Annotated in this window: 50 protein-coding genes and 1 pseudogene (2 of these 51 running past the window's edge); 28 read left to right on the top strand and 23 right to left on the bottom strand. The window is 56.9% G+C overall.

All coding sequences use genetic code 11. The features are described 5' to 3' along the window. A protein-coding gene (locus ACX3P5_RS17580; protein ID WP_233986724.1) for a type I restriction endonuclease crosses the window boundary here: on the bottom strand, window positions 1-120 show its beginning. Its footprint begins 966 nt before the window's first position; only the first 120 of its 1,086 coding nucleotides appear in the window; the start codon lies at window positions 118-120; its stop codon lies off the left edge, out of view. A 325-nt stretch (window positions 121-445) separates the two neighbouring features. Next, complete coding sequence (locus ACX3P5_RS17575) at window positions 446-1,471, bottom strand: LacI family DNA-binding transcriptional regulator (RefSeq protein WP_458969051.1); 1,026 nt, start codon at window positions 1,469-1,471, stop codon at window positions 446-448. A 253-nt stretch (window positions 1,472-1,724) separates the two neighbouring features. Here ACX3P5_RS17575 and ACX3P5_RS17570 point away from each other — a divergent pair, with 253 nt between their 5' ends. Next, window positions 1,725-2,405: an SDR family oxidoreductase gene (locus ACX3P5_RS17570; protein ID WP_336756811.1), complete on the top strand. Its 681-nt coding sequence runs from the start codon at window positions 1,725-1,727 to the stop codon at window positions 2,403-2,405. Between the two features lie 15 nt (window positions 2,406-2,420). Here ACX3P5_RS17570 and ACX3P5_RS17565 read toward each other — a convergent pair whose 3' ends face one another. Continuing rightward, window positions 2,421-3,809 (bottom strand): sugar porter family MFS transporter, encoded by a 1,389-nt coding sequence (locus tag ACX3P5_RS17565; RefSeq protein ID WP_262287780.1) that lies wholly within the window; start codon window positions 3,807-3,809, stop codon window positions 2,421-2,423. A 271-nt stretch (window positions 3,810-4,080) separates the two neighbouring features. On the opposite strand from ACX3P5_RS17565, the gene ACX3P5_RS17560 reads away from it, so the two are divergent. Then, on the top strand, window positions 4,081-4,740 hold the full coding sequence (locus tag ACX3P5_RS17560; RefSeq protein WP_233986729.1) for an epoxyqueuosine reductase QueH: 660 nt from the start codon (window positions 4,081-4,083) through the stop codon (window positions 4,738-4,740). A 3-nt stretch (window positions 4,741-4,743) separates the two neighbouring features. Here the strand turns inward: ACX3P5_RS17560 and ACX3P5_RS17555 are convergent, their stop codons facing one another. After that, window positions 4,744-5,241, bottom strand: a complete 498-nt coding sequence (locus ACX3P5_RS17555) for a helix-turn-helix domain-containing protein (RefSeq protein ID WP_233986731.1) — start codon at window positions 5,239-5,241, stop codon at window positions 4,744-4,746. Between the two features lie 351 nt (window positions 5,242-5,592). On the opposite strand from ACX3P5_RS17555, the gene ACX3P5_RS17550 reads away from it, so the two are divergent. Then, window positions 5,593-6,615, top strand: coding sequence for an alpha/beta fold hydrolase (locus tag ACX3P5_RS17550; protein WP_336756809.1), 1,023 nt, complete (start codon window positions 5,593-5,595; stop codon window positions 6,613-6,615). A 25-nt stretch (window positions 6,616-6,640) separates the two neighbouring features. On the opposite strand, the gene ACX3P5_RS17545 is transcribed toward ACX3P5_RS17550, so the two are convergent. The 5 genes from ACX3P5_RS17545 to uxuA form a co-directional block, all read right to left on the bottom strand. Continuing rightward, entirely contained in the window at window positions 6,641-7,609 is a 969-nt protein-coding gene (locus ACX3P5_RS17545; RefSeq protein ID WP_233986735.1) for a GGDEF domain-containing protein, read from the bottom strand. A gap of 111 nt (window positions 7,610-7,720) precedes the next feature. Further along, window positions 7,721-8,698 carry a porphobilinogen synthase gene (hemB, locus tag ACX3P5_RS17540; RefSeq protein ID WP_233986737.1) on the bottom strand — a complete coding sequence of 326 codons (978 nt, stop codon included), beginning with the start codon at window positions 8,696-8,698 and terminating at the stop codon, window positions 7,721-7,723. A gap of 127 nt (window positions 8,699-8,825) precedes the next feature. Then, entirely contained in the window at window positions 8,826-10,331 is a 1,506-nt protein-coding gene (proP, locus tag ACX3P5_RS17535) for a glycine betaine/L-proline transporter ProP (RefSeq protein ID WP_233986739.1), read from the bottom strand. Between the two features lie 581 nt (window positions 10,332-10,912). Next, window positions 10,913-12,496, bottom strand: coding sequence for an EAL domain-containing protein (locus ACX3P5_RS17530; RefSeq protein ID WP_233986753.1), 1,584 nt, complete (start codon window positions 12,494-12,496; stop codon window positions 10,913-10,915). A 326-nt stretch (window positions 12,497-12,822) separates the two neighbouring features. After that, window positions 12,823-14,007, bottom strand: a complete 1,185-nt coding sequence (gene uxuA, locus ACX3P5_RS17525; protein ID WP_458969050.1) for a mannonate dehydratase — start codon at window positions 14,005-14,007, stop codon at window positions 12,823-12,825. A 139-nt stretch (window positions 14,008-14,146) separates the two neighbouring features. Here uxuA and ACX3P5_RS17520 point away from each other — a divergent pair, with 139 nt between their 5' ends. Continuing rightward, entirely contained in the window at window positions 14,147-14,830 is a 684-nt protein-coding gene (locus ACX3P5_RS17520; RefSeq protein WP_233986762.1) for a FadR/GntR family transcriptional regulator, read from the top strand. Here the strand turns inward: ACX3P5_RS17520 and ACX3P5_RS17515 are convergent. After that, window positions 14,819-15,874, bottom strand: a complete 1,056-nt coding sequence (locus tag ACX3P5_RS17515) for an AI-2E family transporter (protein WP_233986770.1) — start codon at window positions 15,872-15,874, stop codon at window positions 14,819-14,821. The two genes, ACX3P5_RS17520 and ACX3P5_RS17515, sit on opposite strands and share 12 nt — an antisense overlap. A gap of 274 nt (window positions 15,875-16,148) precedes the next feature. On the opposite strand from ACX3P5_RS17515, the gene ACX3P5_RS17510 reads away from it, so the two are divergent. After that, window positions 16,149-17,366 (top strand): MFS transporter, encoded by a 1,218-nt coding sequence (locus ACX3P5_RS17510; RefSeq protein WP_233986772.1) that lies wholly within the window; start codon window positions 16,149-16,151, stop codon window positions 17,364-17,366. An 84-nt stretch (window positions 17,367-17,450) separates the two neighbouring features. On the opposite strand, the gene ACX3P5_RS17505 is transcribed toward ACX3P5_RS17510, so the two are convergent. Then, window positions 17,451-18,266, bottom strand: a complete 816-nt coding sequence (locus tag ACX3P5_RS17505) for a TIM barrel protein (protein ID WP_336756799.1) — start codon at window positions 18,264-18,266, stop codon at window positions 17,451-17,453. A 428-nt stretch (window positions 18,267-18,694) separates the two neighbouring features. Here ACX3P5_RS17505 and ACX3P5_RS17500 point away from each other — a divergent pair, with 428 nt between their 5' ends. Further along, the gene (locus ACX3P5_RS17500) at window positions 18,695-20,200 is read left to right on the top strand and encodes a CoA-acylating methylmalonate-semialdehyde dehydrogenase (protein WP_233986780.1); all 1,506 of its coding nucleotides are present in this window, start codon (window positions 18,695-18,697) and stop codon (window positions 20,198-20,200) included. Between the two features lie 130 nt (window positions 20,201-20,330). Further along, entirely contained in the window at window positions 20,331-21,149 is an 819-nt protein-coding gene (gene iolB / locus ACX3P5_RS17495; protein WP_233986787.1) for a 5-deoxy-glucuronate isomerase, read from the top strand. Between the two features lie 673 nt (window positions 21,150-21,822). On the opposite strand, the gene ACX3P5_RS17490 is transcribed toward iolB, so the two are convergent. Both ACX3P5_RS17490 and ACX3P5_RS17485 read right to left on the bottom strand, forming a co-directional pair. Beyond that, on the bottom strand, window positions 21,823-22,665 hold the full coding sequence (locus ACX3P5_RS17490) for a MurR/RpiR family transcriptional regulator (protein ID WP_094121845.1): 843 nt from the start codon (window positions 22,663-22,665) through the stop codon (window positions 21,823-21,825). Window positions 22,666-22,954: 289 nt separating this feature from the next. Next, the gene (locus ACX3P5_RS17485; RefSeq protein ID WP_458969049.1) at window positions 22,955-24,868 is read right to left on the bottom strand and encodes a bifunctional 5-dehydro-2-deoxygluconokinase/5-dehydro-2-deoxyphosphogluconate aldolase; all 1,914 of its coding nucleotides are present in this window, start codon (window positions 24,866-24,868) and stop codon (window positions 22,955-22,957) included. Between the two features lie 546 nt (window positions 24,869-25,414). Here ACX3P5_RS17485 and iolD point away from each other — a divergent pair. The 3 genes from iolD to iolE all read left to right on the top strand — a co-directional run bounded on the left by iolD (window position 25,415) and on the right by iolE (window position 29,372). Beyond that, window positions 25,415-27,355, top strand: coding sequence for a 3D-(3,5/4)-trihydroxycyclohexane-1,2-dione acylhydrolase (decyclizing) (iolD, locus tag ACX3P5_RS17480; RefSeq protein WP_336756797.1), 1,941 nt, complete (start codon window positions 25,415-25,417; stop codon window positions 27,353-27,355). Window positions 27,356-27,418: 63 nt separating this feature from the next. Continuing rightward, window positions 27,419-28,429 carry a Gfo/Idh/MocA family protein gene (locus ACX3P5_RS17475; protein ID WP_233986800.1) on the top strand — a complete coding sequence of 337 codons (1,011 nt, stop codon included), beginning with the start codon at window positions 27,419-27,421 and terminating at the stop codon, window positions 28,427-28,429. A gap of 46 nt (window positions 28,430-28,475) precedes the next feature. Continuing rightward, window positions 28,476-29,372 (top strand): myo-inosose-2 dehydratase, encoded by an 897-nt coding sequence (gene iolE / locus ACX3P5_RS17470; protein ID WP_336756796.1) that lies wholly within the window; start codon window positions 28,476-28,478, stop codon window positions 29,370-29,372. 69 nt (window positions 29,373-29,441) lie between these two features. Here iolE and ACX3P5_RS17465 read toward each other — a convergent pair whose 3' ends face one another. Both ACX3P5_RS17465 and ACX3P5_RS17460 read right to left on the bottom strand, forming a co-directional pair. Beyond that, window positions 29,442-29,996: a DcrB family lipoprotein gene (locus ACX3P5_RS17465; RefSeq protein ID WP_233986808.1), complete on the bottom strand. Its 555-nt coding sequence runs from the start codon at window positions 29,994-29,996 to the stop codon at window positions 29,442-29,444. Window positions 29,997-30,114: 118 nt separating this feature from the next. Continuing rightward, window positions 30,115-30,780 carry a 7-cyano-7-deazaguanine/7-aminomethyl-7-deazaguanine transporter gene (locus ACX3P5_RS17460; RefSeq protein WP_233986810.1) on the bottom strand — a complete coding sequence of 222 codons (666 nt, stop codon included), beginning with the start codon at window positions 30,778-30,780 and terminating at the stop codon, window positions 30,115-30,117. 204 nt (window positions 30,781-30,984) lie between these two features. Between ACX3P5_RS17460 and tusA the strand changes: the two genes are divergently transcribed. Continuing rightward, the gene (tusA, locus tag ACX3P5_RS17455) at window positions 30,985-31,236 is read left to right on the top strand and encodes a sulfurtransferase TusA (protein ID WP_031375242.1); all 252 of its coding nucleotides are present in this window, start codon (window positions 30,985-30,987) and stop codon (window positions 31,234-31,236) included. A gap of 45 nt (window positions 31,237-31,281) precedes the next feature. On the opposite strand, the gene ACX3P5_RS17450 is transcribed toward tusA, so the two are convergent. Both ACX3P5_RS17450 and ACX3P5_RS17445 read right to left on the bottom strand, forming a co-directional pair. Then, a complete protein-coding gene (locus tag ACX3P5_RS17450) occupies window positions 31,282-33,558 on the bottom strand; it encodes a zinc/cadmium/mercury/lead-transporting ATPase (RefSeq protein ID WP_458969048.1) in 2,277 nt (758 codons plus the stop codon). A 100-nt stretch (window positions 33,559-33,658) separates the two neighbouring features. After that, complete coding sequence (locus tag ACX3P5_RS17445) at window positions 33,659-34,288, bottom strand: lysoplasmalogenase (RefSeq protein WP_233986814.1); 630 nt, start codon at window positions 34,286-34,288, stop codon at window positions 33,659-33,661. A gap of 153 nt (window positions 34,289-34,441) precedes the next feature. Here ACX3P5_RS17445 and ACX3P5_RS17440 point away from each other — a divergent pair, with 153 nt between their 5' ends. After that, complete coding sequence (locus ACX3P5_RS17440) at window positions 34,442-34,798, top strand: DUF2500 domain-containing protein (protein ID WP_233986816.1); 357 nt, start codon at window positions 34,442-34,444, stop codon at window positions 34,796-34,798. Window positions 34,799-34,826: 28 nt separating this feature from the next. On the opposite strand, the gene ACX3P5_RS17435 is transcribed toward ACX3P5_RS17440, so the two are convergent. Further along, the gene (locus ACX3P5_RS17435) at window positions 34,827-35,099 is read right to left on the bottom strand and encodes a DUF1145 family protein (RefSeq protein WP_233986818.1); all 273 of its coding nucleotides are present in this window, start codon (window positions 35,097-35,099) and stop codon (window positions 34,827-34,829) included. Further along, complete coding sequence (gene rsmD, locus ACX3P5_RS17430; protein WP_458969047.1) at window positions 35,089-35,688, bottom strand: 16S rRNA (guanine(966)-N(2))-methyltransferase; 600 nt, start codon at window positions 35,686-35,688, stop codon at window positions 35,089-35,091. The genes ACX3P5_RS17435 and rsmD overlap by 11 nt, the downstream gene beginning before the upstream one ends. Window positions 35,689-35,921: 233 nt before the next feature. Between rsmD and ftsY the strand changes: the two genes are divergently transcribed. The 4 genes from ftsY to rpoH all read left to right on the top strand — a co-directional run bounded on the left by ftsY (window position 35,922) and on the right by rpoH (window position 40,416). Beyond that, complete coding sequence (gene ftsY / locus ACX3P5_RS17425; RefSeq protein WP_458969046.1) at window positions 35,922-37,667, top strand: signal recognition particle-docking protein FtsY; 1,746 nt, start codon at window positions 35,922-35,924, stop codon at window positions 37,665-37,667. Between the two features lie 5 nt (window positions 37,668-37,672). Continuing rightward, window positions 37,673-38,341: a cell division ATP-binding protein FtsE gene (gene ftsE, locus ACX3P5_RS17420; RefSeq protein ID WP_031376707.1), complete on the top strand. Its 669-nt coding sequence runs from the start codon at window positions 37,673-37,675 to the stop codon at window positions 38,339-38,341. Continuing rightward, window positions 38,331-39,317 (top strand): permease-like cell division protein FtsX, encoded by a 987-nt coding sequence (gene ftsX / locus ACX3P5_RS17415; RefSeq protein ID WP_233986846.1) that lies wholly within the window; start codon window positions 38,331-38,333, stop codon window positions 39,315-39,317. Before ftsE ends, ftsX begins: the two co-directional genes overlap by 11 nt. 241 nt (window positions 39,318-39,558) lie before the next feature. Continuing rightward, on the top strand, window positions 39,559-40,416 hold the full coding sequence (rpoH, locus tag ACX3P5_RS17410) for an RNA polymerase sigma factor RpoH (RefSeq protein WP_031376708.1): 858 nt from the start codon (window positions 39,559-39,561) through the stop codon (window positions 40,414-40,416). Window positions 40,417-40,483: 67 nt separating this feature from the next. Here rpoH and panM read toward each other — a convergent pair whose 3' ends face one another. Then, the gene (panM, locus tag ACX3P5_RS17405; protein ID WP_233986856.1) at window positions 40,484-40,879 is read right to left on the bottom strand and encodes an aspartate 1-decarboxylase autocleavage activator PanM; all 396 of its coding nucleotides are present in this window, start codon (window positions 40,877-40,879) and stop codon (window positions 40,484-40,486) included. 398 nt (window positions 40,880-41,277) lie between these two features. Here panM and ACX3P5_RS17400 point away from each other — a divergent pair, with 398 nt between their 5' ends. From ACX3P5_RS17400 to ugpQ, 10 genes and pseudogenes are all read left to right on the top strand, one after another. Beyond that, entirely contained in the window at window positions 41,278-42,390 is a 1,113-nt protein-coding gene (locus tag ACX3P5_RS17400) for a branched-chain amino acid ABC transporter substrate-binding protein (RefSeq protein WP_233986858.1), read from the top strand. Window positions 42,391-42,523: 133 nt separating this feature from the next. Further along, entirely contained in the window at window positions 42,524-43,450 is a 927-nt protein-coding gene (gene livH / locus ACX3P5_RS17395; RefSeq protein WP_009087789.1) for a high-affinity branched-chain amino acid ABC transporter permease LivH, read from the top strand. Continuing rightward, window positions 43,447-44,718: a high-affinity branched-chain amino acid ABC transporter permease LivM gene (locus ACX3P5_RS17390; RefSeq protein ID WP_094121473.1), complete on the top strand. Its 1,272-nt coding sequence runs from the start codon at window positions 43,447-43,449 to the stop codon at window positions 44,716-44,718. Before livH ends, ACX3P5_RS17390 begins: the two co-directional genes overlap by 4 nt. Then, the gene (livG, locus tag ACX3P5_RS17385; RefSeq protein ID WP_458969045.1) at window positions 44,715-45,482 is read left to right on the top strand and encodes a high-affinity branched-chain amino acid ABC transporter ATP-binding protein LivG; all 768 of its coding nucleotides are present in this window, start codon (window positions 44,715-44,717) and stop codon (window positions 45,480-45,482) included. Before ACX3P5_RS17390 ends, livG begins: the two co-directional genes overlap by 4 nt. 1 nt (window position 45,483) lies before the next feature. After that, window positions 45,484-46,197, top strand: coding sequence for a high-affinity branched-chain amino acid ABC transporter ATP-binding protein LivF (gene livF, locus ACX3P5_RS17380; RefSeq protein ID WP_233986863.1), 714 nt, complete (start codon window positions 45,484-45,486; stop codon window positions 46,195-46,197). A gap of 623 nt (window positions 46,198-46,820) precedes the next feature. After that, window positions 46,821-48,137, top strand: coding sequence for a sn-glycerol-3-phosphate ABC transporter substrate-binding protein UgpB (gene ugpB, locus ACX3P5_RS17375; RefSeq protein WP_458969044.1), 1,317 nt, complete (start codon window positions 46,821-46,823; stop codon window positions 48,135-48,137). Window positions 48,138-48,194: 57 nt separating this feature from the next. After that, a pseudogene (gene ugpA / locus ACX3P5_RS17370) lies at window positions 48,195-49,083 on the top strand (sn-glycerol-3-phosphate ABC transporter permease UgpA). Continuing rightward, window positions 49,080-49,925 carry a sn-glycerol-3-phosphate ABC transporter permease UgpE gene (ugpE, locus tag ACX3P5_RS17365; RefSeq protein WP_031375616.1) on the top strand — a complete coding sequence of 282 codons (846 nt, stop codon included), beginning with the start codon at window positions 49,080-49,082 and terminating at the stop codon, window positions 49,923-49,925. The pseudogene ugpA and the gene ugpE overlap by 4 nt, the downstream one beginning before the upstream one ends. A 1-nt stretch (window position 49,926) precedes the next feature. Then, entirely contained in the window at window positions 49,927-51,000 is a 1,074-nt protein-coding gene (locus ACX3P5_RS17360) for a sn-glycerol-3-phosphate import ATP-binding protein UgpC (protein WP_336756780.1), read from the top strand. Further along, window positions 50,997-51,740: a glycerophosphodiester phosphodiesterase gene (ugpQ, locus tag ACX3P5_RS17355; protein ID WP_336756778.1), complete on the top strand. Its 744-nt coding sequence runs from the start codon at window positions 50,997-50,999 to the stop codon at window positions 51,738-51,740. Before ACX3P5_RS17360 ends, ugpQ begins: the two co-directional genes overlap by 4 nt. Here the strand turns inward: ugpQ and ACX3P5_RS17350 are convergent. Further along, window positions 51,737-52,018, bottom strand: coding sequence for a DUF2756 domain-containing protein (locus ACX3P5_RS17350; RefSeq protein WP_233986871.1), 282 nt, complete (start codon window positions 52,016-52,018; stop codon window positions 51,737-51,739). The genes ugpQ and ACX3P5_RS17350 overlap by 4 nt on opposite strands. Before the next feature lie 206 nt (window positions 52,019-52,224). Between ACX3P5_RS17350 and ggt the strand changes: the two genes are divergently transcribed. Then, complete coding sequence (ggt, locus tag ACX3P5_RS17345) at window positions 52,225-53,976, top strand: gamma-glutamyltransferase (RefSeq protein ID WP_233986873.1); 1,752 nt, start codon at window positions 52,225-52,227, stop codon at window positions 53,974-53,976. 534 nt (window positions 53,977-54,510) lie between these two features. On the opposite strand, the gene ACX3P5_RS17340 is transcribed toward ggt, so the two are convergent. Further along, the gene (locus ACX3P5_RS17340; RefSeq protein ID WP_336756775.1) at window positions 54,511-55,005 is read right to left on the bottom strand and encodes a GNAT family N-acetyltransferase; all 495 of its coding nucleotides are present in this window, start codon (window positions 55,003-55,005) and stop codon (window positions 54,511-54,513) included. Window positions 55,006-55,622: 617 nt separating this feature from the next. Here ACX3P5_RS17340 and ACX3P5_RS17335 point away from each other — a divergent pair. Continuing rightward, a complete protein-coding gene (locus ACX3P5_RS17335) occupies window positions 55,623-56,066 on the top strand; it encodes a helix-turn-helix domain-containing protein (protein ID WP_233986875.1) in 444 nt (147 codons plus the stop codon). 66 nt (window positions 56,067-56,132) lie between these two features. Here ACX3P5_RS17335 and ACX3P5_RS17330 read toward each other — a convergent pair whose 3' ends face one another. Next, on the bottom strand, window positions 56,133-56,713 hold the final stretch of the coding sequence (locus ACX3P5_RS17330; RefSeq protein ID WP_233986876.1) for an L-serine ammonia-lyase. Its footprint extends 787 nt past the window's final position; only the last 581 of its 1,368 coding nucleotides appear in the window; the start codon falls outside the window, past its right edge; its stop codon occupies window positions 56,133-56,135.

Here is a 56,713-nt window from a genome sequence, read left to right as displayed (position 1 = left end):
TAATATCTGACTAATAAAGGGCATGACAAAGGCGCTTTTAGTAGCCTCTTCTGTTTGAATAACGGCTGACTGCTGCTGAATTTTTGCTGAAAGTCCATTGAGATTACTGAAAATATCCATAGAGCATCCTGTCTATTGTCCTGACTTTTGTCGAAATTTTGGCTTCATTCACGAATGATGAGGAAGCTGAATGTTGGAACATCTTTTTTTAAAACTTTCAGGGCTTTGGCGGACGATAGTTGTATTGAATTATTCCCTGAATTCAAAACGCCGTATGAAAAATTATCAGAAAAAAAGGAGGTTGGCTATTTAGTGATCGATGAGAGAGGTTTTTTTAAGGGAAGAAGACATAGCAAGATGGGCAATTCCTTTTGGCTGAGCGACCTGCGTGAATACGTTCGAAGCAACGCTAAGTATAAAGTTTGCGTTGCCTCCAGAAGGTATCCTACATTGCTTCCATATTCTCCGCCGTAAACAGCCGGAACGCGACCTTACCTTCCTGATACTCATCCGGCTGATAACCGGTTTCCAGATGGCGCAGCAACAGATCAATCGACAATCGCGCGTGCTGCTGCGCGTGCTGATCCAGCGTGAACGCCACCTCATCGTTCAGCAGCAGCTGGCGGGTTACCGGATAGAGCTCATGGGTGATATAGGTACAGTGGCCCAACAGCCGGTGGGCGCGCAGGGTTTCGCTGACGTCGGTATTGCCCATCCCGGTGTTATAGACGCCCGCTATCGCCTGCGATTGCGTCAGATTGCGCGCCAGCAGGCTGCGAATGGTGTCACGATCATCCTGGCCGAGCAGCACTTCACGCAGGTGACGCTGCGGCGCGCGCTGCGTCATCACCTCACGGAAGCCGGCGATGCGCTGCCGGTGTGCCTGATAATCAAACCGGCCGCTCACCATCACAATATCCCCGGTCTGATGGGCGGTCTTACTCATCAGTAAACCGGCGGTCCGTCCCGCCTGATACTGATCGATACCGACATGGCACAGACGATCGGCGGCGGGCAGATCGGTCACGATGGTGATCACCGGTACGTGACGACTGCGACACAGCGCCAGGGCGCGATAGATCGGCGGCGAGTCATGGGCAAAGACAATAATGCCGTCGCGGGTGGCGCTGCGGGCAATAATGCTCTGCGCCAGCTTTTCGGGCTGCGCTTCTGTGACCAGCGTTTTATGCAGTTTAAGCCGCCGGTAGCCGAGCTGGCTGGCGACGTCGCTGAAATGGGCGGTGAGCTGCTGGAAAAAGGCAGAGCCGTTGTTGCTGAGGAAGACCTCAATCTGCCACGGATGTTGATACTCCTCCGGCAGCAGACGTTTGAGACCGGCTTCGCGCGCCGCTTTTAACACCTTGCGGGTGGTCTCCAGCGACACGCCGCCACGCTCGTTCAATACCCGATCGACCGTCGCGATGCCTACGCCCGCCATTTTTGCCACCGTCTCTAAGGTGAGCTTTTTCATTCAGACTCCACGCGAAAAAAGCGGGCGAACATCGCGCCGCCTGCCTGCCAGTCGATATCTTCTAACCGGTTAAAAGTAAAAGATAAAGCGAAACTTTGATGGAAAACCATCAATGAAGCCGACCGGGCCGATCAGCCGCATCAGCTGATGCATTTTACCTGCCGTGCGGTCACCCGACTAAAACGCACATCCGGGCGCTGGCAACGCAGATTTGTCGTTAAGCTAGTAGTGAGATTAACAACGAGGAATGAACATGGCTCAGCAACAGAAAGTGTTAGTGATTGGCGCATCGCGGGGTATCGGCCTGGCGGTGGTACAGGCGTTTGCTGCACAAGGCTGGCAGGTTACGGCCACGCACCGCAGCGGCATCCCAACGCAGGGCAACCCGTCGGGCGTTGACTGGCACGCGCTGGATATGACCGAATCGTCCTCGGTGCAGCAGCTGGCCGGCCAGCTCGCCGGACAGACCTTCGATGTGATTCTGATTAATGCCGGAATTTCCGGGCCAGCGCATCAGAAACTGGCGCAAAGTGACCCTCAGGAACTGGCGCAGCTGTTTATGACCAATACGATCGCACCGGTGCGCAGTGCCGAGATTCTGCTGCCGCTGCTCAGCAAGCAAAAGGGCGTGCTGGCTATCACCTCATCACAGCTGGGTAGCCTGAGCGAAAACCCGCGTGCCGACATGCCGCTCTATTCCGCCAGCAAGGCGGCGCTGAATATGCTGAGCCGGACGCTGGCCGAAGATGTGGAAGCCGTGGCCGGTACGCTGGTGACGCTCCATCCGGGCTGGGTAAAAACAGATATGGGTGGCGAAGCGGCACCTTTAACCGCAGAGGAGAGCGCGGCCGGTATTGTGCAGCAGCTGACCGCCTGGCAGGGCCGCGGCGGCCATCACTACATCGATTACGCCGGTAAAACGCTGCAATGGTAATCGACGACGGGGCGGTTACGCCCCGATATCACGCAGCGCTTTGCCTTTCATCAGGTTGCGTTCGATATGCTCCAGCGTGACATGTTTGGTCTCCGGCACCAGCATCATCGTCACCACAATGAACACCAGATTAAGCGCACCGTAGAACCAGAAGGTGTTGGCGTTGCCCAGCTGATCGAGCATGGTCAGGAAGGTCGCACCGACAATCATGTTACCGACCCAGTTGGTGGTGGTCGACGCGGTGATGCCGAAGTCACGCCCTTTCAGCGGCTGAATCTCTGAGCACAGCAGCCAGATCACCGGTCCGGCAGCCATCGCAAATCCGACGATAAACATCAGCAGCATGGCGATAGCAAAATATTTGCGGAAGTCGGTTTCGACGCCAAGATGCAACAGCGTGCCGAGCACGCCCATTCCCACCGCCATCACCAGAAAGCTGGTGGTGAGCATCGGCTTACGTCCCCAGCGGTCAACCAGGAAGATCGCAATCAGCGTCGCCAGCATATTGACCAGCCCGACGATAACCGTGCCCCACATCTGTTCGCTGGTGCTGGAGAAACCGGCAATATTGAAAATTTTCGGGGCGTAATACATCACCACATTCATGCCGGTAAACTGCTGCATTACCTGCAGCAACATGCCCAGCCACACGGCACGGCGGAAGTTGCTGTTCGAACGAAACAGTGACCAGCCGCGTTGCTTCACCTGCAGACTTTCACGGATCTCTTCCAGCTCCTGCCGCGCCTGTTCGCTGGTATTACGCAGCCGGTCCAGCACCCGCTGTGCCTCATTAAAACGGCCGTGCGCCGCCAGCCAGCGCGGGCTGTTAGGCAGAAACAGCACGCCGATGAACAGAATCACCGCCGGAATGGCGATAATCCCCAGCATCCAGCGCCAGTTGCCGGTGTAGCTAAAGGCCGTATCAGAGAGATAAGCCACCACAATGCCGGTGGTCAGCATCAGCTGGTACATCGAAATCATGGAGCCCCGAATACGCTCAGGCGCAATCTCAGCCAGATAGAGCGGGGCGGTGTAAGAGGCGATGCCGACCGCCAGCCCCAGGATCACCCGGGCGCAGACCAGCGATTCGACATCCGGTGACAGCGCTGACCAGAGCGAGCCGATGACGAACAGCGTGGCACCGGCCAGCATACTTTTCTTGCGTCCCAGCTTTGATGACATCCAGCCCGCGCCCAGCGCACCCAGCGCAGCCCCGAACATCATCGAGCTCACGACCCACTCCTGCTGATGGTTAGTGATCTGCAAATCTTTGGCGAGAAACGGCAGCGCGCCGGCAATAACGCCGATATCCAGACCAAACAACAGGCCGGAGAGCGCGGCCATAAAACAGACGAACCAGGTAAAGCGGTTCTGACCCGACGGCGATTTGTTAGTTGCAGCCATGCCTCACTCCTTGCCCTGTGACTTTGTCAGTATTGTTAATGTTATGTAAACATAGTCGATGGCAGTGTGTTACCGGTCACAGTTTAAAACATCAGCGACGTGGCAGAAGGCCGTGGTAGCCCGCCAGAGCCCGCTGGCACAGGATCGGCGGCTCAGCACGGCTGTGGGCGCAAGCGCACGAATACCCAAAAACCGGCCAGCCGGGGAAATTTTGCAACCCCCGGCGTGCGCCATTACACTGCAGTTTTTCTGCTAATGATTGAAGGTGCTTATGTCTCAGCCTTATCAGCGCCAGCCGCTGCCCTTACCGGGCGGCCACAAAAAGGTGCTTTTACACTCCTGTTGCGCTCCCTGTTCGGGCGAAGTCATGGAGGCGATGCTGGCATCGGGTATTGAATACACCATCTATTTCTACAACCCGAATATTCATCCGCTCAAAGAATATGAGCTGCGCAAAGAGGAGAATATTCGTTTTGCTGAAAAATTTGGCGTGCCGTTTGTTGATGCCGATTATGACCGCGATGACTGGTTCAAACGCGCGCGCGGTATGGAGTGGGAGCCGGAGCGCGGCGAACGCTGCACCATGTGTTTTGATATGCGTTTCGAACGTACCGCGCTCTATGCGCATGAAAATGGCTTTCCGGTAATGACCAGTTGCCTGGGTATTTCACGCTGGAAAGATATGAAGCAGATTAACCGTTGTGGTGTCCGCGCAGCGGCGGCGTATCCGGATCTGCTTTATTGGGATTTTAACTGGCGTAAAGGCGGCGGATCTTCGCGCATGATTGAAATCAGCAAGCGCGAGAGTTTTTATCAGCAGGAATATTGTGGCTGCGTTTATTCACTGCGCGACACCAATCGTCATCGCGTCACGCAGGGTCGTGAGCGGATTCAGATTGGTGTGCAATATTATCAGCCGGACGATCTCTGAACCTCACAGGCTGTGGGAGGATTCAGTCTGGCGATAGTGGTGCGGTGATATCGCAATACGCTGAGTGATTCCACTGCAGCTTTTTTCCGGCGTTCTGCCCTGAGCATAGCTGCATAATGCGCAGGGATTATCGGTCCCGGCTAACTGCTGTCGCGCCGCCTCATCCAGCGCGCGCCGGCGGCAGACGCTGGGCGTACAGCCCATCAGTTGTTTAAACGAGCGGGTGAAAGATTGTTGGCTTTCAAAATGATACTTCAGCGCCAGGCTTATTATCGGCGTGCGGCTGTTTTTTAAATCATTGACACAGGCAGCCAGCTTGCGCTTGCGAATATAACGTGCCAGCGTTTCATCGTGATAACGCGCAAATAATTTCTGCAAATACCATTTGGAATAACCTGCTTTTTCAGCAATATCATCAACGCTTAATCGCTGGTCGAGATTATTATTAATCCACTCAGTGACAGAGACGATCACGCTTTCATTATATTTACTCTCATTCATATCGGCCCCCTAATTTTTGTGCGGGCAGTTTAAAATAATTTATCTTTTGCTGAGCATGACTTGCGTAAAGTTTTATCAGGAAATGAATCTTTATCTCCGATAAAACAGTTTTAATGATCATTTGATAATATAAATAGCGTAATTGTTATTGATGTGTTGAGTGTATTGGTGGGGTTAGTGGTTTGAATAAGCGGAAACCGTAATCTTCATTAAAGGATTTTCTTTCGCTCAAACTGTCCCGTGGTGACGCCAGACGCTGATAATGGAGTCATCATATCGCACAGCCCATCAATACACTTTTCGCCGCTTCATGCCAGGCTTAACCCTCACCTTTAACCTGGAGAACTCTGGATGAGCCCGACATACGCGTTGAAGAAACCGCTTGCCGCCTTGCTCACCTCGCTGACTTTACTCAGCACGGCACCGGCTCTTGCCGCCACCGTCTACGGCGAGCAGCTGGAAGGATTTCAATACCCTTATCCTCTGCAACATTTTAATTTTTCCTCCCAGCAGCAGCCGCTGAGCATGGGCTATATGGATGTGAAACCGGCAAAAAATGCCAACGGACAAACCGTGGTGCTGATGCACGGTAAAAATTTCTGCGGAGCCACCTGGGAAGAGACGATTCGCGCGCTGAGCCAGCAAGGTTATCGCGTAGTGGTGCCCGACCAGATCGGTTTCTGCAGCTCAACCAAACCGGCGAATTACCAGTACAGTTTTCAGCAGCTGGCGGAGAATACCCATCAGTTGCTGACGAAACTGGCAGTGGAAAAAGCGGTGATTATTGGCCATTCCACCGGCGGGATGCTGGCAACACGCTATGCGCTGATGTATCCGGCACAGACGCAGAAACTGGTGCTGGTCAACCCGATCGGGCTGGAAGACTGGAAGGCCAAAGGCGCGCCGTGGCGTTCCGTCGATCAGTGGTATCAGCGCGAGCTGAAGCTGAGTGCCGAAGGGATTAAGAAGTATGAACAGCAGACCTACTATGTCGGACGCTGGAAACCGGAGTATGACAAATGGGTCGATATGCTGGCTGGCCTGAACAGCGGGCCAGGACACCAGAAGGTGGCGTGGAACTCCGCCCTAATCTACGACATGATCTTCACGCAGCCGGTATTTTATGAGTTTGGCGATCTGAAAGTGCCCACCACTCTGATGATCGGCACCTCAGACACTACCGCCATCGGCAGTGATATCGCCTCTGCGGCGGTGAAAGCGCGGCTGGGTGATTACAAGGTGCTGGGAAAAGAGACGGCAAAACGCATTCCGGGCGCGCGCTTAATCGAATTTCCGGGGATGGGTCATGCGCCGCAAATGGAAGAGCCGGCGAAGTTTAATCAGACGCTGCTCGACGACCTGGCGCGTCAGTAACCGGTCAGGCGCGCGGCGTCCGACGTTACAGCGCCGCGCGCTTCTGCTTTTTACTGCGGTACATCTGCTCATCGCTGTCATGCAGCAACTGCTCCAGCGACTGCGGCCCGGCCGGATCAAACTCCACCACGCCGCACGAGAAGTGCAGATGATAACGGCGGTTCAGGCTGATCGACTGCTGCGCCAGATAGTGGGCAAACTGCTGCAGCAGCGCTTCAGTCTGCTGCTGTTGCAGGCCGTTGAACAGCACCACAAATTCATCGCCGCCTAAGCGTGCAAACAGATCGGAGTGTTTAAACACCACCTTCATCGCATCAGCAAAATCCATCAGGGCGCGGTCGCCCTCGCGATGGCCGAGTGAATCGTTGATCTGCTTGAACTTGTCGAGATCGAGAAAGGTCAGACAGGCGGGGCGGTTCTTCATCCGGCACTCATTCAGCACCATCTCGCCCAGCGTCATAAAGCCGCGACGATTAGTAATCTGCGTCAGCTCATCACAGGTTGCGGTCTGAAATGCCACCAGTTCCGCTTCAGCCATCGCCGCCAGGTCGCGTAGCGTGGCCCGATCTTCTTCGTCGAACGGGCGTGGCGACCGGCCAATGATGCAAAGCGTGCCCATCTTCGCGCCGCCCGGCGCCCGCAGCGGGCAGCCAGCGTAGAAGCGAATATGCGGCTCACCGGTCACCAGCGGATTATCATGAAAGCGCGGGTCTGCTGCGGCATCTTCGACGATCATGATCTCATCCTGCAGGATGGCATGGCCGCAAAAAGAGATGTTGCGCGGCGAACCGGCAGGCTCAAAACCCTGCGCTGACTTAAACCATTGATGATCGGCTTCCAGCAGGCTAACCAGCGCAATCGGCACGTCAAACAGGCGGCGCGCCAGACGGGTTAAACGATCGAAACGCTCTTCCGCAGGCGTATTCATAATGTTCAGCGCACGCAACTGCGACAAACGTTGTGCCTCATCGGCAGCGATCTCAGGTGCTTTCATCGCAGAGCCCTTTATTTTTTTAACTGGAGCCAGGTTCTGGTGTGAGCCTTACGGCAAAGAAAAAAGACAGTGATCGAAGCGATTCAATTCACTGTCTTATTGAGGGGGGGATCAGAGCACTTTTTGTTCGGCGAGATCAAGCGCGAAATAGCTGAAAATCAGGTCCGCACCGGCACGTTTTATCGCACCCAGGCTTTCCAGCACCACATTACGTTCATCGATGGCGCCCGCCTGCGCGGCAAATTTGATCATCGCGTATTCGCCGCTCACCTGGTAGGCAGCCAGCGGCAGCTCTGTGCGCTCGCGGATGTCACGCAGGATGTCGAGATAGGCGCCTGCCGGTTTAACCATCAGCGAATCTGCACCTTCAGCCGCATCAATCAGCGATTCACGGATCGCTTCACGACGGTTCATCGGATTCATCTGATAAGTCTTACGGTCGCCCTTCAGCGAGGTGCCTGCCGCTTCACGGAACGGACCGTAGAAGGAAGAGGCGAACTTGGTGGAGTAGGACATGATGGCGGTCTGGGTGAAGCCCGCCGCGTCCAGCGCCTGACGAATCGCCTGCACCTGACCGTCCATCGCCGCCGAAGGGGCAATAAAGTCAGCCCCTGCTGCTGCGGCCACGACCGCCTGCTTGCCGAGGTTGATCAGGGTCGCATCGTTATCCACGCCGTGATCGCACAGCACGCCGCAGTGGCCGTGGCTGGTGTATTCACAGAAACAGGTATCGGACATGACAATCATTTCCGGCACCGTCTCTTTGCAGATGCGTGACATCCGCGCCACCAGACCGTTTTCATTCCACGCATCGCTGCCGGTGGCATCGGTATGGTGTGAAATCCCAAAGGTCATCACCGAGCGGATACCGGCTTTCGCGATGCGTTCAATCTCATAGGCAAGACGCTTTTCCGGGATACGCATCACGCCAGGCATCGCCTGAATCGCTTTGTAATCGTCAGCACCCTCTTCAACGAAAATGGGCAGAGCCAGATCGTTCAGGCTGAGGGTAGATTCCTGGAACATTTCGCGCATTGACGCGCTGGCGCGCAATCTTCTTGGGCGCTGGATAAGGGAATAATCAGACATATTCATTCTTACGCAGGTGAAAAAAGTGACAACAGTTTACTCCCTTTGTCTGCGTGGCATGAAGGTTTGTGTGCGGTCATCGGGGGGCAAAAAAAACTCTCCCGCCGGGCGGCGGGAGAGGAGGCGGTTACTCGTTAATGTCCGGGTGCTGCTGCACCAGGTTTTTACGTTTCGCTTCGAGGCGGGCAATTTCTTCGTCGATATCTTCGATTTTGTGCTCGATGTTATCGTGATGCTCCTGCAGAATTTCGCGCGCTTCAGCCATATCGGAGGCGGCTGGTGTCGCCCCTTTCAGCGGCTTGTTAGCGGTCTCTTTCATAAACAGACCGGTAATCAGACCCACCACCGCGACTACCATCAGATAGTAGGCTGGCATGTAGAGGTTGTTGGTGGTCTCGACCAGCCAGGCGGCCAGCGTCGGGGTCAGACCGGCAATCAACACCGAGATGTTAAAGGCACTGGCCAGCGCACTGTAGCGGATGTGGGTCGGGAACATCGCCGGCAGCGACGAGGCCATCACGCCGGTAAAGGCGTTAAGGATTACCGCCAGCAGCAGCAGACCGGCGAAAATCAGTCCCAGCACACCGCTGTTGATCATCATGAAGGCCGGAATCGCGAAAATCATCAGGGCGATACTGCCGATGATGACAAACGGACGACGACCAAAACGGTCACTCATCATGCCGATCATTGGCTGGACAAACAGCATACCGATCATGATGGCGATAATAATCATCACGCCATGATCTTCGCTGTAGTGCAGGTTATGCGACAGGTAGCTCGGCATGTACGTCAGCAACATGTAGTAGGTGACGTTAGTAGCGATCACCAGACCGATACAGGAAAGCAGGCTGCGCCAGTGTTTGGTCGCAATCTCTTTGAATGAGACTTTCGGGCCATCCTGCAGGCCTTCGCGGTCACCCTGTTCCAGTTTGTCCACGTGCTGCTGGAAGGCCGGGGTCTCTTCCAGCGCATGACGCAGGTAAAGACCGATAATTCCCAGCGGCAGCGCCACAAAGAATGGCAGACGCCAGCCCCACTCAAGGAAACTCTCTTCCCCGATGATGGAGGAAATCAGAACCACCAGGCCTGCGCCGAGCACGAAACCGGCAATCGAACCAAAGTCGAGCCAGCTACCCATGAAACCGCGCTTACGGTCAGGCGAGTATTCGGCGACAAAGATAGAGGCACCGGTATATTCCCCGCCGACCGAGAAGCCCTGCGCCATCTTGGCGAGCAGCAGCAGAATCGGTGCCCAGATGCCGATAGAGGCATAGGACGGTATCAGGCCGATACAGAAGGTACTGACCGACATGATGATAATGGTGATGGAGAGTATTTTCTGACGACCATATTTGTCGCCCAGCATACCGAAGAACAGGCCACCCAGCGGGCGAATCAGGAAAGGAACAGAGAAGGTGGCGAGCGCCGCAATCATCTGAATGCCCGGCGAGACGTCCGGGAAGAAGACTTTACCCAGCGCGTAAGCCACAAAGCCATACACACCGAAGTCGAACCACTCCATCGCATTACCCAGAGAGGCTGCGGTGATGGCTTTACGTAAACGGGCATCATCAATGATGGTTACATCATCGATCCCGATTGGTTTTACACGCTTCCTACGCAATTTCATAGAATTACCCTGTAATGGAACATGAAAGTCCTCAACGGCGCGAACCGAGCAAAAGGGTTCAGACCGCGGCGTTGAGGAAATTAAAGCATAGCCGTAAACAGGCCTGTTTTACCGGCCAGCCAACACAATAATTCGTGCCGGAATTAGTGCGTTAAGCGGCAGAGTATACCGTTTTTGTGTGATATCTGTCATGTTTGGCCTAAAACTGAGCCATCAGACCGATCATTTAGTCCGTTTATCATCCCTGAAAAAATAATCACTCTGCGTGACGAATGACGCTTTTTTCATCAGATTGCTCACTGTGGGTCCGCATTGTCAGCCGCTTCGGTTAGATTTTCAGCGGTTTGCCGTCGGCAAGCTGACGATCAGCGCGGCACAGAAACATTCAGTAACATTGGGTGTTTCGCAAGGGCAGGGGTGAAGGGGTTGATCGCTGAGGCTGCCCGGATACAGAGGCGCTGGCGACAAGCGCCGCAACGGGCAGGTTGTGAGGGCAGAGCACACAGTAAGGCGGGACCATCCAGCCGCCGTGGCGTTGCGCGCCGCCGGCAGGCAGCAGAACCGGCGTGATTCAGCGGATGTTAACCGGGTTCATCATCCCGCATGGGCCGATCGCCCTGTTCCTGCTGCCAGACGATCAGCGCAGCGTTATCCATGGGACGGGCATAGTAGTAACCCTGGATAAAGACCACGCCACGTTGCTGCAGATAACGAAACTGCAGGGCGGTTTCCACCCCTTCGCCCAGCACCTGTAACTGCAACTTATGGCTGAGGTTAATGATGGCGTCCAGCACCGGCGTTTCGCCCTCCAGCGATTCAATGGCGTTAATAAAGCCGCGATCGATTTTCAGGTAATCCAGTGCGAAGGTCTGCAGGTAGCTCAGGGAGCAGTGACCGGTGCCGAAATCGTCAATCGCAACTTTCATGCCGAACTGACGCAGCTGGTCGAGTTTACGCGCCACGCCTTCGCCATCTTTAATCAGGCTGCGCTCCGTCAGTTCAAGGGTGATCACAAACTGCTTCTCTTTCACCCGCTCGGCAAAATAGAGCATGTCGCTGACAAAATCGGGATGCTGCAGATGGTCTGCCGCCACGTTAATGGCCAGATGGAAGTGCGCCGGGACCTGCCACTGCTGGACATCTTCCACGATCAGATCGAGCAGATGACGGGTCAGCGGCACAATCATCCCTTCCGCTTCGGCGGCACCGATAAAAATATCGGGACGGACGCCATTGCCATCGGGCGTGGTCCAGCGCAGTAGCGCTTCCACGCCACTGCAACGCTGCAACCGATCGTCATAAACCGGCTGATAGTGTGCGCGGAACTGACCCCCGGCGATGGCGCGGCGGATCTCGTCACGCCATGAAATGCGCCGCTGCAGCCAGTTTGAGGTCAGGATCATCAGCAGAATGGAAAAGATTGCCGCCATCGGCAGGAAGATAAACAGCACCTGACGCCAGGCCGTGATCAGCTCGCCGGGCGGGGCAATCACCGTGACGCTCAGCGGATAACGCTGTGAGGCGGCGTGATAAACCAGCGGTTCAAACCAGCCTTGCGCCGTGGTTTGCTGGATACCATAGGCGATCGGTGCGCCACCGCTGAACTGCATACTCAGCTGATAGCCGCGCGCGCTGCCGATGGCACGCATAAAATCGATCAGATACTGACCATCAATCACCGCCCAGAATCCTTCGCCGCCTGGCAGTTCACGCACGAACAGCACCGCCGGGCGATCCGGGACAGCGTGCGTGCCGGCTATCGACAAACTCCACCAGGCTTTTCCGGTCACCGGCACATCACGCATCATCATTTCAGATAGCGAGCCAGAATTTAAACCATAGGCGGAGGAGCAGGCGATGTGATCATCTTCCAGTTTACCAATGGCACGGAAATAGGCGTTGAGCGTACCGAGTCGCTGCAGGGAATTTTCGATCTGGCTGCAGGGCTGGTTCTGAAACTGGCGGAGTGAGGTGATCATATCCCAGGCGCTGTCGCTCATTTTCTCAGCCTGAGATAAAAGAGTATTGGCGGCGCTCACCTGCTGCTGGTGGACCGTATGACGCGCATCGAGGGCGGTAAAAAAGATGCCAAGTATCAGGGGCAACACGCCGGAAACGATGATAATCAGCCTGGCGTAGTCGCGTTTTCGTTGCAATAACGGCACCGCAAATTCCTCTGAATGTTATAGACGTTATGAGGAGGTGCTAATCAATCGGCGCAGCATAGCATGTCTCCGGGCGATGCAGGTTAGCGTTTTGTCCGCCAACAGAACTGATTAAGGTCAATTATCGACCAGAGATTGCATTTGTTGACAATGTTTTTCTTTTGCTGGCATTCAGATAGGGTTCTTAACCGTTCAGCGCAACCACAGAGCCGCTGTGGGTCTGGCGGCAGAGTGAAACGCAGCAGGTGGCAGAGTCATTTGCTGCGATGAAGGAAGGTAAATGCCCTGGCCGGCACCAGGCCGGACGCAGGGCCAGTGACGCAGGTTTAGTCGTTAAAATAGATCTGTTTCAGGGCCACTTCGACACCCCGTAATTCCGCCAGACCCTTCAGCCGTCCAATCGCCGAATAGCCGGGATTGGTGCGTTTATGCAGGTCGTCGAGCATCTGATGCCCGTGATCGGGGCGCATCGGAATTGCCCGGTGATTACCCGCCTGACGGCGGCGCTGCTCTTCAGCCAGAATCACTTTGATCACGCCAACCATATCAACGTCGCCCGCAAGGTGTGCCGCTTCGTGGAAGCTGTTGGGATTCGCCTCACGTTTGGTGGCGCGCAGATGAACAAAGTTGATGCGGTCGGCGTACGCTTCCGCCATCTCAATCAGCGGGTTATCGGCGCGAACGCCATACGAGCCGGTACAGAAGCAGAAACCGTTATGCAGACTATCCACCGTCTCTTTCAGCCACTGCATATCTTCCTGCGTCGAGATAATTCGCGGTAGGCCCAGGATCGGGCGCGGTGGATCGTCCGGATGCACCGCCAGCTTAATTCCCACTTCTTCCGCGACCGGCACGATTGCCCGCAGGAAGGTGGCCATATGCTCGCGTAACCGGGCTTTATCGATGCCGTCATATTGCGCCAATTGCGCCTGGAACTGCTCCAGCGTGTAGCCCTCTTCGGCACCCGGCAGACCGGCGATAATATTGCGCACCAGCCTGTTTTTGTCGTCTTCACTCATGGCGGCGAACAGCTGTGCCGCCGCCTGCTGCTCGGCGGCGCTGTAATCCTGTTCGGCACCCGGCCGTTGCAACAGGTGCAGTTCAAACGCAGCAAAGGCATCGGCGTCAAAGCGCAGCGCTTTTGCGCCGTCCGGCAGCGTCCAGGCGAGATCGGTACGGGTCCAGTCGAGCACCGGCATGAAGTTGTAGCAGACGGTATCCACGCCACAGGCGGCCAGGTTGCGTATCGACTGCTGATAGTTGGCAATGTAGTGCAGGTAGTCGCCGCGCTGGGTCTTGATCGACTCATGCACCGGGATGCTCTCTACCACCGACCAGACCAGGCCTTTTTCTGCCAGCAATGCCTGGCGGGCCTTAATCTCTTCTACCGGCCAGATTTCGCCGTTAGGAATATGGTGTAGTGCGGTTACGATGCCGGTTGCGCCAGCCTGACGGGCATCATCCAGAGAGACCGGATCGTTCGGACCGTACCATCGCCATGTCTGTTCCATGTTTACTCCTCAACTGTGATGTGGCCCAGTGGTCAGGCCGCTGGACCAAGAGTATGATAGCCAGCAAAACGGGGCCGTGATCCGGATCGCAGCATGACAAACTGCGCGATCGGTGCAGCCAGATAACAAGGAGAAGGTGATGACGCTGCCTGTCATAAAAACTGAACGTCTCTATCGTCAGATTGCTAATGCCATTATGGCGGGGATTGAGCGCGGTGATTTTGTCGCCGGTGACCTGCTGCCGCCGGAGCGGGAGCTGGCGAAGCAGCTGGGGGTCAGCCGTTCTTCGGTACGTGAGGCGTTGATCGCGCTGGAGATGACGGGCTGGGTCGATATCCGCACCGGCACCGGCGTTTTTGTCGCGCAGCCGCTGCCTGCGTCTGCACCGGCAACGGAGAGCGAAGCCTGTAGCCTGCAGGATCTGTTACAGGCCAGAGAGGCGTTCGAAGGAATGCTGGCAGGACTGGCCGCGCGCAACGGTAGCCCGCACCAGCGTGCCGCCCTGCTGGCGCTGACTGCCGAGCTGCAACAGCACCAGGAGAATGATGCGGCCTTTCTGGCGCAGGATAAGCGCTTCCATTTGCTGATCAGTGAGATGAGTGGCAACGATCTGCTGCGTGAGCTGCTGGAGCAGTTATGGAATCAGCGCCACACTCCGCATGTGCAGCGGCTGGAGCGCCATTTCGCCGCCAACAGTTTTGCCCTTGAGATGAACGCTGACCATCAGCAGATTGCGAACGCCATCGTGGCCGGTGATGAAGTGGCGGCCCGTCAGGCGATGGAAAACCATCTGCGCCACGTCCAGCAACGGTTACTTGGTTAAACCGCGCGCTCGCTTCGGCCGTCCGGTGCCCAGCATAATCGCCAGCCGGCTGCCGCCTGGGGTGGTCTCCATCAGAATTTTGGTAATGCTGGTGAGCGGCACCGATAACAGCATCCCGACCGGGCCGAGCAGCCAGCCCCAGAACACCAACGACAGAAACACCACCAGGGTGGATAAACCCAGTCCCCGGCCCATCAGGCGCGGCTCCAGCATATTGCCGAACACCATATGAATGGCCGTAAACAGCGCCGCCACCATCGCCGCATCAAACAGGCTGTTCAGCAGCAGCGCCTGTAAAAAGGGCGGGATGCCGGCAATAATCGGCCCGATATTGGGAATAAAATTGAGGATAAACGCCACGACGCCCCACAGCAGCGCAAATTTCACATCCAGCAGATAAAGGCTGAGCCAGACCGACAGGCCGGTTATCAGACTCACCAGCGTTTTCAGTGCCAGATAGTGCGTCACCCCTTTCAGCGCCTTATGCAGCCCGGCAATGCGGATTTTGGGATTAACCAGCGCGTTACGCATTTTGTAGGGCAGGTGGTGGACTTCAAACAGCATAAACACCACGGTCAGAATCAGCAGCACCGTATTGGTCATCGCGCCTGAGAAGCCGCTCAGGGCCACCGTGGCCAGATTCACCATGGTGTTCGGGTCGAAGCGCTGAATCAACGCATCGGTGGAAATGTTGAGGTGAAAACCGGCCGCCAGATGCTGCAGCACCGTCATTTTCTGTTCCATGGTGGCGCGCAGTTGCGGGTAGAGATCGTAAAACTCACTCATCGAGCTGGCCAGTACCGCGCCAAGCAGCAGAATGACGAAGAAGATCACCGTGATCACCAGAGTAATCGCCAGCCCACGCCGGAAGCCGCGCCGCATCAGCAGGGTGACCAGCGGGTTGAGCACAATGGCAAAAAAGGCCGCCAGCAACAGCGGCACCAGAATATCGGACGCGGCCCGCACGCCAGCGAGGATAATCACCAGCATCGCCAGTTTGATCAAAATATTTTGTCCGATTTTTTCCCGTTGCAGCTCGCTCATTCCCTCTCCCATCACGCAAATTGGCTGATGAAAGTGTAGCTGAAGTAAAATTAACAAACTGATTTATCAGAGAAACGGTAAAAATGGCCAGCAGTCTGGGCGGGCGCAAAGCCGCTGCTGAGTGTGCCAGAGATCAGGCGGTCTGCTGCAGCGCGTTTGCTGTCTGGCGGGATAATATCGCCGGTTGCGGCGCTGTACGGATGCGCGCCCGGCGAAAGCAGGTATAGTTAAACATTACTCTTTAGCTTTCAGCCGACTACGAGTGCAATGATTCATGCCTGACCAACCTGCAGCAGAGCCGGGTTCTGCATCCGGTAGCGTAAAAATCTCCCTGCTGATCCTCTCCATCGTGATCTACAACTTTGCCAGTTATCTCACTATTGGCCTGCCGCTGGCGATCCTGCCGGGATGGGTACATGACACGCTGGGCTTTAGCGCCTTCTGGGCCGGATTAGTGATCAGCCTGCAATATGTGGCGACGCTACTGAGCCGACCGCATGCCGGTCGCTATGCCGATCTCTGGGGACCCAAGAAAGTGGTGGTGGTGGGGCTGGTGGGCTGTCTGATCAGCGGCGTCTGCATCCTGCTGGCGGCGCTGACGCTCGACCGTCCGTTGCTGAGCCTGACGTTGCTCTGCATCGGCCGGTTGATCCTCGGTGTGGGGCAGAGTTTCACCGGCACCGGCACCTCATTGTGGGGCGTGGCGCGGGTCGGTTCATTGCACATTGGTCGGGTGATCTCCTGGAACGGCATCGTCACCTACGGCGCGATGGCGATTGGTGCGCCGCTTGGCGTGCTGATCTACCGGCTTGGCGGCCTGCTGTGGCTGTCAGGGATTATCATTGCCATCTGTCTGGTGGGGATTGCCGGGGCAGTGCCGCGTCCGGCGGTGAAAGGCAGTAAAGGCCGGCCGCTGCCGTTCCGCGCGGTGTTGGGGAAAATTGCCGGATTCGGCGCTATTCTGGCGATGGGCTCGGCCGGTTTCGGCGTCATCGCCACCTTTATTACGCTGTTTTATCAGGATAAAGGCTGGGAAGGGGCCGCCTTTGCGCTGTCGCTGTTCAGTGGGGCGTTTGTCGGGGCGCGGCTGCTGTTTCCGAATGCCATCAACCGTCATGGTGGTTTGCGGGTTGCCAGCCTCTGTCTGGCGGTGGAAGCAGCCGGGCTGTTTCTGGTGGCCGCCGCGGGCGATCCGTGGATGGCTAAAGCGGGTGCCTTTCTTACCGGTGCTGGTTTCTCGCTGGTCTTCCCGGCGCTGGGGGTTGTCGCGGTAAAAGTGGTGCCGCAGCAGAATCAGGGCAGCGCGCTGGCAACCTACACCGCCTTTATGGATCTGTCGCTGGGCATTACCGGGCCCATCGCCGGACTGATCATGAGCTATGCCGGCGTTTCCCAGGTCTATCTGCTGACGGCGCTGCTGGTCTGTCTGGCTTTTTTCTGCACCCTGCGTCTGCAGTTCAGGCAACCGGTGACAGAGCCGGATCAGCGCTGAAAAAAAGGCCCCGACCGGGGCCAAACGTCTTTTCAGACACAGATAAGAATCGGTTGGCACGAGGTCACTTCCCCGTAGCCGGTTTCAGGCCTGTAGCAGCTCGATACTGTGGCGAATCTGGCGTTCAATCTCCGCGGGCGTCCAGCGCTCAAGCTGGCTTGAGAAAGGCTCAAAGGCGTAAATCCCCTTGTAGCCGAGCATCTCCAGCCGCTTCACCTGCACCACGCTGTTCAGGACATCACTGTCACTTAACATCACCCGCTCTTCATCCGTCAGTTCAGCGGTCGGGCGCAAATCTTCCACGCCAGAGAGATGCACCAGCCCGATTTGCTCAATGTCGATACTGGCCGGAAACTCCTGTTCAGCCTGCTCATAGAGGTGATGGTGGAAAGTATCCAGTACCAGCTTAAACGGCACATCCGCCTCTGCAATCAGCTGTTGTGCCTGCACCGACGAACGCAGTGAGCTGACCGGAAAACCCAGCGGCTCCACCAGACCCTGAATGCCGTAATGCGCAAAGCGCGGTGCCAGTTGCTGCATCGCCGCCAGGGTCTGTTGCGGCGACACGGCGAGACCTTCATTCAGTGGACACATCACCAGCGCGCGGGCACCAATCCGTTGTGCTTCCTGCAACAGCGCTTCGGCACGGGTCAGCAGGTCATCATCGATGCGGTTAAACGGATAGAGCGCGTTAATGGTGATGATATCGATATGATATTTGTCGGTCAGCGCGCGCAGCTGATCGGCACTGAGGCCGTCAGTGACTTTGCCGCCCGGCATGTCATTGCGCAGTTCAACCTTGCTCAGTCCAAGCCGGTGTACCAGCTGGAAGAATGCCTCCAGTGAGAGGCGGGGCGCAATTTTACGGTTAATACAGAAGCGGGTGGGATCGATGGCCATGCGGCGACTCCGGTGGCAGGCAGCGTGAGAGATAGCGCTAAAGAGAACATTTATTTCATTGTTTATGAATTATGAAATAGTAATTATTAGATCAGCCTCGCATTAATTCCATATTCCGTTTCAGCCTGTGTAAGCAAAACCGGATCGGGCCTGCAATAAACGTCACTTTCCGCCACTCTTTCCCGGTTTGCTGACGCCGTTGCAGCGCCTTTACTGGCTGGATTTCACCGCTTTTCAGACCGCGCTGCCTCACTGACCAGAAAAATGCGATCTGTGCCGCTAAAAGAAAATTTTCCAAAAATATCTATTTGAAAAATTTGTTCCACTGTAATAGCTTCATAACACGCTTTCAGGTTTGCCTGATCAGACTGCGGGACAGGCCGCACAGTGCGTCTGCAGGAAACTTAACCCTTTAAAGAGGCAACATCATGACGATCACAGGAAACTTTATTGGCGGTAAAACCACCTTCAGCGCCAGCAACGAAACCATCCCGGTTTACGATCCGGCAACCGGCCAGGTGGTACGTGAACTGACGCAAAGTACCGCTGATGAAGTGGCTCATGCGATTGAGGTTGCGCACAACGCTTTTCCGGCCTGGTCGAAAACCTCGCCGCTGCGCCGCGCCCGTGTGCTGTTTAATTTCAAAGCGCTAATGGAACAACACCGCGACGAGCTGGCCGCGCTGATTGTTTCGGAACACGGCAAAGTCTGGTCTGATGCGCTGGGTGAACTGACCCGTGGTATCGAAGTAATTGAGTTTGCCTGCGGCATCCCGCATCTGCTGAAAGGTGAGTATTCACCAAACGTCGGCAGCGGCGTGGACAGCTACTCGCTGATGCAGCCAGTGGGCGTGGTGGCGGGGATTACCCCATTCAACTTCCCGGCGATGGTGCCGTTGTGGATGTTCCCGATCGCCCTGGCCTGCGGCAATACCTTTATCCTGAAGCCGCCAGCGCTCGATCCGAGTGCAGCGGTGCGCATGGCGGAACTGCTGACCGAAGCGGGGCTGCCGGATGGCGTGTTCAACGTCGTTCACAGCTCCAATGACGATGCGGAACAGTTGTATAAAGATCCGCGCATCGCGGCAGTGAGCTTTGTCGGTTCATCCGGCGTCGCTGAGCACATCTACAAAACCGCCAGCGCTCACGGCAAACGAGTGCAGGCGTTTGGCGCAGCCAAAAACCACGCCATCGTAATGCCGGATGCCGATCTGGATGCCACCGTGAACGCCATTATGGGCGGTGCGTTTGGCTCAGCGGGCGAGCGCTGTATGGCTCTGCCGGTGGTGGTCGCGGTCGGTGATGATACGGCTGACAAACTGATCGCCCGACTGACGCCGCTGGTAAACGCGCTGCGCATTGGTCCCGGCATCAATAAAGGCGCTGATGAGAATGAGATGGGGCCGGTGGTTTCCGCGGCGCATCAGAAGAAAGTGCTCGGCTACATCGATAAAGGCGAGCAGGAAGGCGCGAAGCTGGTGGTCGATGGCCGCAACGTTCAGGTGGCGGGTCACGCTGAGGGTTACTACGTCGGCGGTACGCTGTTTGATAACGTCACCTCTGACATGGTGATCTGGCGCGAAGAGATTTTTGGCCCGGTGCTGAGCATCATGCGTGCGCCGGACTACGACAGTGCGTTACAGCTGGTCAACAGCCATGAGTTTGGTAACGGCAGCGCCATTTTCACCAGCAACGGCAATATCGCGCGTGAATTTGTCCAGAACGTTGAAGCGGGCATGGTCGGCGTGAATGTTCCGGTGCCGGTGCCGATGGCGTTTCACAGCTTTGGTGGCTGGAAGCGCTCGGTGTTCGGTGCGCTCAACGTCCACGGTCCGGACGGTGTGCGTTTCTATACCCGAATGAAAACCGCCACGGTGCGCTGGCCAGCGGGTCAGCAGACCGTTTCTGAATTCAGTATGCCAACGCTCAGTTAATTCAATGCACACTGTTTAACGTGCCAGACCGGCAGGCCGCCTTGCGTTGACCTGCCGGTATCCGGTTTTGTTGCCCGGTTAAATCCGGGTCACGGCGGGCACGTAAAGCATGACAGAGAGGAGGAAGGGAATGTCTTTACTTTCGAAAGCACAAGCACCAGACAGTCAGGGGCGCATTCAGCACGTAACACCGGAGCGTGCCGGCTGGCGTTATGTCGGTTTCGACGCTTATCTGTTGAAGAAAGGTGAAACCCTGCGGCTCAGCAGCGGTGATAAAGAGCTGTGCCTGGTATTAGTTGCCGGGCTGGCCTCGGTGAAAACCCGCCATGCGGAATTTCCGGGCATCGGAAAGCGCATGTCACCGTTTGAGCGCGTGCCGCCGTGGTCAGTCTATGTGCCGCATAACGATGAAGTGGAAGTGCGGGCCGACAGCGATCTGGAGCTGGCGGTATGCAGCGCGCCGGGTCACGGCAACCTGCCTGCGCGGCTGATTGCCCCAGAAGATGTCGGCGTTGAGCATCGCGGGAAAGGGCGTAATCAGCGGCTGGTGCACAATATTCTGCCGGATAATAAACCCGCTGACAGTCTGCTGGTGGTGGAAGTCTACACCGATGAAGGCGACACCAGCTCTTATCCCAGCCACAAGCACGATCAGGAAGAGAGCGAAGACGAAACCTATCTGGAAGAGACCTATTATCACCGTTTCGATCCGGAACCGGGTTTCGCTATGCAGCGGGTTTACACCGACGATCGCTCGCTGGATGCCTGCATGGCACCCTACAATCGCGATGTGGTGATGGTACCGCGTGGCTATCATCCGGTGGCGACGCTGGCGGGTTACAACAACTACTACCTGAACGTGATGGCCGGGCCGGTGAGGCTGTGGAAGTTTACCTGGGAGAAAGATCACGCCTGGGTTAACAGCGACGCCTATCCGCGTCAGAAGTAACCGCTGCACTGATTCTCGTCAGCAGCGGATAACCCTCAGAAAAGTAAAACGGCAGCCGATGGGCGTAATGCCTGTCAGTTAAGCGACCGGTGATAACGCAGTCTGGTGCCGCTCAGGGGCTGGCGGTCCTCGCGCCGCTGCGCGGTGCCTTCACGTCATTCGTCTGCCTGACGGACCGGCGGGGATGGCACATCCTGTGCCGCCCCGCCTTTCGCCCGCGTCCTGCGGGCTCTCCTGGCTAATGTTCAGCGCTGCGGATTGCCTGCCCCTGATCGGCCCCAGCCTGCTCTGAGGCTTCAGTGTGTGCTGTTAAAAAGGGCACAAGAGTGGAGGCCTGGGCGCCTCTGCTGCGGAAAGGGCTATCCGCAGCGCTGAGGCGTGACGTTGGGCCAGAACGCCACGCCGGGAAGCGTGGAGAGTTAGGGCCGGCCAGGGAAGGCCGATCCCCGAACGGTTCGTCGGCACGACGTCAAAGCCGAAGGTACCGCGTGAGCGGCGCGAGGACGGCCCGGCAGCAGCAGAGATGCTCAGGCCCGCACTCCGGCACACTCGCGCAGAAAAAAAGCTGCCACGTCTGACCGTGACAGCCTTTGCAAATTCAACCTTAACTGACCAGCACTACAGCCCATCGGCTGCCTTTGTTATTGCCGCTATCCAGCATTAACGCCGCAAATCAGGGCGTTTCCACGTTGTTCAGCGCCAGTGAAACGGCCAGCGTCTGTGCCAGACAGAGCGATGCCACCTGCGAGCGGAAGCCGTCTACCTGTGCTTCACGCACCACAAAGCAGACGTCGCTGAAAGCCGCCAGCGGACTCACCTGGCTGTCGGTAATGGCGATCTGATGCGCACCGCGCTTGGCACCCATTTCGACCACTTCGACCGCTTCACGCGCATACGGCGAATAGCTGATGGCAATCACCACATCTTTTGGATTTACCAGGCTGAGCTGTTCGGTAAACATGCCGCCGAGGCCGTCGATCAGGAATGCCCGACGTTCCAGATGACGCAGCGCATAGACCAGGTAAGAGGCCACGCTAAAGGAACGGCGCAGGCCAATCACATAGATATTCTCGGCCTCGTTAAGCAGTTTCACCGCCTTGTTCAACTGCTCCGGATTCACCTGCATCGCCAGCTGCTGTAACGCCTGGCTGTTCACCATGGTAAAGACATTCAGGATCTCAGCCGGGCTCTCAGGCGCGCTGGCGCTGTCGTCGGTTGACGTCTGGCGAAACAGGCGGGCGCGCTCGGTGTAGTTCACCGTCTCTTCCATCAGGTGCTGACGAAAAACCTGTTTCATTTCGTTGAAACCGCTAAAGCCAAAAGCGTTGGCAAAGCGAATCAGAGTCGATGGCGGCACATCGGCCTGCTGGGCGATGGAAGCCACGGTGTCAAAGGCGATGCTATTGCTGTTATCAAGGATGTAACGCGCAACCTGTTTAAGACGTTTGCTCAGCGTTTCGTAGCGGCGACGAATATCGTCCTGCAATAAAGAAAGTTGGGTGGGATTATTGGTCATTACTTCTGCCCGTGTAATAAGAATAATGGCTGGATAATGAGCGCTATAGTACCAGATGGATGGAAAATTTCATTTGTTTGCGTCAACAGAGCGGTTTATTTCATGGCTTTATGAAATGCTTCACAGATTGTCTCTGCATCACCTGTCTGCTGGCCGACCGCGACTCCCTGCAGGCCGAAAGGGGACAAACGGCGGGCGCGAATGGCAACAGAAATGAATTAAGCGCGGCGGAAGATGAAAAAAAAAGCGCCACCCTCCGGCCGGAGGATGGCGTCTGGCGGTGAATCAATCAGGCGCGGGCGGCGCGCCAGTACTCTATCAGCCGCAGGTAGTTGCCCTTCACGGTCTCGATCAGCGCCTGATCGTCCAGTTCGCCCTGCAGCCACTGGCGCGATGGCTGACCAAAAATAGTCCTGCCCACTGCGAAGCCTTTAACCCAGGGCGCTTTTGCCGCAGCGGCAAAACCAGCTTTGAGCTTCTCCTCTGGCGCATCAAGGCCGAGGAGCAGAATGCCGCGACAGTGCGGGTCCTGCTCCTCAATCAACCCGCTGATCGCCTGCCAGCTCTCAGCGGAGAGCGGCGGCAGTTTCCACCAGTCCGGCTGAATGCCGAGGCTGTAGAAGTGGCTGAGAATATCAAGATAGTAGCGCTCATCACGGTCCGGATTGCTCTCCGGCAGAATCACTTCCAGCAGCAGCTCGTGTCCGCTTTTGTTACAGCCGTTCCAGACATCCAGTACCAGCTCATCCTGCTCTTTACGCAGTTCGGCGCTGTCGTGTGGATGATAAAATACCAGGCATTTCACTACATGCTCGGCTGGCCAGTCGATTAACTGCGAGCCGATATTGCCATGTTCCAGTCGCAGCGGGCGCGAACCCGGCAGCTCAATCGGACGGCCAATCCACCACTGTTTTCCGGTAATCGCATTCAGTGCTTTCTGGCCGTAGGTGGTATCAGCCAGGATACCGCTCTTGTTTTCCAGTCCGGCCGTTTGCGCCGCTTCCTCGGCCGCTTTCAGCAGCAGCAGTTTAAGCTGTGGAATTTTGCTCTCATCAACGCCCGCTTCACGCGCCATATCCAGCAGCTGTTTGCGATGATCAAAAGCGAAAACATTCAGTTCTGGCCACTGCTGCTTGCGGGTGGTCACGCGATGCAGATGGTTGAGGCGATCGTCGAGATCGGGCCGTTTCACCTCTTTATCGCGGCTCAGGAAATCATCCAGCTCCGCTTTGGTCGGCATGGCGGGTGCGCAACCGTGGCGTGACACCACCAGCGCACCGCAGGCGTTGGCGTAACGACACGCCTGCTCCCAGCCCTCATCGTTCAGCCAGCCACGCAGCAGGCCCGACATAAAGGCATCGCCCGCGCCCAGTACGTTTAACACCTCGACGCGCACGCCGGTGTGCAGCCGGGTCTGCTCCCAGCTATCCGGGATCTCGCCTTCGAACACCACGCAACCCAGCGGGCCGCGTTTGCAGACCAGCGTCGCCTGGCTGGCCTGACGCACATTCTTCAGGGCGGTCAGCGTGTCGGTGCTGCCACCGGCAATATGAAACTCTTCTTCGGTGCCGACGATCAAATCGAAATAATGCACCACTTCCTGTAGCTGCTGCGTCACCTGCGACGATTCAATGAAACGCGTTTCACCGTCGCCGAGCGAGGTCAGTCCCCACAGCACCGGACGATAATCGATATCCAGCGCGGTACGCAGGCCGTGGCGGCGGGCAATATCCAGCGCTTTCAGTACCGCTTCGCGGGTTTGCGGATGAGATAAATGGGTGCCGGTTACTGCCACCGCACGCGAAGAGGCAATAAACGCTTCCTGCACGTCCTCCGGTACCAGTCCCATATCCGCGCAGTTGTCACGGTAGAAAATCAGCGGAAAAGTCTCTTCATCTTTAATACCGAGGATCACCATGCCGGTCAGGCGTTTTTCATCGGTAATTAAGGCGTCGGTATTGCAGCCTACGCGCTGCAGCTCTTCCCGCAGAAAGCGACCATTGTGCTCATCTCCCACCCGCGCCAGCATCGCCGATTTCAGACCCTGAATCGCGGTGCCATAGGCGACGTTACCTGACGAACCCCCCAGATATTTGGCAAATGAGGTGACATCCTCCAGCCGCGCCCCGATCTGCTGACCATAAAAATCGACGGCGATGCGCCCGATACAAATCACATCAAGCCGCTTCTGTTGTGTACTCATACCTGTGGTTTCCTTCTGTGATTAGCAGACACTGCGGGCGAAAAGCCCGACGACGCGCGCTTTGCTTCCGGGTCTATAGGTGCCTGATTGGCTATGAGGTCAGTATGAGGAATAAAAATTCCAGATTCAATATGAAATGAAATATCCATCGCGATTTTGTGAACCAGGTAAAACTCCTGATTCCGCCTGGTGACGGGTAACCTTATCTTCGCCGTGCCCGGCGTGTCGGGGTTGTGAGAGAGATCGCAGGAATATTGCCAGCAATAGAGGAAGCTACTGAAGTGAAATGAATTTTTTCAACGCACCTTGTTGTCCATAAAACGTTCCAGTTTTTCCCGCCCGGATGCCTCGTCAGACCCTGCAGCGTGACTAAATTTGATCTCACTCGCAAAATGAAATGTTTCTTCTGTAATTGTATTTTATGAAAAATATATTTGTTTATAATCGCCTCACGTTTCAATTATACCGGTCGCCTTTTCCGCAGTATGACTTCGCCTGGCGCGTTGTACCGGAGTCAGGTACCACCAGCATGTAAAGGAAGAGCATATGGGCACAATCAGACTGACCACTGCACAGGCGCTGGTTAAATTTCTTGATAATCAATACATTGATGTTGATGGCGTTGAGACAAAGTTTGTAAAAGGCATCTTCGCGATTTTCGGTCATGGCAACGTGCTGGGAATGGGGCAGGCGCTGGAGCAGGACAGCGGCGATCTGGTGGTTTATCAGGGTCGTAATGAGCAGGGCATGGCGCATGCCGCGACCGGCTTTGCGAAACAGTCACTGCGTCGTCAGATCATCGCCTGCAGTTCATCAGTCGGACCGGGCGCCGCCAACATGATTACTGCCGCCGCTACCGCCACCGCAAACCGTATTCCGCTGCTGCTGCTGCCGGGCGACGTGTTCGCTACCCGTCAGCCCGATCCGGTTTTGCAGCAGATTGAGCAGAGTTACGATCTCAGCATCAGCACCAACGACGCCTTCCGGGCCGTCAGCAAATACTGGGACCGCGTCAGCCGTCCGGAACAGCTGATGTCCGCCTGCATTAACGCCCTGCGGGTGCTGACCGATCCGGCCGAAACCGGTGCGGTAACGCTGTCGCTGCCGCAGGATGTGCAGGGCGAAGCCTGGGATTACCCGGACTATTTCTTCCAGAAGCGGGTACATCGACTGGATCGTCGCCTGCCGGTTGCGGCGCAGCTGGCCGATGCCCTGACGCTGATCGGCCGTAAGCGCAAGCCGCTGATCGTCTGTGGCGGCGGGGTGAAGTATTCCGAAGCAGGCGAGGCACTGCGCCAGTTCGCCGAACGCTATCAGATCCCGTTTGCGGAGACCCAGGCGGGCAAAGGCACGGTGATCTCTGATCATCCGCTGAACGTCGGCGGCGTGGGCGAAACCGGCTGTCTGGCGGCGAACCTGCTGGCCAAAGAGGCTGATTTAGTTATCGGCATCGGGACCCGTTACACCGACTTCACCACCGCCTCGAAATGGATTTTCCAGAACCCGGACGTCAGCTTCCTCAATATCAACGTCAGTAATTTCGACAGCTACAAGCTGGATGGCGTGCAGCTGCTGGCCGATGCCCGTGAAGGGCTGACCGCGCTGACCGCCGCGCTGGCGTCACAACATTACAGCAACGACTGGGGCAGCCAGATTGAGCAGGCGCAGAGCAAATTGCTGAAAGAGACCCAGCGCGTCTATCAGGTGACCTATCACGAGCAGGATTTTGTGCCGGAAATTGCTGACCACCTGGATCGTGAAGCGGTTTACGCCGAGTTCAACCGCCTGACTCAGTCGGTGCTGACCCAGAGCAGCGTGCTCGGCACGCTGAACGAACAGTTACCCAAAGAGGCGGTGATTGTCGCGGCGGCAGGCAGTTTGCCTGGCGATCTGCAGCGCGTCTGGCGCACCAAAGATTACAACGCCTATCACGTTGAGTATGGCTACTCCTGTATGGGGTATGAAGTTAACGCCGCGCTGGGCGCAAAACTGGCGCAGCCGCAGCGTGAAGTCTATGCGCTGGTCGGCGACGGTTCTTTCATGATGCTGCACTCCGAGCTGGTGACCTCGATTCAGGAAGGGGCGAAGATCAACGTGGTCCTGCTGGATAACATGACCAACGGCTGCATCAATAACCTGCAGATGGAACACGGCATGGACAGCTTCACCACCGAGTTTCGCTTCCGTAATCCGGAAGGCGGCAAGCTGGATGGCGGCTTTGTGCCGGTTGATTTCGCCGCCATCGCGGCAGGCTACGGCTGTAAAACCTACCGTGTCACCACGCTGGAGCAGTTAAAAGCCGCACTGGAAGATGCCAGAACGCAGACCGTTTCCACTCTTATCGACATCAAAGTGCTGCCAAAAACCATGATCCACAAATATTTCAGCTGGTGGCACGTTGGCGTTGCACAGGCCTCCGATTCTGAACGGGTTCAGGCGGTCGCGGATAAGCTGAAAGCCCATCTGGATCAGGCCCGTAAATACTAATTTCAGGGCCGGAGCACGGCCCCTTTCTTCTTCTCTCAGCACGAACCCTACACAGGTGTAATTATGACTTTGAAACTTGGCGTCATCGGTACCGGTGCAATTGGTCAGGAACATATTCGCCGCTGCAACCACGTGTTGCAGGGCGCGCAGGTGGTTGCCGTCTCGGATATCAACGTTGACGGCGCGCGCGCTGCGCTGCAGCGCCTGAATATCGAGGCGGAGGTGTTTCAGAACGGGCATGACGTGATCCAGTCGCCGAACGTCGATGCGGTGCTGGTGACGTCATGGGACCCGACCCATGAAGAGTTCACCTTAGCCGCCATCGCCGCCGGCAAACCGGTGTTCTGTGAGAAGCCGCTGGCGATGAGCGCCGAAGGCTGCCGCCGGGTGGTCGATGCTGAAATTCAGGCGGGCAAACGACTGGTCCAGGTTGGCTTTATGCGACCTTACGATGCCGGTTATCGCGCCCTGAAAAAAGTCATTACCGACGGAGATATCGGTGAGCCGCTGATGCTGCACTGCGCGCACCGCAACCCGACCGTGCCGGAAAATTACACCACGCCGATGGCGATCACTAACACGCTGATCCACGAACTGGATGTGCTGCGCTGGCTGACCAGTGACGATTACAAAACCGTGCAGGTGGTCTTCCCGCGCGTCACCTCAAAATCGCATGCTCAGCTGAAAGACCCGCAGATTGTGCTGTTTGAAACCCAGAAAGGGGTACGCATCGACGTCGAGATCTTCGTCAACTGCGCTTATGGCTATGACATTCAATGTGAAGTGGTTGGCGAAGAGGGCATTGCCCGGTTACCGGAGCCGTCGTCGGTTCAGCTGCGTAAAGATGCCCGGCTGTCGAACACCATTCTGGTTGACTGGAAAGATCGGTTTATCGAAGCGTATGACGTTGAGCTGCAGGCGTTCATCAACGACGTGAAAGCGGGCACGCTGACCGGTCCGTCAGCCTGGGATGGTTTCGCCGCCTCAGTGGCTGCCGATGCCTGTATCAAAGCGCAAAACAGCGGTGCGATTGAAACGGTAGAGATGCCGCCACGTCCTGCTTTCTACTCCTGATTCAGCACAGACAGGCGGGATGCCCGCCCGGCTAAGGAACAACATAATGAACAAAGACAACGTAAAACTGGCGATTGCCCCGATCGGCTGGACCAACGACGACATGCCGGATCTCGGCAGCGAGAATACCTTCCAGCAAACCGTCAGTGAGATGGCGCTGGCGGGGTTTACCGGCAGCGAAGTCGGCAGTAAATATCCGCGCGATCCGGCGATCCTGAAACCGATGCTGGATATTCGCGGCATCGAAATCTGTAACGCCTGGTTCAGCACATTTTTTGCCAACGGCGATAAGGCCAAAACCATCGATGAGTTCATTAACCACATGAACTTCCTGCATGCGATGGGCGCGCGGGTCATTGGCTGTTCAGAGCAGAGCAAAAGTATTCAGGGCACCACGCTGGCGGTGTTTGAGCAGAAACCGGTGTTCAGTGATGAAGAGTGGCAGCGCACGGCAGACGGCTACAACGAACTGGCGCGCATTGCGGCTGAAAAGGGAATGCGGGTCACGCTGCATCACCATATGGGCACCGGCATTCAGACCACCGAAGAGATCGACCGCTTTATGGCATTGACCGACGAGCAGGTTGGCCTGCTGTATGACACCGGTCACGTCTACTATTCGGAAGGTTCACAGCAGAAGATGCTGGCGGTGCTGGAAAAATATCTGCCGCGCATTTTTCACGTCCATCTGAAAGATGTGCGCGACGAGGTGGTCGCTGAGGTGCGCGACAATCATCTCTCCTTCCTGGAAGGGGTGAAGAAAGGCACCTTCACCGTGCCGGGCGATGGCGTGATCGATTTTAAACCGGTGTTCAAAATCCTCGACGATTACGGCTACAAAGGCTGGATGGTGGTGGAAGCGGAGCAGGACCCGGCGCTGGCTAACCCGTTTGAATATGCGGTGAAAGCGCGCCGTTATATTCGAGAGAATACCGGGCTGTAAGCGCAGGCGGGAAATAACCGGCTTCCCCGAACCGGGGAAGCCGGAAGCCAGCAGGGCAGTCGCCCGGCCTTATTTCAGAGTGATACTTTTCACAATGTTGTCGGCATCGCTTTGTGCCTGCTGCTGGTTATCGCCCGGCAGAGTAATCTGCAGCGTGACCAGTTTGCCATCGACCTTCGCCAGAATCACCGATGACCACGACGTCTGGTTGTTCGCTGAAATCACCGTATCCAGCTGCTGTGCCGGCTGATCTTTCAGCGTAACCGATTTGTTTGAAACCACCTGCAGTTGCGGATCGCGATTGCGCTGCTGCTGTTCCATACGCTGTGATAACACATCCAGGCCATCATTGGTCGGCTCACCGGCAATCACGATAATCGCGCGCGCGCCGGTTTCATCGGCGTAAACGTGCATATTAGTGGTCTGCGAACCAAGCTTGCCGCTCTTATCTGACATGCCAGGCGGCAGCGAGAAGCTCAGTTTGCCATCCATCAGCGTCACCGTCTGCGCCGACTGACTGGCGCTGACGCCGTTGTCATTTGCCGCGTCATCTTTCTTCTGGTCACAGGCGGCTAAGCCGAGCACCAGTAAGCCCATTCCTACATATTTCACCAGGTTGCGCATCAGAATCCCTTTTTTAAGTTTCCAGTCAGCCGTTAATACAACAGGAATCAGGTTGCAAACGCAACCTGATGATTGTCAGCAGATCTTAGCGGGTAATGGCGGAAATCGGTATGGCGGGTTAGCCGAAATTTACCTGAGCGGCAGAACGGCGCTCAGCCAGCCGTTTCAGCGCGGCATTGAGCAGTACGCCGTAGGCGGGCAGGAAGAAAATCATGCAGATCAGCACTTTGAAGCTGTAATCCACCAGGGCAATCTCCACCCAGTGCTGGGCCATAAAGGCATCAGGGCTCTTGTAAAAAGCGATGGAGAAAAAGGCCAGCGTATCGCTGATGTTGCCGAGGAACATAGCGCAGCCTGGCGCGATCCACCACTGCGGCAGGGCGCGCAGACGGTTAAAGACGTGTACGTCGAGGATCTGACCCAGTGCGTAAGCCATAAAGCTGGCGCAGGCGATGCGGGCGACAAACAGGTTCACCTGTTCCAGCGCCTGCCAGCCCTGCCATTCACCCTGATAGTAGAGTGCAGAGACGGCATAGGAGATAAACAGCGCCGGGATCATCACCGCCAGAATAATGCGACGGGCCAGCGGCGCGCCAAAGATGCGCACGGTCAGATCGGTTGCCAGGAAGATAAACGGGAAGCTGAATGCGCCCCAGGTGGTGTGGAAGCCAAAAATCGAGATCGGCAGCTGCACCAGATAGTTACTGGAGGTGATCACCAGCAGGTGAAACAGCGATAACCAGAACAGCGCGTGCATGCGCTGACGCGAAGAGAATGCGAGCATAATCAACCTTTTTAATGTTGGGGTGAGGGAACCCATTGCAGGACGCCGTTCGGGCAGCGCCTGGCAGTTTTATGAGCAAAAAGCGGCGGCATCTTACCGCGTTGTGCTATTTATGCAATGGTTAATTTTAGCGCAATCGTTATCGCCTTGCGTCATCATCATCACGCGCTAGAATGAGCGCCCCAAACCTGAACCGAGTCCATTATGAGCGATGCTTTTTCCTCTGCCGACCATCAACTGGATGCCCGTGGCCTGCGTTGCCCGGAGCCGGTGATGATGGTGCGCAAAACCGTACGCAGCCTGCAGGATGGCGACACGCTGTTGATCATCGCCGACGATCCGGCCACCACCCGCGATATTCCGGGCTTCTGCCGCTTTATGGAACATCGTCTGCTGGCGCAGCAGACCGATAACCTGCCGTATCAGTTCCTGATCCAGAAAGGCATGGCGGAGTAGTCGTGCTGGCTGAGCGCGGCCCGTCATCAGACAGGCCGCCTCTCTTTAGCTGCGGTTGCGCAGTAACCGCAGCGCGTTGGCGGTGACCAGCGCCGTGGCGCCCGAGTCCGCCAGCACCGCCAGCCACAATCCGGTCAGTCCCAGCAGCGTCGTGACCAGGAAAACTGCCTTCAGCCCCAGCGCGATGGTAAGGTTCTGACGAATGATGCGGCGCGTGCGGCGCGCCAGCACAATCATCGGTGCCAGATGGCTCAGCTGATTGCGCGTCAGCGCGGCATCGGCGGCTTCCAGCGCCACATCGGTGCCGCTGCCCATCGCAATGCCCAGCGTCGCCGCTTTCATCGCCGGCGCATCGTTAATCCCATCACCGACCATCGCCAGCGGCTGCTGCTGGCTCAGTTCGGCTATTGCCGCGACCTTATCGGCGGGCAGCAGGCTGGCCCGGAAATCAATGCCCAGCTGACGGGCAATGGTCGCGGCTGCACGCGGATTGTCACCGGTCAGCATCAGGCTCTCAATGCCCAGTTTTTTCAGCGCCTGCAGAGCCGCTGCCGCATCACTGCGCAGCCGATCGTGCAAGGCCAGCGCCCCCAGCACGTCGTCATCCCGCACCAGTACCACCACGGTTTCACCTTCTGCTTCGCGCCGGGTGATCTCTTCGGTTTGCTGCGCTGTCAGCCCGCCTATCTGTGCAGGCGTCAGTAGCTGGATTTGCTGACCGCCGACCCAGGCGGTAATGCCCCGACCCGCCTGCACCTGCTGATCGTCTGCGACCGGAATCGTCAGATTGCGAGCCGCCGCTGCCGCCACAATCGCCGTGGCCAGCGGATGGGTCGCGCCCTGTTCCACGGCGGCGCTCAGCGCCAGCATCTCCGTTTCACTGGCGGTGCCAAAGCGCACAATTCCGCTGAGCTGCGGCTTGCCGACGGTCAGGGTACCGGTTTTATCGAACGCCATCATGCGCAGCGAACTCAGTCGTTCTAAGGCCGCGCCGCCTTTGATCAGCGCGCCCTGACGGGCAGCGGCGGCCAGTCCGGAGGTAATCGCCGCTGGCGTGGAGATCACCAGCGCACAGGGACAGCCAATCAGCAGCAAGGTCAGGCCTTTGTAGATCCACGGCTGCCATTCCCCCGCGCCGAGCAACGGCGGGACCAGCATCACCAGCAGCGACAGCAGCATCACCAGCGGCGTATAGATGCGGCTGAACCGATCGATAAAGCGTTCAACCGGCGCGCGATGGGTTTCCGCCTCCTCAATCAGTTGCAGTATCCGGTCGATCGCGCTTTCGCCCGGCTTCGACACCACTTCCAGCGTCACCAGACGGTCAATGCTGGTAGCACCAGCCAGGATTTTGTCGCCGCGGCTGTGCGTCACCGGCAGCGATTCGCCGGTTAAGGCGCTTTCATCAAAACTGGCGAGCGGCGTCATTAAGCAGCCATCGACCGGCAGGCGGCTGCCCGCCGCCACTTCAATCTGATCGCCGGGCTGCAGCGCGGCGAGTGGCACGTCACGACGCTGGCCCTGCTCAAGGCGGATCGCCGATTCCGGGCGCAGCGCCATTAAACGGGTGACGCCACTGCGTGCCCGCGCGGCGGCGTAACTTTCCAGCTGCTCGCCGAGCTGAAACAGCACCAGCACCATCGCCGCTTCGGCGTGGGCACCGATGATCAGCGCACCGGCTGAGGCCAGCGTCATCAGGGTTTCGATGGTGAAAGGCGAACCGCTGCGCAGCCGCTGCCAGGCGCTGCGTGCCACCGGAAACAGGCCGATCAGGGTGGTGATGACAAACAGGCGATCGCCCCACAGCGGCGCGAAATGGCTGAGCAGGCTGCTGGCGAGCACCAGCAGCGCCAGCGCAATCAGCATGCGGTTATGTTGCCAGCGCGGGCCATCGGCTGCTGTGTCGGTCTGGCTGCTGAGCTGGAAACCGGCTTTTTTAACCGCCTGTTCTACCGCCTGTCGCACGTCGCTGTCGGCGCTGACCACCAGTTTTTCACTGCTGAACAGCACGCGCGCTTCGGTAACGCCCGCCACCTGCTGAACCGCGGTTTCAATGCTGCGGGCGCAGCCGGGACAATCCATCCCGCTGACCTGCCAGCTAAACGGCAGGTGACCGGCGCGTCGCCGGTCGCCTTCCTCATCGGCATCGTTGCCGGGACTGCTGTTACTGTCGCAGCAGCAGCCCGCGCTGTCTGCGGTAACCGGGGTTGCGGCGTGGATGGAGAGCGTCAGGGGACGAGTCTGAGGGATCTGGCACAGGGGTTTGGCTGCGGCGTGGCTGGCACGCGGTTTACCGCAGCCACAGGCGTGATGTTGATGCATATGACCTCCGGATAAGGGATGAACGAAGCTGTCCATCCCGTTATCCTACACTCTGGAGTTAACTCCAGAGTCAAGGCCATTTTTTAAACCAGGCGTTCTGTTACACCACCCACAGCGAACGGACAATCATAAAGTGACCGGCAAAGTAGCAGGCGGCAACGATGGCGCTGTCGGCACTGAAACGGCGACGATAATGACTGATAAACCAGACAATATTCGCCAGCAACAGCAGACCGGCACCCACCATGATGGAGAAGCTGTAATCGGTCGGGCGGAAGAAGTACTGCTCTGTCGCTATCCAGGTCATTACCAGCGTCATACCGATAAACGTACAGATCGGCCAGCGGAGATCTTCCAGTCGGCTCCACAGAATGCCAATCAGCACCACGCCGATAATCAACAGCGTCAGCGGAATCGGCCAGAAGAAGGTCATGGTCATGCTGGCGGCGAAACAGAGGGTATAAAGCAGATGCGACAGGAAAAACGCGCCAATGGCGTAGAGCATCTGCTGACGGGGTAACAGCGTTAACGCATCGCCGACCAGAGTGGCGATCAGACCGGCCAGAATCAGGTAGTCCGTGGTGTTCAGCGTCGGGGCCTGCCAGGCGAGGCCGACCAGCAGCAGCAGCGTGACCGGTTTAAACAACCAGCGTTGCCATTGCGGACCGCGATAGGTGGCATCAACGTAGAGCCAGCCGGAGAAAAGTACAGCGAGGAAAGACCAGAGCATTGTTTCTCCCTTTTTTAACCAAAATGGTGAAAGATCCCAAAATATCCCTTCCAGTTTAGGTTACGTCCTGACGATGTGACAATCAGGCAACTCTGGTTGTATGCTTTGCCGCGCAGTTAACGCCATCCGCATTTCTTTAAGCACGAGAGAATTATGAGCAAACCACCGCTAATCATTATTATCGTCCTGGCGATTATCGCCGTGCTGGCTACTCGTCAGTTCATCAAACAGCGCCGCGAAACCGCCGTCAATGATGCCTCTCCGGTGCGATCCCTGACGGCGGAAGTCAAAACCAAACGTGAATTTCCGGCACCCAATCGCCGTTCACGTCAGCGTGAGGTGATTGCCGGGGAAGAGATGCGCTACGAAGCCCTGTTTCATCCGCTTAACGGTGCCAGCGACATTAAAGTGCAGCTTAAAGAAGGCGAATATCATCAGCTGGATAAAGGGACGAAGGGCGAACTGAAAATGCAGGGAACGCGCTTTATCAGCTTTACCCCAGCGCAGTAATCAGCGGGCAGGGCGCCCGCTCACAGAACTATTTTTTGCGGGGAAAGTGCTTTTTCTGCCAGGCGACCAGTTCAAATACGCCAAACACAAACACCTTCGCCTGGGTAAGGCGGTCAATCGGCGGGGCATCTTTGGTCTGCGTGGCGCGCAGTAATACCAGCTGCAGGCCGTGCATCATGATCATGAAAAACAGCGCGACATTAATAAAGTAGGTCAGCGGTTTCGGGTAGGGATGCACCACGTTAACCAGTAAAAATGCCCATACGCACAGCATCAACAGACGCCCCAAATTAAGTAACATCCTGCGTCTCCTGTTGACGTTGATATAAACGATAAGCCACTTGTCCGGCTATTTTCTCGCGATAAAGATTCCACTCTGGCGGCACCGGCGGCGCGCCATTTTCCACTTCACTTTCGACATAGATCAGCGCGTCGTCCGCCAGCCAGTGATTCTGCTCCAGCAGCTGCAGCGTCTGCTCCAGCAATCCCTGGCGAAACGGCGGATCGATAAACACCACGTCAAAGGGTTCGCCTGGCTGCGCCAGAAAAGTGAGCGCATTGGTCTGAATCACCTTGCCGTTGTGGGCATTCAGCGTCTGCAGGTTCTTCATCAGCTGCTGTGCTACCGGACGCTCCAGCTCCAGCAGCGTCGCCGATCCCGCGTAGCGCGACAGCGCTTCCAGCCCTAACGCGCCGCTGCCGGCGAAACAGTCGAGACAACGTGCTGCTGGCAGTACCGGCGCCAGCCAGTTAAACAGGGTTTCACGCACCCGATCGGTGGTGGGACGCAGCCCGGCGCTGTCGGGCACCGGCAATTTGCGTCCGCGCCATTGTCCGCCGATGATACGGATCTGCCCGGCACCGCCGGTACTGCGGGGGTTTTTAGTCATCTTGCTCACAACTCGTCATAATTTGTTGCGTAGTTTAACGGGCGAATCGGTGAGAAGAAACGTTAAAAAAGGGTGCTGTGGTGAGCTGGCTGGAAAGTGTTAGACTACTGAGTTGCTGAAGTCATGCAGTATTCTGCGGTTTTACGCCGGTCTGGCGTTAGCCAATTTTAATTGATTCACCCCTGGAAACGACGCGCGACCGGGACAAAGCCATCGAGGAGTGTAGTCACACAATGGCAAAAGAGAAAAAACGTGGCTTTTTTTCCTGGCTGGGATTTGGCAAAGAAGAAGAGAAGCAACCCTCTGCAGAGGAGCAGGCGCAACCGGCGGCTGAGTCCACGCCGCAGCAGGCAGAACAGCCAGCCGCAACCTTAACGCAGGCTGAATCGCAAGCGGAAGAGACTGTCGCCATCACCGAAACGGTGGCCGGACAGCAACGTGATGCGGAGGTAACGGCTGCCGCGCCGCATGAAGCCGCACCGGAAGCCCTGGCGGAACCGGAGCCGATTCAGGCTGACCCGGAAGCCTTACTGGAAACGGAAAGCGATCCGCACGGCGTACCGGTCGTCGAGGCTGACGCCATCATCACCCCAGCGGCTGATGCCGCAGCAACCCAGGCTGACGCGCCGCTGAGCGATGAAGAGCTGGACGCGCTGGCGCTGGGCGAGGCAGAGATCGTCGAAACCCCGCAGGCTGACGCGCCGCTGAGCGACGAGGAGCTGGACGCGCTGGCGCTGGGCGAGGCAGAGATCGTCGAAACCCCGCAGACTGACGCACCGCTGAGCGACGAAGAGCTGGACGCGCTGGCGCTGGGCGAGGCAGAGATCGTCGAAACCCCGCAGGCTGACGCGCCGCTGAGCGATGAAGAGCTGGAAGCCCTGGCGCTGGGTGATGCAGAGATCATCGAAACCCCGCAGGCTGACGTACCGCTGAGCGATGAAGAGCTGGAAGCCCTGGCGCTGGCAGAAAGTGAAGAAGCCGATGCCGTGCCGGATACCGTCAGCGATCTGCCGTTAGCCGCTGCGCCAATCATTACGCAGGAGCAGGAACGCCCCAGCAAAGAGGGCTTCTTTGCCCGCCTGAAGCGCAGCCTGGTAAAAACCCGTCAGAACCTCGGTTCCGGTTTCGTCAGCCTGTTCCGTGGCAAAAAGATTGATGATGACCTGTTTGATGAGCTGGAAGAGCAGTTGCTGATTGCTGACGTCGGCGTCGATACCACCCGCCGGATCATCACCCATCTGACTCAGCAGGCGAACCGTAAGCAGCTGCGTGATGCGGAAGCGCTTTATGGTTTGCTGAAAGCCGAAATGGCGTCGATTCTGGCCAAAGTGGATGCGCCGCTGGACGTCTCCGGCAAAACCCCGTTTGTGATCCTGATGGTCGGCGTCAACGGTGTGGGTAAAACCACCACCATCGGTAAACTGGCGCGTCAGTATCAGGCCGAGGGCAAATCAGTGATGCTGGCTGCCGGTGACACCTTCCGTGCGGCCGCGGTCGAGCAGCTGCAGGTCTGGGGTCAGCGCAACAATATTCCGGTGATTGCCCAGCATACCGGTGCAGATTCTGCCTCGGTGATCTTCGATGCGATTCAGGCGGCGAAATCACGCGGTGTCGACGTGCTGATTGCCGATACCGCCGGTCGCCTGCAGAACAAATCGCACCTGATGGAAGAGCTGAAGAAAATTACCCGGGTGATGAAGAAGCTGGATGAAGATGCGCCGCATGAAGTGATGCTGACGCTTGACGCCAGTACCGGGCAGAATGCGGTCAGCCAGGCCAGACTGTTTGATGAAGCGGTGGGCTTAACCGGCATCGCGCTGACCAAGCTGGATGGCACCGCCAAGGGCGGAGTGATCTTCTCGGTCGCCGATCAGTTCGGTATTCCGATTCGCTATATCGGTGTCGGGGAAGGCATCGAAGATTTACGCCCGTTTAAGGCGGATGATTTTATTGAGGCACTGTTTGCCCGAGAGGACTAATTAGGATGATTCGCTTTGAAGAGGTCAGTAAGGCATATCTCGGCGGACGTCAGGCACTGCAGGGGGTGGATTTCCATCTGCGTCCCGGCGAAATGGCGTTCCTGACCGGCCACTCCGGTGCCGGTAAAAGTACGTTGCTGAAGCTGATTTGTGGCATTGAGCGTCCGAGTGCCGGACAAATCTGGTTTAGCGGCCACGATATTTCCCGATTGCGTAACAGCGAGGTGCCTTTTCTGCGCCGTCAGATCGGCATGATCTTTCAGGATCACCACCTGCTGATGGATCGTTCGGTCTACGACAACGTGGCGATCCCGCTGATTATCTCCGGCGCCAGCGGCGAAGATATCCGTCGTCGCGTTTCGGCAGCGCTGGACAAAGTCGGCCTGCTCGACAAAGCGAAAAGTTACCCGATTCAGCTATCAGGCGGTGAACAGCAGCGTGTGGGTATCGCCCGTGCGGTGGTGAATAAACCGGCGGTGCTGCTGGCGGATGAACCCACCGGTAACCTTGACGAAGCGCTGTCGGAAGACATTCTGCGACTGTTTGAAGAGTTCAACCGCGTGGGCGTCACCGTATTGATGGCGACGCACGACAACGGCTTAATTGCCCGTCGTAACTACCGCGTCATGACGCTGAATCAGGGACGCCTGCACGGAGGCCACGATGGTCAATAAACGCAATAAACGCCCGACGGCGCCGAAAGCGAAGCAGCAGCCGTCGAAAAGCAAAGCGCTGAAAGGCGGCTGGCAGGAGCAGTGGCGCTATGCCCTGCGCGGCACGCTGTCGGACATGTGGCGTCAGCCGCTGGCGACGCTGCTGACGGTCATGGTGATCGCCATTTCGCTGACCCTGCCAAGCGTCTGCTACATGGTGTGGAAGAACGTCAGCCAGGCGGCGACCCAGTGGTATCCGGCACCGCAGCTGACGGTCTATCTCGACAAAGCGCTGGATGACACCGCCGCCGAAAACGTGGTGGCGCAGCTCAAACAGGTGGAAGGCGTGGATAACGTCAATTACCTGACGCGGGAAGAGGCGCTCAATGAGTTCCGCAACTGGTCAGGGTTTGGCGGTGCGATGGATATGCTGGAGCAGAACCCGCTGCCTGCGGTGGCGATTATCACGCCGAAGCTCAATTTTCAGAATTCCGACACCATGCAAAGCCTGCGCGATCGGGTGACTAAAGTACAGGGCGTGGATGAAGTACGCATGGACGACAGCTGGTTCGCGCGGCTGGCGGCGCTGACCGGGCTGGTAGGGCAGATCGCCTCGATGATCGGCGTACTGATGATTGTGGCGGTGTTCCTGGTGATCGGTAACAGCGTGCGGCTCAGCATCTTTGCCCGCCGCGATACCATCAATGTACAAAAGCTGATTGGCGCCACCGATGGCTTTATTCTGCGGCCGTTCCTCTATGGCGGAGCGTTGCTGGGCTTGAGCGGCGCGGTGTTGTCGCTGCTGCTGTCGGAAGTGCTGGTGCTGCGGCTGCAATCGGTGGTGGCCCATGTGGCAACCGTGTTCGGCACCACTTTCTCGCTGGAAGGCTTCTCCTGGGATGAGGCGCTGCTGTTAGTGCTGATTGCCGCGATTATCGGCTGGATCGCCGCCTGGCTGGCGACGGTACAACATTTACGCCGATTTACGCCCCAGTAAACGCCTGCAACATTTTTTTGTTATAATAGTCCTCTGCTACCGGCGATGGGATGCAGAGGACGCACTCGCCTCTTCCCTTCCTGTCATCTGTGTGTAAAATATTCACTGCTATAATTGTTGTTGTGGATAACTTTGTTGTCCCGGTAGCACAGATTGCTTTCGGATTTCGCGCGACGTTGACATACTGTATCGTCTGCGCAAGGAAATGTGCGGCAATTCCACTGAATTTGTGAGGGTTTGAATGACCAAAGAAATGCAAACTTTAGCTATTGCTCCTCTGGGCAACCTGGAATCTTACGTTCGGGCTGCCAATACCTGGCCGATGCTGTCGGCAGAAGAGGAAAAAGCGTTGGCTGAACGGCTGCATTACCAGGGCGATCTGGATGCGGCAAAGACGCTGATCCTGTCTCACCTACGCTTTGTAGTTCATATCGCTCGTAATTACTCCGGCTACGGCTTGCCGCAGGCTGACCTGATTCAGGAAGGCAACATCGGCCTGATGAAAGCGGTGCGTCGCTTTAACCCTGAAGTGGGCGTGCGACTGGTCTCTTTCGCCGTACACTGGATCAAAGCCGAAATTCATGAATACGTGCTGCGTAACTGGCGTATCGTGAAAGTCGCGACCACCAAAGCACAGCGTAAGCTGTTCTTTAACCTGCGTAAAACCAAGCAGCGTCTGGGCTGGTTCAATCAGGACGAAGTCGAGATGGTGGCGCGTGAACTGGGCGTGAGCAGTAAAGACGTGCGTGAAATGGAATCACGTATGGCGGCCCAGGATATGACCTTTGATATGTCGGCCGACGATGAGAGCGGTGAAGGCAAATCAATGGCACCGGTGCTCTATCTGCAGGATAAAACCTCTGACTTTGCCGACGGCATTGAAGAGGACAACTGGGATGCGCACGCTGCCGATAAGCTGAGCTATGCGATGGAAGGTCTGGATGAGCGTAGTCAGCACATCATCCGTGCCCGCTGGCTGGATGAAGACAACAAAACCACGCTGCAGGAGTTAGCCGATCAATATGGCGTCTCAGCGGAACGTGTCCGCCAGCTGGAAAAGAACGCCATGAAAAAACTGCGTATGGCGATCGAAGCGTAATACCGCAAGGTAACCTTCAGGGGCGACATGATCATGTCGCCCTTTTTGTTTTCTGCGCCCGCCTGCTTTACTCCACCGCCCGTATCCAGCCATCGGTCTGGGCTCTGAAACCACACGCCTGCATAAACGCCGCTCGCACCCGCTGATCGTCGCTGCCATCATCTGCAATCCACCAGTCCGCTAATGATCCGTTCTGCCTGATGGTCTCTTCCAGCAAATATTGACCCACTCCGCGTCGCCGGGTGACATCGCGTACGGCCAGCCGATGAACCTTGCCGTGAATACCTGAAATCTCCAGTTGCAATGCGCCCAGCAGGCGGTCGTTGAAACGCGCGGCATAAAGGCGATGACTTTCATTCAGCGTCTGTTCCAGTTTATCAATCTCCAGATCCGGCCAGACTTTACCCAAATCGATCCGGTCCTGCGGCGTCAGCGTGGTTAAACGCTGGATGGTGAGCTTCATGACAAACACCTGTACTTGTAAAAGGGGGAAGTGTAGCGAAAGTATACAACCAGAGCGCTGACACATTTTCATCAATAAAACAGGTCAAAAGATGGCCTGGCTGCCAGGATGATAGTTGTAAACAGGCCCTGGATGCGATCAATCCAGCATAACCCGCTGGCAAAGTGGTGAAAATCCGGCCGTTGCATCCAGTGTATTATGCTGTTGCACTCAGGCAATTCTGAATATGTCAGTTGATTTACAGAAGAAACTTCCTGTTTAATAACCTGAAAAATAAAGCCTTATTACTAATAAATGCCAGAAAAGTACGCTAACTCATTATTGCTTAATCAGTTTTTCGACTTTATCTGGCAGTTTGCACTCACAACAACCACGACATAACAGATGGGGTAGTCCGGATGAAAATGAAAGGTCGCGCATTACTGGCGGGATGTGTAGCACTGGCGATGAGCCATGCCGCACTGGCTGAAGATATTAAAGTGGCGATTGTCGGGGCGATGTCTGGCCCGGTTGCGCAGTATGGCGACATGCAGTTTGCCGGAGCGACCCAGGCGATTGAAGATATCAATGCCAAAGGCGGCGTCAACGGCAACAAACTGGTTGCGGTGAAATATGATGACGCCTGTGACCCGAAACAGGCGGTCGCGGTCGCCAACAAAGTGATCAACGACGGCATCCGCTACGTCATCGGCCATCTCTGCTCCTCATCGACCCAGCCTGCGTCTGACATCTACGAAGATGAAGGCGTGCTGATGATTACCCCCGCCGCCACCGCGCCGGATCTCACCGCCCGTGGCTACAAACTGATTATGCGCACCACCGGTCTCGACTCCGATCAGGGCCCGACCGCGGCCAAATATGCCATGACCGAGCTGAAGCCGCAGCGTATCGCTGTGGTTCACGACAAGCAACAGTATGGCGAAGGCCTGGCGCGTTCGGTGCAGGAGAGCCTGAAAAAGCAGGGCGCCAACATCGTGATGTTTGAAGGTATCACCGCCGGCGACAAAGATTTCTCTACCCTGGTGGCGCGCTTCAAGAAAGAGAACGTCGATTTCGTCTACTTCGGCGGTTACTACCCGGAGATGGGCCAGATTGTTCGCCAGGCGCGTGCTGCCGGTCTGAAAACCCAGTTCATGGGTCCTGAAGGCGTAGGCAACGCTTCGCTGTCTAACATCGCGGGTGCCGCTTCTGAAGGGATGCTGGTGACCTTACCGAAACGCTACGATCAGGTTGAGACCAACAAACCGATTGTGGATGCGCTGAAAGCGAAGAAACTTGATCCAACCGGTCCGTTCGTCTGGACCACCTATGCCGCGCTGCAATCGCTGGCGGCCGGGATGGAGCGCAGCAAGAGCGCCGAGCCGGAAGAGATTGTGAAGAACCTGAAAGAGGGCGCTGCGGTGCCAACCGTGATGGGCAACCTGAGCTGGGATCAGAAGGGCGATCTGAAAGGCTTTGAGTTCGGCGTCTTCAAATGGCATGCCGACGGTACCTCGACCGCTGTGAAGTAAGTCAGGCGGTTTACTGGCGGGGCAGGTGTCGGGTAACCGCTGCCTGCTCCCCTGCAACACTAACGCCTGGTCTGTGCTGCCAGGCGTTTTTTGTACTCCGTTCGGCGACGATCGGATAAGTAAGGGTTAAGGTATGTCCGAGCAGTTCCTCTATTTTATTCAGCAGATGTTCAACGGTGTTACCCTCGGCAGCACCTATGCGCTGATCGCCATCGGTTACACCATGGTTTACGGCATCATCGGCATGATCAACTTCGCTCACGGCGAGGTTTACATGATCGGTAGCTATGTCTCCTTTATCGTGATTGCCGCCCTGATGATGATGGGTATCGACACCACCTGGCTGATGATCGCCGCCGGGTTTGTGATGGCGGTGATTATCTCCAGCGCCTACGGCTGGAGCATCGAGCGCGTCGCCTACCGGCCGGTGCGCTCCTCCAAGCGCCTGATCGCGCTGATCTCCGCCATCGGCATGTCAATCTTCCTGCAAAACTACGTCAGCCTGACCCAGGGTTCGCGCGACCTGGCGCTGCCGAGCCTGATTACCGGGCAGTGGACGGTGGGCGAGAGCAACGGCTTTGCCGCCACCATCTCCACCATGCAAATCGTGATCTGGGTGGTGACGTTCCTGGCGATGCTGGCGCTGACTACCTTTATTCGCTATTCGCGTATGGGCCGCGCCTGCCGCGCCTGTGCTGAAGATCTGAAAATGGCCAGCCTGCTGGGGATTAACACCGATCGCGTTATCTCACTGACCTTTGTCATCGGTGCCGCGATGGCCGCAGTCGCGGGCGTGTTGCTGGGCCAGTTTTACGGATCAATTAACCCGTTTATCGGCTTTATGGCCGGCATGAAGGCGTTCACCGCCGCGGTGCTGGGCGGGATTGGCAGTATTCCGGGCGCGATGATTGGTGGCCTGGTGCTGGGGATTGCGGAAGCGCTGACCTCCGCCTATCTGAGCACCGAGTATAAAGATGTCGTCTCCTTTGCCTTACTGATTGTGGTGCTGCTGGTGATGCCGACCGGGATTCTGGGCCGTCCGGAGGTGGAAAAAGTATGAAGTCTTCCTTTCTCAACGCCCTGATTTCGTCGCTGATGTTGCTGCTGCTCGCCAGCTTCTTTATGGGGCTGCGCCTTAATCTGGATGGCACAAATCTGGTGGTGCAAAACGCCGGCAGCGTGCGCTGGAACTGGATTGCTGTTGCCTGTGTGGTGGTGTTTCTGTTTCAGCTGCTGCGTCCGGTCTGGCAGAGCGGCCTGAAGAAAATCTCCGGTCCGGCGCTGGTGCTGCCGGGCATCGATGGCTCGACGCCAAAGCAGAAGCTGGTGATGGCGGTGATGATCGTGGCGGCGCTCGCCTGGCCGTTCCTGGTGTCGCGCGGCACGGTCGATATCGCCACCATGACGCTGATCTACGTGATGCTCGGTCTTGGACTGAATGTGGTGGTCGGCCTGTCGGGCCTGCTGGTTTTGGGCTACGGCGGTTTCTACGCCATCGGTGCCTATACCTTCGCCCTGCTGAACCACTATTACGGGCTCGGCTTCTGGCAGTGCCTGCCGCTCTCCGGCATGGTGGCCGCGCTGTTTGGCCTGCTGCTGGGCTTCCCGGTGTTGCGGTTACGCGGCGACTATCTGGCGATTGTGACGCTGGGCTTCGGTGAGATCGTGCGTATTCTGCTGCTCAACAATACCGCCCTGACCGGCGGCCCGAACGGCATCAGCCAGATCCCGAAACCGACCTTCTTTGGTCTGGAATTTGGCCGTACGCCGCGTGAAGGCGGCTGGGATACTTTCCACCACTTCTTTGGCCTGAAGTACGATCCCAGCGACCGGATTATCTTCCTGTATCTGGTGGCGTTGCTGCTGGTGGTGCTGACGCTGTTCGTGATCAACCGGCTGCTGCGGATGCCGCTGGGCCGTGCCTGGGAAGCGCTGCGCGAGGATGAGATCGCCTGTCGTTCACTGGGCCTCAGCCCGACCCGAATCAAACTGACGGCCTTTACCATCAGCGCCGCCTTCGCCGGCTTTGCCGGTAGCCTGTTCGCCGCGCGTCAGGGCTTTGTCAGCCCGGAATCCTTTACCTTTGTCGAATCAGCGTTTGTGCTGGCGATTGTGGTGCTGGGCGGCATGGGCTCGCAGTTTGCGGTGATTCTGGCTGCCATTCTGCTGGTGGTTTCCCGTGAACTGATGCGTGATCTCAACGAGTACAGCATGCTGGTGCTGGGAGGATTAATGGTGCTGATGATGATCTGGCGTCCGCAGGGACTGTTGCCGATGAAGCGTCCGCATCTGAAATTAAGACAGGGTAAACAGGGAGAACAGGCATGAGTCAGCCTTTATTAGCCGTTGAAGGCCTGATGATGCGCTTCGGCGGCCTGTTAGCCGTAAACAACGTTTCGCTGGCGCTGCATCCGCAGGAGATCGTTTCGCTGATCGGGCCAAACGGTGCCGGGAAAACCACGGTATTCAACTGCCTGACCGGCTTCTACAAGCCAACCGGTGGCAGCATTAAACTGCGTGAGCAGCATCTGGAAGGATTGCCTGGCCAGAAGATTGCGCGGATGGGGATTGTGCGTACTTTCCAGCACGTACGTCTGTTCCGCGAAATGACGGTGATTGAAAACCTGCTGGTGGCGCAACATCAGCATCTGAAAAGCGGGTTGTTTGCTGGCCTGCTCAAGACGCCGGCGTTTCGTCGCAGTGAAGGCGAGGCGCTGGATCGTGCGGCCAACTGGCTGGAGCGGGTCGGTCTGCTGGATCTGGCTAACCGCCAGGCCGGAAACCTGGCCTATGGTCAGCAGCGCCGTCTGGAGATTGCGCGCTGCATGGTGACGCGCCCGGAAATTCTGATGCTGGATGAACCGGCGGCGGGTCTTAACCCCAAAGAGACGCACGAACTGGATGAGCTGATCGCCGAACTGCGCGGTGAGCACAAGGTGTCAGTGCTGTTGATTGAACACGATATGAAGCTGGTGATGGGCATTTCTGATCGCATTTACGTGGTTAATCAGGGAACGCCATTGGCTAACGGTACGCCGGAAGAGATTCGTAATAACCCGGACGTGATCCGTGCCTATTTAGGAGAGGCGTAAGATGGCAAATGCGATGTTAACCATTGAGAACGTGAGCGCCCATTACGGCAAAATCCAGGCGTTACATAACGTCAGCCTCTACATCAATCAGGGCGAAATCGTCACGCTGATTGGGGCCAACGGCGCCGGGAAAACCACGCTGCTCGGCACGCTGTGTGGCGAACCGCGAGCTACCCACGGCAACATCACCTTTGACGGGAAAACCATTACCGACTGGCAGACGGCGCGCATCATGCGTGAAGCGATCGCCATCGTACCGGAAGGTCGTCGGGTGTTTGCGCGCATGACGGTGGAAGAGAATCTGGCGATGGGCGGCTTTTTTGCCAGCCGCCCGCAATATCTGGAACGGATCAAGCGCGTTTATCAGCTATTCCCGCGGCTGGAGGAGCGCAAAATCCAGCGGGCCGGCACCATGTCCGGCGGTGAGCAGCAGATGCTGGCGATTGGTCGGGCGCTGATGAGCCAGCCGCGCCTGCTGCTGCTGGATGAGCCGTCGCTGGGTCTGGCACCGATAATCATTCAGCAGATTTTCGACACCATCGAACAGTTACGCAGCGAAGGGATGACCATCTTCCTGGTGGAGCAGAACGCGAATCAGGCGCTGAAGCTGGCGGATCGGGGTTACGTGCTGGAGAACGGCCATGTCGTGCTGGAAGACACAGGCGCAGCACTTCTTTCCAACGAAGCCGTCCGCAGCGCGTATTTGGGTGCCTGATGGGGCACGGCCTGGCTTACTGGTCAGGTTGTGGTTGGGCAGTGCTCGCCATCCTCACGTACTACGTGTACGCTCCGGTGGCTGCGCGCTGTCCGCCCGCAACCTGCCTGCGCCGCCGACGGCCTTGAGCATGGGTGTGGGTGGTGCCACTGACGGCCTTTGAGTTTGCCCTTAAAAAGCACGGACAAGTGCTGTCATTGCCAGTATCCGTTACAATTTATGTAAACAAACGCGACTTTGTAATGGTGTATAGCCGCTCAGATTGCTGAAAACCCAAATCAGGGTGAATTTGGCTGCAACGAACAAACTCAACGCACAGGGAACACGGGCAGAGGAGGAAAGCGTCCCGCGCCATGGACGGCGCGGGCCGAGCATGTCATGGATGACGGATTTTGCGTCTTTCCGATCTGACCGTGTTCTCTGTGCAGGGCTCAGTCTTACAGCGACCAGGCCAGACTTTGTCAACAAGCTCAGCTGCAGTTAGTCGCTCTGCCTTTTCCGCTATTCAGTCTGTCACCCGGCTGTCATCTTTCTGTTATTAATCCTTCATTTCCCCGTGTCATGTTACTTCGCGAAACAGAAATCCGTGATTTCACGCGTATTTACCTGCACAGGAAAATTCTATGTCCGTCGTTACCTATCGTCGTAGCCTGATCAGCGCGCTGCTTGGCCTGACGCTCAGTGGCCAGGCGCTGGCCGCCACTGAGATCCCGTTCTGGCACTCTATGGAAGGCGAGTTAGGCAAAGAAGTGGATTCGCTGGCGCAACGGTTTAACCAGGCCCATCCCGATTACAAAATTGTTCCGACCTACAAAGGTAACTACGAGCAGAGCCTGGCGGCAGGTATCGCGGCAGTGCGCACTGGTAAAGCGCCCGCGGTGTTGCAGGTGTATGAAGTCGGCACCGCTACCATGATGGCCTCACAGGCGATTGTGCCGGTGCATCAGGTGTTTAAAGATGCCGGTATTCCGTTTGATGAAAAGCAGTTTGTACCGACGGTGGCGGGCTACTACAGCGACAGCAAAGGTCAGCTGATCTCTCAACCGTTTAACAGCTCGACCCCGGTGCTTTACTACAACAAAGACGCCTTCAAAAAAGCAGGACTTAACCCGGATCAGCCACCGAAAACCTGGCAGGAGCTGGCAAAAGATGCCGCGGCGCTGCGTAAAGCGGGCATGAGCTGTGGTTACGCCAGCGGCTGGCAGGGCTGGATTCAGATCGAAAACTTCAGCGCCTGGCATGCGCTGCCGGTGGCGACCAAAAACAACGGATTTGATGGTCGCGATGCGGTGCTGGAGTTCAATAAGCCGGTGCAGGTTCGTCACATCCAGATGCTGGAAGAGATGAATAAAAAGGGCGACTTCACCTACTTTGGTCGTAAAGATGAGTCCACCGCCAAGTTCTACAACGGCGATTGCGGTATCACCACCGCCTCATCCGGTTCGCTGGCGGATATCCGTCATTACGCCAAATTTAACTTCGGCGTGGGCATGATGCCGTATGACGACACCGTTCCTGAAGCACCACAAAACGCCATCATCGGCGGGGCCAGCCTGTGGGTGATGAAGGGCAAAGATGCAGCCACCTATAAAGGCGTCGCTGAGTTTATGCAGTTCCTCGCCCAGCCAGAAATCGCTGCGGAATGGCATCAGAAAACCGGCTATCTGCCGATTACCACCGCCGCCTATGAGCTGAGCAAACAGCAGGGCTTCTACGATAAAAATCCGGGAGCCGATATCGCCACCCGTCAGATGCTGAACAAGCCGCCGTTGCCTTTCACCAAAGGGATGCGTCTCGGCAATATGCCGCAGATTCGTACCGTGGTGGATGAAGAGCTGGAGAGCGTCTGGACCGGTAAACAGTCGCCGCAAAGCGCACTGGATAATGCGGTTAAACGCGGCAACGATCTGCTGCGTCGCTTCCAGCAGCAGGTGAAGTAACCCGCTCCACCGGGCCAGCCCAGGCTGGCCCTTTCTCTTTCTGAATCAGAGTGCGCCATGTCCTCATCTCGTCCGGTCTTTCGCACCAGCCTGTTGCCCTATCTTTTGGTGCTGCCGCAACTGTTGATCACCGCCATCTTCTTTCTCTGGCCTGCGGGTGAAGCCTTATGGTATTCGCTGCAAAGCCTCGATCCTTTTGGCATCTCCAGCACCTTCGTCGGGCTGGATAATTTTAAACGGCTGTTTGCCGATCCTTACTATCTGGATTCCTTCTGGACCACCATCAAATTCAGCGGTCTGGTCACGGTGTGCGGCATGGTGCTGTCGCTGCTGCTGGCGGCGCTGGTGGATTACGTGGTGCGGCTGCGCAAACTTTACCAGACGCTGCTGCTGTTGCCTTACGCCGTTGCGCCGGTCGTGGCGGCGGTGCTGTGGATGTTTCTGTTTTAATCCCGGTCTGGGCCTGTTCAGCTACCTGCTGAACCACATCGGCTACAACTGGAACTATGCGCAAAACAGCGGTCAGGCGATGTTCCTGATTGTGCTGGCGTCAATCTGGCAGCAGATGAGCTACAACTTCCTGTTCTTCTTCGCCGCGCTGCAGTCGATTCCCAAATCGCTGGTGGAAGCCGCCGCGATTGACGGTGCCGGGCCGGTGCGTCGCTTCTTCAACCTTTCTCTGCCGCTGATTACCCCGGTCAGCTTCTTCCTGCTGGTGGTGAACCTGATTTACGCCTTCTTCGATACCTTCCCGGTGATCGACGCGGCGACCGGCGGCGGGCCGGTGCAGGCCACCACCACGCTGATCTACAAAATCTATCGCGAAGGCTTCACCGGTCTGGATCTCTCCTCATCCGCCGCCCAGTCGGTGGTGCTGATGGTGCTGGTGATCGGCCTGACGGTGATTCAGTTCCGCTTCGTTGAACGTAAGGTGCAATACCAATGATTGAGAACCGACGCGGGCTGGATATCTTCAGCCACATCGTGCTGATACTGGGCGTGCTGACTATCCTGTTCCCGCTCTATGTCGCCTTTGTGGCGGCCACGCTGGATAACGACGCGGTCTATCAGGTGCCGATGACGCTGGTGCCCGGCACCCACCTGTGGGAGAACGTCTCGCGCATCTGGACCCACGGCGTGAACGGTAACGGCCCGGCATTCGGCCTGATGCTGCTGAACAGCACGATCATGGCGCTTGGGATCACCGTCGGCAAAATCACCGTCTCGATGCTGTCAGCCTTTGCGCTGGTCTGGTTTCGCTTTCCGCTACGGACGCTGTTCTTCTGGCTGATTTTCATCACCCTGATGCTGCCGGTCGAAGTACGTATTTTCCCGACGGTGCAGGTGATCGCCGATCTGAACCTGCTCGACAGTTACAGCGGCCTGACCCTGCCGCTGATGGCGTCAGCGACCGCCACCTTTTTGTTCCGCCAGTTTTTTATGTCGCTACCGGATGAGCTGGTGGAAGCGGCGCGCATCGATGGTGCCAGCGCGATGCGTTTCTTCCGCGATATCGTGCTGCCGCTGTCGAAAACCAACCTGGCGGCGCTGTTCGTGATCACCTTTATCTACGGCTGGAATCAGTATCTCTGGCCGCTGCTGATCATTAATGACGCCAGCCTCGGCACGGCGGTCGCGGGGATCAAAAGTATGATCTCCACCAGCGGTTCACCGACCCAGTGGAACGAAGTGATGGCGGCGATGTTATTAACCCTGATCCCACCGGTTGTGGTGGTGTTAGTCATGCAGCGTGCCTTTGTGCGCGGCCTGGTTGAGAGTGAGAAATAAGATGGCAGGCGTAACCCTTCAGGCAGTGACCAAGTCTTACGATGGTAAAAATCAGATCATTCAGCCGCTGAACGTTACGGTTAATGATGGCGAATTTATGGTGATGGTCGGCCCTTCCGGCTGCGGGAAATCGACCCTGCTGCGGATGGTGGCGGGCCTGGAGCGCGTCAGCTCCGGCGACATCTACATCGACAACAAACGCGTCACCCAGGAAGAGCCAAAAGATCGCGGCATTGCGATGGTGTTCCAGAACTATGCGCTCTATCCCCATATGTCCGTCGAAGAGAACATGGCCTATGGCCTGAAGATCCGCGGCATGGGCAAAGAGCAGATTCGGCTGCGGGTGCTTGACGCGGCGCGCAGCCTTGAGCTGGATCATCTGCTGACCCGCCGGCCTCGTGAGCTCTCCGGCGGCCAGCGTCAGCGCGTTGCTATGGGGCGCGCCATCGTGCGTGAACCGGCGGTGTTTCTGTTCGATGAGCCGCTCTCCAATCTGGATGCACGGCTGCGGGTGCAGATGCGTCTTGAACTGCAACAGTTGCATCGGCGTTTGCAGACCACCAGCCTCTATGTCACGCACGATCAGGTCGAAGCGATGACGCTGGCGCAGCGGGTGATGGTGATGAACAAAGGCGTGGTCGAGCAACTGGGCACGCCGGTTGAGGTTTATGAGCGTCCCGCCAGTCAGTTCGTCGCTTCGTTTATCGGCGCACCGGCGATGAACCTGCTGAAAGGGCAGTTCAACAGTGACGGTACGCGCTTTAATCTGGATGCGTCGCACGCTTTGCCGCTCAGCGACAGCAAAGCGAAGTGGGCCAACCGTCCGGTGGTGCTGGGTATCCGGCCGGAACATATCCAGCTCAGCAGCCGTGAGCAGGGCGGCGTGCCGCTGCGGGTCGATACGCTGGAGATGCTGGGTGCCGATAATCTTGCGCATGGCCGCATCGGTGATACGCCGCTGGTGGTACGCTTAGCCCACAGCGAGCGGCCACAGCCTGGCAGCACGCTGTGGCTGCATCTGCCCGCAGATGCGTTACACTTCTTCGATTCAACCCATGGAAAGCGTCTGGAATGAGCACACAACACTGGCCCTATCCGCACATCGTCGCGCATCGCGGCGGCGGTAAACTGGCACCGGAAAACACCCTGGCGGCAATTGACGTCGGGGCGAAATATGGTCATCAGATGATTGAATTTGATGCCAAACTGTCGGGCGATGCACAGATCTTTCTGCTGCACGACGACACGCTGGATCGCACCAGCAACGGCTGGGGCGTTGCCGGGCAGCTGCCGTGGGAGAAACTGTCACAGCTTGATGCCGGCAGCTGGTTCAGCAAGGCGTTTAATGGCGAAAAGCTGGCGCGGCTGGATCAGGTGGCGGATCGCTGCCGTCAGCATCAGATGATGGCGAATATCGAAATCAAACCGACCACCGGCAGCGAAGCAGAAACCGGGCGCGCCGTGGCGCAGGCGGCAGCCAGCCTGTGGCACGGACAAACCGCACCGTTGCTCTCTTCTTTCTCGTATGAGGCGCTGGAAGCGGCGATGCAGGCGGAACCGCAGCTGCCGCGTGGTTTGCTGTCACACAGCTGGGATAATGAGTGGCGCGAGAAAACGGCGGCGCTGGCGTGCGTTTCGATCCATCTCAATCACAAAGTGCTGACCGAAGCGCGGGTGGCGGAACTAAAGGCGGCTGGCCTGAAGATTCTGGCCTATACCGTAAACAGCCCGGAGCGGGTGCGGGAACTGCTGAAATGGGGCGTTGATGCCATCTGTACCGACTGCATCGACATCATCGGCCCCGATTTTAGTTAGTTCTGATTTTGATTTTGCTGACCCGGCTGCGTGGTGATCACCCGTTGCTGGGCGCTGTTACGCTGCTCCTGCATTTTACGCTGCATATCCTGAGTCTGACGTTGCTGATCCTGACGCAGCTTCAACTGCTGTTGCTGCTGTTGCGTCTGCATCTGGTTCTGCATCCGTTGCTGGCTCGGGTTATAGCCTGGCCGGTTAGGATCGTTGGTACTGTTCAGCGTGTTCGCCAGCGTGGCGAAAGGCAGCAGGGCCGCCAAAGCAATTATCCACTTCTTCATTATTCCTCCTTCCTCAAAGCGACAGGTGCTGGATATTGAATGCCATCGTCTGGCGTTCAGGGTCGCACGCATAAGTTTACGCGATATCACAGACCTTACCTTCAGATGTATTCCTGATTTGACTTAACCCTGATTATTTTGCTGTATTTGTAGCCACTTGCGTAAATGATAAAAAAATGTAAATAACAACACGGGATGGTGGCAGGATGAAAATGCAGCAAACAGTGCGGCAGCTTAGCTGGTCGCTGGTGATGAGTTTTACCGTGGTGGCCGGCGCTAACGCCGCACCAACCCAGGCACCGCCGGTCTCTTACGGCGTCGACAGCGACACTTTCCATCCGGTGAAAGCACAGCACGGCATGGTGGCGTCAGTCGATGCGATGGCAACCCAGGTCGGGGTTGAGATTCTGCGTCAGGGCGGCAACGCCGTCGATGCGGCGGTGGCGGTGGGCTTTGCGCTGGCCGTCACCCATCCGCAGGCCGGTAACCTCGGCGGCGGCGGGTTTATGCTGCTGCGCACCGCTTCTGGCCGCGCCACCGCTATCGATTTCCGTGAAATGGCACCGGGCCACGCCTCGCGCGATATGTTCCTGGATAAGCAGGGCAACGCCGACAGCAAGCTGTCGCTGACCTCACATCTCGCCTCCGGTACGCCGGGCACCGTGGCCGGGCTGGCGCTGGCTGCGCAAAAATATGGCACGCTGCCGCTGAGCACGCTGCTGGCACCCGCGATTAAACTGGCGCGTGACGGTATTCCGGTCAACGACGCGCTGGCGGATGACCTGAAAACCTACGGCAAAGAGGTGCTGATTAACCATCCCAACAGCAAAGCGATCTTCTATAAAGCGGACGGCACGCCGTGGCAGAAGGGCGATCGGCTGGTGCAGAAGAACCTCGCCCACAGTCTGCAACTGATTGCCCGTCAGGGACCGGATGCTTTTTATAAAGGTGAAATCGCGGATGAGATCGCCGGGGAGATGGCGCAGCACGGCGGCCTGATCAACAAAGCTGACCTGGCGGCCTATCGCGCGGTTGAGCGTAAGCCAATCAGCGGCACCTATCGTGGCTATGAAGTCTTCTCGATGCCGCCGCCGTCATCCGGTGGCATCCACATCGTGCAGATCCTCAATATCCTGGAAAACTTCGATCTGGCGAAGATGGGCTTTGGCAGCGCGGATGCGATGCAGGTTATGGCCGAAGCGGAGAAATATGCCTACGCGGACCGCTCTGAATATCTCGGCGACCCCGATTTTGTAAAGGTGCCGTGGCAGGCATTAACCAGCAAAGCCTACGCCAAAACCCTGGCGCAGCAGATTGATGTCGCCAAAGCGCGTCCGTCCAGTGAGATCAAACCCGGCAAGCTCGAACCTTATGAAAGTAACCAGACCACCCATTTCTCGGTGGTGGATAAACAGGGCAATGCGGTCGCGGTGACCTACACGCTTAACACCTATTTCGGCAGCGGGATTGTGGCGGGTAACAGCGGCATCCTGATGAATAACGAGATGGATGATTTCTCAGCCAAGCCGGGTACGCCAAACGTCTACGGGCTGGTTGGCGGTGAAGCCAATGCGGTGCAACCGGCGAAACGTCCGCTCTCTTCGATGTCTCCGACCATTGTGGCGAAAGGCGGCAAAACCTGGCTGGTCACCGGCAGTCCGGGCGGCAGCCGTATCATCACCACGGTATTGCAGATGGTGGTTAACAGCATCGATTTCGGGATGAACGTCGCCGAAGCGACCAATGCACCGCGTTTCCATCATCAGTGGCTGCCCGATCAGCTGCGAGTTGAGAAAGGCTTCAGCCCGGATACGCTGCGTCTGCTGGAAAGCAAAGGCCAGCATGTGAAAGTGCTGCCAGCGATGGGCAGTACCCAGAGCATTATGATTGGTCCCGATGGGATGTTGTATGGCGCCTCCGACCCGCGCAGCATCGACGATCTCAGCGCCGGTTATTAAGGCACAAGGGCACCTGAGGGTGTGTAATGCTCGTCAGCGAAGGTTAGATTTGCAAAGGCTGTCACGGTCAGACGTGGCAGCTTTTTTCCTGGCAGGCGTGCCGGAGTGCGGGCCTGAGCACCTCTGCTGCTGCCGGGCCGTCCCCGAACTCCCCACGCTTCCCGGCGTGGCGTTCTGGCCCAACGTCACGCCTCAGCGCTGCGGATAGCCCTTTCCGCAGCAGAGGCGCTCAGGCCTCCACTCTTGTGCCCTTTTTAACAGCACACACTGAAGCCTCAGAGCAGGCGGGGGCCGATCAGGGGCAGGCAATCCGCAGCGCTGAACATTAGCCCGGAGAGCCCGCAGGACGCGGGCGAAAGGCGGGGCGGCACAGGATGTGCCATCCCCGGCGGTCCGTCAGGCAGAGGAATGAAGTGAAGGCACCGCGCAGCGGCGCGAGGACCGCCAGCCCCTGTTCGGCACCAGACTGCGTTATCACCTGTCGCTTAACTGACGAGCATCACCCCTCAGGGTGCCCTTTTTTATTCTGAGGCGTCAGGATTTCAGCCGCGCCATGAAATGAACATCGATCAGCTCGCCATAGCGCATCGCATATCGTCTGGCCGTTCCCTCGATCTCAAAACCGAAGCGACGATAAAGGGCGATAGCCGGGGCATTATCAACAAACACCGTCAGTTCCATCCGCGAGACCTGCAGCCAGTTGTCACACAGGCTGACCATCTCCTGCATCAGGGCACGGCCAACACCGCGCTGGCGATAATTTTCATCGACTCCCATGCCCAGCGTGGCGGAGTGACGCCGCCGGGCGCGCTCGGGCACTTCCAGGGCGCATTGCCCGACCACTTCATCATCCATACAGGCCACCAGCAGATGCACTCCTGGCCGGGGCGTGCTGAGCCGGGTTTGCCACATCTGCAACGACGAGTGAGGGAGTTGTAGCGTGTTCGCCTGGGTATCGGGCTGGCTATAAATGCGCTGCAGAGCGACCGCATCTTCCGGCGTAACGTGGCGAACGGTGATCTCACTCATGGTGCCTCCCGATGGATTAGATGGATAAATCCCTTTTAACATCAAGGGAAAGCACGGATAAATCAACAAAATTCCGCCAAAATCGCTTTACAGATACGAATGATAATGATTATTATTGCGATGCGTTCCCGGGGTGTCGCCCGACAGCCTGAGAAAGCACGACATTGCTCACATTGCTTCCAGTATTATTTAGCCAGCACAGATGCTGGCTTTTTTTTTGCTCTCATCGCCGCACCTGCACAAGGTCTCTGTCAGGCCAGTGGCAGCTGGCCCTTAACCCGTCCTCAAATGGGCTGGCGGGCGCGATCACGAATAAACCCTCAAACCGCAACGTGATATTCAGTGACTGACAGGATTAACAGATCGGGTTGACGGACGGTCATGGTGTTAAACGGCCTTCAGCCAGCGGAAAAAAGAGATCGGATTTGGTTAAATTTAACCGGATAAAATAAGCGCGATGGGCAAATTATCTGATGCTGAAATTATCTGCGCTATGTATTTTCAGATAATCATTAACATGTATTGATGCTGAAGGGATTATCCTGAAATTATTTCCTTTATTTGCACTCAGGTTTGTTAAATAATTTATCCAATGAATCACGCAATAAGGTATTGATATGAGTTTTAATACCATGTCCGACAGTGAAATTATTTCTGAATTATGTTGCAGAATTAAAGAAACACGTATGCAGCTTGGGCTCTCTCAGATTGAGCTTGCTGAACGCGCCCGCGTGGGTACGGCAACCATTAAGCGGGCAGAATTAGGGGAGTCTGTCACCCTGAGCACCCTTATCGGTATTTTGCGTGGTCTGGAACGTCTGCATCAGCTGGAGTCCGTTCTTTCGGATTCACACCGGCGCACCTTTAATGCACAGTTAACCGCCTCATCACCTGCCCGCATCCGTATCAGAAAAAAGCAGACCGGCCCGGCTCAGGCAGCCGCTACCGGCCAGCCTGCCCAGCAGACGCCGCCCAGCGCCACCATTAATGAATGGTACAGCTCTTCAGAAGTGCGAAGCATGGTCTGGTCAGATCTGACAACGGAGAGCGAAACGAAATAACGTTGTTAAAACCGGCAGGGTGAAAGGAGTAAACCGCCAGCCTGACAGGCTGGCGGTGTTTAACCGTCAGGATTCACAAATCGCCACTTTGATCGCCAGACCGCCGCGCGCCGTTTCACGGTATTTGGCATTCATGTCTTTGCCGGTTTCAAACATGGTTTCAATGATCTTATCCAGCGACACTTTCGGATCGCTGGTGCGATACATCGCCATACTGGTTGAGTTAATGGCTTTCACCGCCGCAATCGCATTTCGCTCAATACAGGGCACCTGAACCTGACCCGCCACAGGATCGCAGGTCAGACCCAGATTATGCTCCATCCCTATTTCAGCCGCGACGCAGACTTTTTCCGCCTCTGCGCCCAGCAATTCAGCCAGGCCAGCCGCTGCCATTGAACAGGCCACGCCGACTTCTCCCTGGCAGCCCACTTCAGCGCCGGAAATGGAGGCATTCATCTTATAAAGAATGCCAATTGCGCCTGCCGTCAGGAAATAACGCATATAAAGCTCAGGCGTGACCGGTTTGATGAAACGATCATAATAGGCCAGCACCGCCGGAATAATTCCGCACGCGCCGTTGGTTGGCGCGGTAACCACACGTCCTCCTGCGGCATTTTCCTCGCTCACCGCCATAGCAAACATGTTCA

Source organism: Pantoea sp. S-LA4, assembly GCF_054482835.1.
Note: the sequence above shows the minus strand (reverse complement) of the source record. Positions and strands in the feature narration are given on the sequence as shown.

What these genes read in the sequence shown, in the direction of transcription:
- ACX3P5_RS17575 (WP_458969051.1), bottom strand. Translation starts at nt 1,471, where the DNA reads ATGAAAAAGCTCACCTTAGAGACGGTGGCAAAAATGGCGGGCGTAGGC.
- ACX3P5_RS17570 (WP_336756811.1), top strand. Translation starts at nt 1,725, where the DNA reads ATGGCTCAGCAACAGAAAGTGTTAGTGATTGGCGCATCGCGGGGTATC.
- ACX3P5_RS17565 (WP_262287780.1), bottom strand. Translation starts at nt 3,809, where the DNA reads ATGGCTGCAACTAACAAATCGCCGTCGGGTCAGAACCGCTTTACCTGG.
- ACX3P5_RS17560 (WP_233986729.1), top strand. Translation starts at nt 4,081, where the DNA reads ATGTCTCAGCCTTATCAGCGCCAGCCGCTGCCCTTACCGGGCGGCCAC.
- ACX3P5_RS17555 (WP_233986731.1), bottom strand. Translation starts at nt 5,241, where the DNA reads ATGAATGAGAGTAAATATAATGAAAGCGTGATCGTCTCTGTCACTGAG.
- ACX3P5_RS17550 (WP_336756809.1), top strand. Translation starts at nt 5,593, where the DNA reads ATGAGCCCGACATACGCGTTGAAGAAACCGCTTGCCGCCTTGCTCACC.
- ACX3P5_RS17545 (WP_233986735.1), bottom strand. Translation starts at nt 7,609, where the DNA reads ATGAAAGCACCTGAGATCGCTGCCGATGAGGCACAACGTTTGTCGCAG.
- hemB (WP_233986737.1), bottom strand. Translation starts at nt 8,698, where the DNA reads ATGTCTGATTATTCCCTTATCCAGCGCCCAAGAAGATTGCGCGCCAGC.
- proP (WP_233986739.1), bottom strand. Translation starts at nt 10,331, where the DNA reads ATGAAATTGCGTAGGAAGCGTGTAAAACCAATCGGGATCGATGATGTA.
- uxuA (WP_458969050.1), bottom strand. Translation starts at nt 14,007, where the DNA reads ATGGAACAGACATGGCGATGGTACGGTCCGAACGATCCGGTCTCTCTG.
- ACX3P5_RS17520 (WP_233986762.1), top strand. Translation starts at nt 14,147, where the DNA reads ATGACGCTGCCTGTCATAAAAACTGAACGTCTCTATCGTCAGATTGCT.
- ACX3P5_RS17515 (WP_233986770.1), bottom strand. Translation starts at nt 15,874, where the DNA reads ATGAGCGAGCTGCAACGGGAAAAAATCGGACAAAATATTTTGATCAAA.
- ACX3P5_RS17510 (WP_233986772.1), top strand. Translation starts at nt 16,149, where the DNA reads ATGCCTGACCAACCTGCAGCAGAGCCGGGTTCTGCATCCGGTAGCGTA.
- ACX3P5_RS17505 (WP_336756799.1), bottom strand. Translation starts at nt 18,266, where the DNA reads ATGGCCATCGATCCCACCCGCTTCTGTATTAACCGTAAAATTGCGCCC.
- ACX3P5_RS17500 (WP_233986780.1), top strand. Translation starts at nt 18,695, where the DNA reads ATGACGATCACAGGAAACTTTATTGGCGGTAAAACCACCTTCAGCGCC.
- iolB (WP_233986787.1), top strand. Translation starts at nt 20,331, where the DNA reads ATGTCTTTACTTTCGAAAGCACAAGCACCAGACAGTCAGGGGCGCATT.
- ACX3P5_RS17490 (WP_094121845.1), bottom strand. Translation starts at nt 22,665, where the DNA reads ATGACCAATAATCCCACCCAACTTTCTTTATTGCAGGACGATATTCGT.
- ACX3P5_RS17485 (WP_458969049.1), bottom strand. Translation starts at nt 24,868, where the DNA reads ATGAGTACACAACAGAAGCGGCTTGATGTGATTTGTATCGGGCGCATC.
- iolD (WP_336756797.1), top strand. Translation starts at nt 25,415, where the DNA reads ATGGGCACAATCAGACTGACCACTGCACAGGCGCTGGTTAAATTTCTT.
- ACX3P5_RS17475 (WP_233986800.1), top strand. Translation starts at nt 27,419, where the DNA reads ATGACTTTGAAACTTGGCGTCATCGGTACCGGTGCAATTGGTCAGGAA.
- iolE (WP_336756796.1), top strand. Translation starts at nt 28,476, where the DNA reads ATGAACAAAGACAACGTAAAACTGGCGATTGCCCCGATCGGCTGGACC.
- ACX3P5_RS17465 (WP_233986808.1), bottom strand. Translation starts at nt 29,996, where the DNA reads ATGCGCAACCTGGTGAAATATGTAGGAATGGGCTTACTGGTGCTCGGC.
- ACX3P5_RS17460 (WP_233986810.1), bottom strand. Translation starts at nt 30,780, where the DNA reads ATGCTCGCATTCTCTTCGCGTCAGCGCATGCACGCGCTGTTCTGGTTA.
- tusA (WP_031375242.1), top strand. Translation starts at nt 30,985, where the DNA reads ATGAGCGATGCTTTTTCCTCTGCCGACCATCAACTGGATGCCCGTGGC.
- ACX3P5_RS17450 (WP_458969048.1), bottom strand. Translation starts at nt 33,558, where the DNA reads ATGCATCAACATCACGCCTGTGGCTGCGGTAAACCGCGTGCCAGCCAC.
- ACX3P5_RS17445 (WP_233986814.1), bottom strand. Translation starts at nt 34,288, where the DNA reads ATGCTCTGGTCTTTCCTCGCTGTACTTTTCTCCGGCTGGCTCTACGTT.
- ACX3P5_RS17440 (WP_233986816.1), top strand. Translation starts at nt 34,442, where the DNA reads ATGAGCAAACCACCGCTAATCATTATTATCGTCCTGGCGATTATCGCC.
- ACX3P5_RS17435 (WP_233986818.1), bottom strand. Translation starts at nt 35,099, where the DNA reads ATGTTACTTAATTTGGGGCGTCTGTTGATGCTGTGCGTATGGGCATTT.
- rsmD (WP_458969047.1), bottom strand. Translation starts at nt 35,688, where the DNA reads ATGACTAAAAACCCCCGCAGTACCGGCGGTGCCGGGCAGATCCGTATC.
- ftsY (WP_458969046.1), top strand. Translation starts at nt 35,922, where the DNA reads ATGGCAAAAGAGAAAAAACGTGGCTTTTTTTCCTGGCTGGGATTTGGC.
- ftsE (WP_031376707.1), top strand. Translation starts at nt 37,673, where the DNA reads ATGATTCGCTTTGAAGAGGTCAGTAAGGCATATCTCGGCGGACGTCAG.
- ftsX (WP_233986846.1), top strand. Translation starts at nt 38,331, where the DNA reads ATGGTCAATAAACGCAATAAACGCCCGACGGCGCCGAAAGCGAAGCAG.
- rpoH (WP_031376708.1), top strand. Translation starts at nt 39,559, where the DNA reads ATGACCAAAGAAATGCAAACTTTAGCTATTGCTCCTCTGGGCAACCTG.
- panM (WP_233986856.1), bottom strand. Translation starts at nt 40,879, where the DNA reads ATGAAGCTCACCATCCAGCGTTTAACCACGCTGACGCCGCAGGACCGG.
- ACX3P5_RS17400 (WP_233986858.1), top strand. Translation starts at nt 41,278, where the DNA reads ATGAAAATGAAAGGTCGCGCATTACTGGCGGGATGTGTAGCACTGGCG.
- livH (WP_009087789.1), top strand. Translation starts at nt 42,524, where the DNA reads ATGTCCGAGCAGTTCCTCTATTTTATTCAGCAGATGTTCAACGGTGTT.
- ACX3P5_RS17390 (WP_094121473.1), top strand. Translation starts at nt 43,447, where the DNA reads ATGAAGTCTTCCTTTCTCAACGCCCTGATTTCGTCGCTGATGTTGCTG.
- livG (WP_458969045.1), top strand. Translation starts at nt 44,715, where the DNA reads ATGAGTCAGCCTTTATTAGCCGTTGAAGGCCTGATGATGCGCTTCGGC.
- livF (WP_233986863.1), top strand. Translation starts at nt 45,484, where the DNA reads ATGGCAAATGCGATGTTAACCATTGAGAACGTGAGCGCCCATTACGGC.
- ugpB (WP_458969044.1), top strand. Translation starts at nt 46,821, where the DNA reads ATGTCCGTCGTTACCTATCGTCGTAGCCTGATCAGCGCGCTGCTTGGC.
- ugpE (WP_031375616.1), top strand. Translation starts at nt 49,080, where the DNA reads ATGATTGAGAACCGACGCGGGCTGGATATCTTCAGCCACATCGTGCTG.
- ACX3P5_RS17360 (WP_336756780.1), top strand. Translation starts at nt 49,927, where the DNA reads ATGGCAGGCGTAACCCTTCAGGCAGTGACCAAGTCTTACGATGGTAAA.
- ugpQ (WP_336756778.1), top strand. Translation starts at nt 50,997, where the DNA reads ATGAGCACACAACACTGGCCCTATCCGCACATCGTCGCGCATCGCGGC.
- ACX3P5_RS17350 (WP_233986871.1), bottom strand. Translation starts at nt 52,018, where the DNA reads ATGAAGAAGTGGATAATTGCTTTGGCGGCCCTGCTGCCTTTCGCCACG.
- ggt (WP_233986873.1), top strand. Translation starts at nt 52,225, where the DNA reads ATGAAAATGCAGCAAACAGTGCGGCAGCTTAGCTGGTCGCTGGTGATG.
- ACX3P5_RS17340 (WP_336756775.1), bottom strand. Translation starts at nt 55,005, where the DNA reads ATGAGTGAGATCACCGTTCGCCACGTTACGCCGGAAGATGCGGTCGCT.
- ACX3P5_RS17335 (WP_233986875.1), top strand. Translation starts at nt 55,623, where the DNA reads ATGAGTTTTAATACCATGTCCGACAGTGAAATTATTTCTGAATTATGT.